This is a genomic window from Aequorivita sp. KMM 9714 (assembly GCF_011065475.1).
In the GTDB taxonomy this organism is placed as follows: domain Bacteria; phylum Bacteroidota; class Bacteroidia; order Flavobacteriales; family Flavobacteriaceae; genus Aequorivita; species Aequorivita sinensis.
In genome coordinates this window covers 1-57671 of sequence record NZ_JAAGRO010000007.1, presented here as the reverse complement: position 1 = coordinate 57671, position 57671 = coordinate 1, and the positions used below count along the sequence as shown (strand labels likewise).

Below are 57671 nucleotides of genomic sequence, written 5' to 3'. Positions count from 1 at the left end.
GGCCGTGGCGTTTTGCACCTTTCAGTTTTAATTGAAACAATGCGTCGTGAAGGTTATGAACTTCAAATTGGACAACCACAAGTTATCGTTAAAGAAATTGACGGTGTAAAATGTGAGCCAGTTGAAGAAATGACTATCGATTTACCTGAAACCGTAAGTGGAACCGCTATTAATATGGTGACCATTCGTAAAGGGGAAATGCTGAGTATGGAAGGAAAAGGAGACCGTATGGTTTGTAAATTCGTTATTCCATCTCGTGGTATTATTGGTTTGCGTAACCAATTACTTACAGCAACAGCAGGTGAAGCAATTATGACGCACCGTTTTCTAGAATACCAACCGTTAAAAGGTGGAATTCCAGAAAGACAAAACGGATCTTTAGTTTCTATGGAAACAGGAACAGCTATCCCTTATTCTATAGATAAGTTACAAGATAGAGGTAAGTTTTTTGTAGATCCAGGTGAAGATATTTACGAAGGGCAGGTAATTGGCGAAAACTCTCGTCAAGATGATATGACAGTTAACATCACTAAAACTAAAAAACTTTCGAACGTACGTTCTTCTGGAGCTGATGATAAAGCGAAGATTGTTCCTGCAATTAAGTTTTCATTAGAAGAAGCTTTAGAGTACATTCAAAAAGATGAATACGTTGAGGTTACTCCAAACCACTTGAGAATTCGTAAAATTCACTTAAAAGAGGTTGATCGTAAGAGAAACAAAATATAATTAAAGGTAAATAACCTTTTTATAGAGGACGTAAGACAATTGATTTTAGTTTTTAAACTAAATTCAAGTCTTACGTCTTTTTTTTGGAACAATCTTTTTGCAAATGCATCAGACCTAATGTAAGCTAATGGCTATATTTGCAAAAAAAAATATCTTAAGATTAATTCCCGAACTTTTATGGCCGAAATGCTTTTTAATCCTTACTTAGAATTAATTTTTGACGAACACTTTTGTTTTCTTACTGGAGATTTAACAAATGAAAAAATGTCGGTTTTCCCTCAGTGGTTAATGGATCATTTTAAGTTTGGAGATGAAAAGATTGAGATGATGGATAAAACCAAGTCTTATACGTATGCCGATTTGGAATTACCGTGTTCGCCTAAAGTGAAAAAAGCTTTTGATGAATTAGACCTTAAAATTCAAGAAGCATACAAAGATGGCTATGAAGGAATGGCAGCGCTCGACGAGGAGCTTATTTTCCAATGGTCGGGTAGAATGGTGTATGGCCTACTTTATTACGAAATGCTATATGAAAGAGATAGGCTATTACGCTTAGGCGAAGATTTTAAACTCTCGCTAGCCTTAAGAGAACGCTTTGGACAATTTCACTTAATGCTTCAATCTATTATCGAGCCTGTTTCATTTGTTGGAAAAAAGCCTTGGAGTATTGCAATTTTCCCGCTTAAATATTCAGCAGATATTTTTAGCTATCGCGATGATGCTATTAACTTGATGTTCTCGTTTGGTGTAAATGGCTTCGGATTTATTGCTTGTTTGCAAGACGCTGGTATTATTGGTGAAAGTCAAAAAGATATTCTAGATAAAATGAAAGGAAACGTATTGCATCCTATTCAGTTTGAAGAGTTATATGCACGTTTCCACTATTCAGACTATATTCTACAGTACAAACCTGAGTTTAATATTGAAAGCGGCGAAAATGGGATTACTATTGAAGCGCTTCCAATAGAAGGTACTGCCGAAAAACCAATTTTTGGATTCTGGGATGAAAACATTTTTGCACAGTTGCTTTCTAATTATTGGAGTGTTTATGGTATAGAGCGAGAAGATATTCTTAAGTTTCAGAAGCCACCGCTAAGTTTTTTAGAAAATCCGTATTCTAAAGAATTCATCAAACCAGAAACTATTACTTTACCTTTTTAGAAGCTCTAGAGTATTTAAATTATTACAACAAGCATTTAAGAAAAGCTATTATTTTTTTAATCCTAGGATGCTGAAAAATAAGCTAAACAAAATCACTTGCACGCCTAATAGCATTAGGGTAATTGCGGGGATAACGCTTCGGAGGGTAGAAGTGTTTTCTATATCTCCAAAATTTATTGCTTGCCAATCAAAATAGGCAGAAAAGCTTAGTATTATGCCAATTATCACTAGTATAGCCCCAACAATCAAACCTTTCTCTAAATTGATTAATTTAAAGAGTTTATCATATTTATTCGATTTTGGGAGTAATTCATTTTCTACCGTAAACACTTTAGTAAGGCCATAAAAAAGAATAAATTGAAAGCCAATCAATATAAAACCTGAAGTGAAGAGAAGTGTATGAACTCCAAAATTAACTGAGCCTATACTTACCGTTTCAAACAGTAAAAAGCTAGAAGTTATAATCCCAAAGATAAAAAGTAACAATCCTGGGATTAAAAAGAGCCAATTAGGACTGTAAAGCACTAAAAACCGTAAATGTCTCCATCCATCTCGCCAAGTATTTAAATGTGGAGGGCGGGAGCGTCCATCTGGAGAGAGAATGGTGTTAACCTCAGTAATTTTTAAGTCTTTAAGGCTGGATTTTACAATCATTTCACTGGCAAACTCCATTCCCGTAGTTTTAAGCTCCATTTTGTAATAGGCTTCTTTACTAAACCCACGCAGACCACAATGAAAATCTCCAATTTTACTTTTAAAGAATAGCCTTCCAATAAATGAGAGCACAGGATTCCCTAAGTATTTATGAAGAAAAGGCATAGCTCCTTTTTTAATACCACCTTTAAAACGGTTACCCATTACTAAATCATACCCTTCACGAAGTTTAATCACATAAGGCATTAGGTTGCTAAAGTCGTAACTGTCATCAGCATCACCCATAATTACATACTTTCCATTTGCAGCTTCAATGCCTCCGCGTAAGGCGCTTCCATACCCTTTTTGAGGCACATTAACCACCGTTGCGTTTAAGTCGGTTGCAATTTCTTGAGAACCATCGGTACTGCCATTATCCGCAATAATTACTTCCCCGCTAATATTTTCGCGTTCAAAAAACGATTGCGCTTTATTTATACAAACTGCAAGTGTTTCAGCTTCGTTCAGACACGGCATTACTATGCTTAGTTCTATATTCATCTTGTGTAGGTTAATTTTTTAGAGAGTAATACTATAATAATAAATGCCATTGCAAAATTATAGAATACATACCTCATAATTGTATGAACTGCCACAGCTACAATTAATGCATTAGATAATATTAAAAGACTTCCAAAAAACAGTAAACCGTTTTCTAAATTAAATTTTTTCAAACATTTTAAGCCGCTGTAAATACAGATAATAACAAAGAAAATAAAAATAAATACCGAATAAAAGCCGTGCATTACACTGGTGTAATAAAGCGAAATATAATCTTTAAAATGTGCTTTTAAGAGTACCGGAAACATTTGTTTCGCAGCAATTTCTGTATCTATAGCGCTTTTAAAGGGATCGTTTTCATCTTTGTAATATTCCCTCCCTATATTGTGAAAACTTTGATTGCATATATAAGGAAAGTTATCGTGAAAAACTTGATATTTTGCGCTATAATCCCCTTCAACTTTGGAGCTCAATAACCCTAAACTATCTATGCGTTTATACGTTTTAAGAAAGATAGCTTTATGGGCTGGGTTTTCAAAAAGTGAACTGTCTTTTTTCTCTGAAATATACAGAGGAAGCGTAAGAGCATTTGTAAAGGTAAAGGGTGTAGTAATAAAATGTTTATGAACTGCTTTTCTATAAGTGGCGTCTAGGGTGTTGGTTATTATAGGTAGTAGGATAAGCAACAGCAAATATTTTAAATGCGATTTTCTGAAAATGTTTTTCTTGTGTTTCAGAAGTAAGAGGAAAACAATAATTGGAACGATAATTACAAACTGCCCGCGAGTTAGTGCTAAAGCAATAAAGACGGCTGAAAAAAAATAAATTCTTTTTGTCTTCTCTCTAAATAGAAAGTCTATTGCGAAGGATATTAATAATAAATATAGCGGGTACGAAAGTCCTTCGGAAGCTAAGTTGTTTGCGGTAAGTAAGGGAGGAAATATCGGAAATAATAGTATTGCAAATAATAGCAACTCCAATACAAAGTTTAGTTTCAGTAAATTTGAAATGTTTTTAAAGAAAACTTGAATAGAACCTAAAACGAATAGTAATTGAAAAGCCACAACGGCAGTCCAATAATTATTGCCAAAAATAAATTCGAATCCTCTTAAAAACAGCGGGTAGATGGGGTATCGAAATACATCCAGATGCCAATAGCTTCCAGTGTCTGGCGAATATATTGGAGGTTGAAAGATAAAATATATAAAAACGCCAATATATAGTAATAGCCATAAAATATCCTTTTTTGAAACTTTTGTAAACTTTAAAGAATATTTCAATTAATTGGAGGTTTTAATATGTTATTTATAGAACTGTAAAACTAAAAATAAATTTTAGTTTTACAGGATAATGTAAAATGTCATTTTTAAAAGCAAAATCATTGGACACTAGTACTTTTACAGTAAAAAAATATGCGCCTGAAGATAAAGCTTTGTGGAATAACTTTGTGATGTCTTCAAAAAACGGCACATTTCTATTCCATAGAGATTTTATGGACTATCATTCCGATCGTTTTGAAGACCATTCGCTTATTGTTTACAAGAAAAACAAAGTAGTAGGCGTATTCCCTGCCAATGTGATAGAAAACAAAGTTTACTCGCATCAAGGGCTAAGTTACGGCGGAATAATTCTCAAGACTTCGGTTAAATTTAAAGAGACGGCTCTTATTTTCAAAAGTATTTTAAAGTATTTGTATGAAGCGGAGATTGTTGAGGTTTCAATAAAGCAAACGCCTAGAATATATCATCGGGTGCCTTCAGACGAATTAGATTGGTTGTTAAATATTGTGGAAGCAAAGCCTTACCGCGTAGATTTACTTTGTGTAATTGATAATAGAAACCCGATTAAAATTGCCTCTAATAGAATGGAAGGGGTTAAAAAAGGAATTAACCAAAATCTTAAAATTGAAGAGACTGATGATTTTGAAGCGTTTTGGAATCAAATCCTTATTCCAAACCTCTCACAGAAACACGGAGCTTCGCCTGTTCATAGTTTGGCGGAAATTAAATTATTAGCTAATTCTTTTCCTAAAAACATTAAGCAATTTAATGTTTATAAAGATACTGTAATTGTTGGCGGTGCAACTATCTTTGAAACAGATACAGTTGCACACGCGCAATATATTTCGGCTAATCAGGATAAACAACAACTGGGCACTCTGGATTTTTTATTTGAATACTTGTTGCGAGAGCGCTTTGCTAAAAAGTTGTATTTTGACTTTGGAGCTTCCAACGAAAATCAAGGAAAAAATATTAACGAAGGCTTACTTTATTGGAAAGAATGTTTTGGCGGTAGAAGTATCGCGCAGTCTTTTTATAAAGTGAAAACTTCAAACTATAAAAACTTAGAATCCATTTTTGTATGATTCCATTTTTAGATTTAAAAGGTATAAATCAACGCTTTGAAACAGCCTTTCAGAATAGCTTTCAAAGGTTTTTAGATTCAGGCTATTATATTTTGGGAAGCCAAGTAAAGCTCTTTGAAGCCAATTTTGCGCGCTATTGTGGTACAAATCATTGTGTGGGTGTAGGAAATGGATTGGATGCCTTACGATTGATTTTAGAAGGGTACAAGGTTCTTGGGAAGCTAAAAGAGAACGATGAGGTGCTAGTAGCCTCCAATACATATATAGCCACGATACTCGCCATTAAGCAAGCGGGATTAAAACCTGTACTTGTAGAAGCAGATTTAGACACTTACAATTTTGATTTAATTTCCTTACAAAATTCAATTTCAGGTACCACAAAAGCAATTATGCCTGTGCATCTTTACGGGCAGATTTCAGCTATGGATGAAATTTTAACGATTGCTAAAGAAAACAATCTTTTGGTAATTGAAGATGCTGCCCAAGCCCATGGGGCAATAGCAAATAATGGAAAGCGAGCTGGGAATCTTGGGGATGCTGCGGGGTTTAGTTTTTACCCAACCAAAAATCTCGGCGCTTTAGGCGATGGGGGAGCGGTTACCACGAACGACGATGCCTTAGCCGAAGTAATTACTAAACTTCGTAATTATGGCGCTACCACTAAATATGTAAATGAAATTTCAGGGTTCAATTCTCGACTTGACGAGCTTCAAGCCGCTTTTTTGAATTGTAAGTTACCTTACTTAGACGATGATAATGAACGCAGAAGAACGATTGCGAAAAAATATACAGCTGAAATTAGCAATAAAAAGATAGTCCTTCCAAAATACGACGGAAGTGATAGTCATATTTTTCACTTGTTTGTTGTTCGCGTTGATAATAGAAACGGATTTATAGATTACTTGGATAGAAATGGAATTGGTCATTTAATACATTACCCAATTCCACCCCATAAGCAAGAAGCCCTTTCAGAATATTCACATTTGAGTTTTCCAAATACTGAAAAGATTCATGACGAAGTGATAAGTATTCCAATAAGTCCGATAATGACTGATGCTGATGTGGAAAAGATTATAAAAACTTTAAACGCATACTAGTTGAAGATTCCAGGTTTTATAAAGAGGAATTTATTGTTGAAGATGACCTCTTTGAATGCAGGGGTTATTGGTATACGTTTATTTATTTCCCTCTTTATTCAACGTCTGCTAGCCGAAATGGTAGGCGAAGCTGGGGTTGCTAAAATAGGATCTCTTCGCAATCTATTAGAAATGCTTGGTTCTTTTACCTCGGTTGGTGTTTTTACTGGCGTTGTAAAATATGTAGCAGAATATAAAGATGATAAAGACCAACTTCAGAAATTATTTTCAACTACCCTAGTTTTTACTATTATTGGAGTATTTACAGTCGCAGCTGTACTTTTTTTTGGTGCAGGTTATTTAAGTGAAACTATTTTCGATTCATTAAAATACGAATACCTAATCAAGTTATTAGCGGTAGTTGTTCCGTTTATAGCGATGTATCGCATATTTAAAGCTGTTATTAATGGGCTTTCGAGGTATAAAGTGTTGGCTAAAATCGAGATTATAAGCTATATACTTAGTTCAGCTTTAACCGTTGCACTACTACTTATTCATAACCTCGATGGAGCACTTATAGCTATAGCCATAACTCCAGTAGTACAGTTGTTAGCCTTGCTTTTTATTATGACTAGCATCCTTAGGGAGTACGTTCAGTTTTCTAAATTATCATTCAAAATACCAATGGCAAAAAGCTTATTGGCTTTTTCATTAATGTCATTTTTTTCTACTGTACTACTAAATTATGTAGAATTAGATATTCGTGTTATGGTGACTAACCGATTATCAGAAGTAGATGCCGGGATTTGGACAGCGATGACCAATATTTCTAAAAATTATATGGTGTTTTCAAGTGCTATATTTTCGCTCTATGTATTACCAAAGTTTGCAGGGATTTACACTAAAACAGATTTTAAGGTAGAGCTTGCAAATATTTATAAAACATTGATGCCGCTGTTTGGAGTGGGAATGTTGCTGGTCTATTTTTTACGTGATTATGTAATACAAATTATCTATCCTGATTTTTACGCAATGTCTCCATTGTTTAAATGGCAACTTTTAGGTGATTTTGTTCGTTTAGCAGCTTTGGTCCTAGGATATCAATTTCTTGCAAAAAAAATGGTGCGCAACTTTATTTTTTCTGAAATAATATCGCTCTCTCTTTTTTACGGCTTTTCATATTATTTTGTTGAAATTTACGGAGTTGAAGGAGTTGTAATTGCTCACTTTTTGAGATATGTACTCTATTTTCTCCTGGTTTCCTACTTGGTTTTCAGATATTTTAAAAATAATAATAACTCGACCAAAAAAGATTCTGTAGCATAAAATAGTAAGTAGTATCTACTTTATCTAAAATGATAGACCCAAAAAACTCATATAGACAAGTAATGAAAGCCACCTCACTTTTTGGAGGTGTCCAGGTATTTAATATTTTGGTTTCAATCGTCCGGTCTAAGTTCATTGCATTGTGGATTGGTCCAACAGGTTATGGGATTGCTGCACTGTTTACATCTACCTTGGGGTTAGTAAACGGAATTACCAATTTCGGTTTAGATAGGAGTGCCGTAAAAGATATTTCGTTTAATAATAACGAACATCCAGAAAAGACTCCCCGAACAATACATATTTTAAGACGACTGATTTGGTTCACAGCCATTTTAGGATCTTTGGTTATGATTATTGGTTCACCTTGGTTGAGTGAGTTTGCATTTGAAAGTCGGGAATACACACTTTCATTTATAATGATTTCTTTAGCCTTGCTTTTTAAGCAACTTTCAAGTGGGCAGTTAGCGGTATTACAAGGGCTTCGAAAGTTGAAAAAACTCGCTAAAGCAAACTTATACGGTAATTTGGTTGCATTACTTATCACACTGCCACTATATTATTTTTATAGAATTGACGCAATAGTGCCGGCGATTATTATTTCGTCACTCGTAGCATTTATTTTTACCTATTATTATTCGCAAACTGAAAACATAGAAAAGATTGAGCTTACCAATAAGGAAGCGTTTACTGAGGGGAAACCAATGATAAGATTGGGAGTGATGCTAAGTATAAGTAGTGTGATAGGTTTGTTGGTTGCTTATATTATTCAAGTATTTATCAGCCAAACAGGGGGCGTACAAGAGGTTGGTTTATACAATGCAGGCTTTGTAATCTTAAATTCTTATGTAGGATTAATTTTTACTGCAATGGAAACAGATTATTTTCCTAGACTTTCTGCCATTGCTGATAAAATAGAAGCTATTCGTAAAACTGTTTTCGAGCAAGCTTTTATAGCAATTTTACTGATTACACCTATAGTGGTTGTGTTTTTAACTGTAGCTCCATTAATTATAGTTTTGCTCTATACCAAAGAGTTTACGCCAATTATAGAAATGGTGCGTTGGGGGATTTTGGGAATGATTTTTAAAGCTGTTTCTTTCTCTATGGGCTATATATTAATCGCAAAAGGCGATTCACGACTTTTTTTAAAAACGGCAATTGGTTTTAATGTGCTACTTTTAACAATGAATGTTTTAGGGTATTATTACGGCGGATTAGAAGGTCTTGGAATTAGTTTTCTAGTGTATTATATAATCCACTTTATAGCAATTAGAGTTATTACTAAAATACGTTATAACTTTTATTTTGAAGAAGGATTTTACACAATTTTTAATATATGTGTTTTGATTTGTGGCTTGTCCTACGCATTAACTTATATTGAAAATCCGTATCTTAGATATTCATCGCTATTAGTATTGTCGTTGTTATCTGTTGTATTTTCTTATATACAATTGGATAAGAAAATGGATATAAAAGAATTGATTAGTAAGATTTTTAAACGAAACCGATGATTGAATCATTAAAAAAAATATACCGAAAACTTCGAACGGATTTCAGATTTTTTATTTCTGTTAATTGGATAAAGACTTACTATTTTAACTATAAAAAATTTCCTTATCCTATCGCGAAAAAACTTCCTGTGTTCTTCTATGGCCCTGTGAAATTTTCCTCTATAACTGGAGAAATTAAAATTGAAGCTCCTATCAAAAGAGCTATGATTGGCTTTGGTCAACCGTATGAAATGAATACTAAATATAAAGGAATTTCAGAGCTTAATCTAAAAGGAACTTTTGTAGTTAAAGGTCATATTCAATTTGGCAAAGATTATTTTGTTTTCATAGATAATAATGCTTATTGTGAATTTGGGCATATGGCATCATTAGCTTCTAATGGAAGGCTAATATGTAAGAATAGTATTGTATTAGGAAATTATGCTCGAATAGGTTCAGAATCACAATTGATTGATACTAATTTCCATCAAATGATAAATACTCAAACGGGAGAACGTTATCCAATGAATGGAAATATTAAACTTGGTGATTATAACTTTATAAGTAATAGAGTTACTATAATGCAAAAGACTATAACTCCTGCTAACTGCACAATAGCTTCTAATACGCTTTGCAATAAAGATTATTCAGGTTTCGGTGAAAACATTATAATTGGTGGTATTCCCGCAAAATTACTAAGGAAAAATATTACTAGAGATTGGGAAGGTGAATCTGCATTATTAGAAAAATACTTGATTATTCAATAAACTGATTCCAAGTATTAAAATACGCTTTTGCCACTTCTACATAATCATGTTCTTTTTCAATAAACTTCCTTGCATTAAACCCAATGCTTTCAATTTTGTCAGGATTTAAAACTAGATATTCAAGTTCTTCAGCAATTTTTTTAGCATCGGGTAGTGCATTTATGGCTACTCTTTCCTTAAGCTTAAAATGCTCCATAAATTCTTTTTCGGCTCCTCCAAACACTACTTTACCACGAGACATAGCTTCCAGGGCATTATAACCCTGATCGTAAGCGTAAACATTGTCCATTAAAATATCACAATGCTCTAATTCTTTTACATATTGGCTAAACGGCAAGTTTTTGGTGCGTTTAATTTCAACTAGATCAGGATATTTCTCTTCGATTATATCTAATGCTTCATCAAAAAATCGATATCCCTTCTTCTCATAGTTCATTGTGTTTATTCCAAACAGGATTCTAATTTTTCTGTTTTCAATTTTAATGGGAGTATATTCTTCTGAAATTATAATTGGATTCGGAATAAGTGCTGCAACCTTGTCCCAACCTCGCCAGGGAATCACATAATCCATATCGCTTGGAATAACAGCTTTTGCATTTTTATATACAAAGTGAAACAGTTCTTTGTAGGGTTCGGTAAGGTATTTTAAGGCAAAATCTGCCTTCATTTTTGAATTTGGCTCTAAATAGGGCGTAAGCATATGGTAGCGCATACTACCGTCTAGATATGATTTTATAACCGGATAATCATCGCCACAACCCATTAAAAACACCTTTCCATTCTGTGAAAATAGTGTTTTTAGAAGCTTTATTTCAGATTCAGGATAGGTGCCAATACTATGCGAATTTATGAGTTGAACAACATCATAATCTTTAAGTTTCGGCAGTAATTTTTTAAAGCGATAGCCTATTTCCCACTGTGCGGGATCTTTTTTAAAGAGACGTAACCATATTTTTCTAAACAATAAAGGGAAAGTTTTATCACTTAGCCATTCTGCTCTAATGCTTTCATCTACAGGAAATTTTTTAAACATATCGCCAGTACCCACAAGCGTTACTTCGTGTCCTAAAACCTCTAATCCTTTTTTTAATGAATTGTGCAGTCGGCTATATTCACCTATTAATAAAACTTTCATCGGTATGTAATATTCTCTAATTTATTATTTCGATTTCGATTTCAACTTCGATTTCGATTTCATTTTCGATACATTTGCTTAAACGAAAATTGATGCCCGAATATACATATAAAACCACAGATTTGGAGATTTTGGTGGCGACCATGCACCGAACATCCTTGGACTTTCTAAATGCTATGTTTGCGGAATCTGGAATGGAAGGGTTTAAAGTGTTGATTGTTAATCAAACGGATGAAAACTCAATATTAGAATCTAGTAACCCAAACATTCGTGTAATTAATTCTTTTGAAAAAGGACTTTCAAAAAGTAGAAACCTAGCCATTCAAAATGCAATTGGGCCATTGTGTTTTAATACAGATGATGACGTAGTGTTTATGAAAGGCTTTGCAGCGGTAATTGTAAAAGCTTACAATACACATCCAAACCCAATAATTACGTTTAAAACGCTAACTACTCAAGGAAAAGATTATTGGAAGTATCCTAAAAAAGGGATGGTTCACAACAGGTTTGTAACTCAGAAAACACTGTCTATTGAAATATCATTTAAGCTTTCTGAGGTCTTAAATAAAAATTTGTTTTTTGATGAACGATTTGGACTAGGGGCACAATTTGAAGATGCTGAAAACTTTGTTTTTCTTACCGATGCAAAAAAGCTTGGATTAACGCCATATTTTTATCCTGAATATATAACCATACATCCTCCACTATCTTCTAGTGATGATGTAGAAAGTGATAGACTGCTGTATGCTAAGGCGGCTATAAAAACATATGACTATGGAATTTTCAGTTATATTTGGGTGTTCAAATTTGTGTTCTTTATCTATAGAAAAAAATATATTTCACTGTCGGAGATTCCTCATAAAATAAAAATTGGATTCAAAAGTATAGCCGATTACAACAAAACAAAACCAAATGAAAAATACAATTGATAATTGCCAGGTGTTAGATATTCCTAAAATTGCCGATCATCGTGGAAATTTGGCGGTTATAGAAGGAGACACCTTACCTTTTGATTTTAAGCGTGTGTATTATTTGTATGATGTTCCTAGTGACGCCCATAGAGGAGGACATGCCCACAAAGAACAACAAGAGTTCCTAATAGCAGTTAGCGGAAGTTTTGAGGTAATACTGGACGATGGAGTAAATAAGAAAACAGTTACTTTAAACAAGCCTAATAAAGGATTGCTTATTCCTACAGGTATTTGGCGTGAACTTGGCGATTTCTCTTCAGGAGCGATTTGTGTGGTGTTTTCTTCAGATGTTTTCTTAGAGTCGGATTACATCCGTGAATATTCAGAATTTGAGAAATTTTACCGATAAGTACTGAAATAGAAGCCAGATTGATGTAAAAACTCTTTAAACGCTTTCGACTTTATTAAAACTTGCCTTGGTAGGGAAAGTAATAATTTTTGTTTGGCGTTTAATCCTTCCAAAATCAATTTGCTTTTATACTTTTCAAAATTTGCTTTATCTCCTGCTAGTTTATACTGAATTGCAATAGAATATCTGTGTACATTTAAATATTGCTTTAGTGCCGGATTGGTTTCTGCTTCTTTGTCATAAAGATCGAAGTCTGGGTAAATTCGTGATTTTAAGCTACTGTGATTAAGGCGATTGTTCGAATCTAAATTTATAACAGTAGATACTTTATTTGAAAAAGCCAAAGGTGCTTTTAATGCAGCTCTTATCCATAAATCTGTATCTTCAGAGAAAGTTATATCGGTATTATGACCTCCAAGGCTCTGAAAAAACCGCTTTTTAAACCCGACACTTGAAGGATGTGCTGCAGAATCGGCTAGGCTATATTCAAAAAAGTTTACCTGCCCAATCCAATCATCAGTCATATCAGAAAAAGGAGTGATTATTCTTCTTTTTAATTTGGTGTTGTATTTTACTTCGTGAGCAGTTGAAAACCACATAGCATCAGGGAACTTAGCTAAAATAGCATCTATGTTTTCTAAGTGCCAAGGCAACCAATAGTCATCTGCATCTATCCATACAACATTTTCTGAAGTGGCTTTTGCTACTGCATAATTTCGTGTGGATGCTAGACCTTCATTTTCTTTGCTATATATTTTTATGCGACTATCTTTAATGGATTCTGCAACTGCTAAACTGTTATCTGTAGAGCCATCGTTAACTATTATCACTTCAAAATCTTTGAAGGTTTGACTCATAACGCTTTTTAGAGTGGATGGAAAATCCTCTTCTTTGTTATATAGTGGTATAATTACAGAAAATCTAGGCATTTTGCTCTTTCTTAAGTTGAATGTAATAGTTTAATCTATAAAGATCGAACCAGAATAAATTTGGATTATCAGAATTGAAATTACGCTCCATGGTTTTTCTAAACCTAGAAACTATGAAACTAAAGCTATTTACTAAATGATACTTATTAAGTTTTATAAATGCTTTTTGAATTGGCATAATATCATTTTCTAAAAACGCTTTCTTTTCAAGTGTAACAATAGTTTCAACGGCTTGTAGTGCTTTCTTAATGAATTTGCCATTATCTTCTAATCCATAATGAATTACAGGGTTGTCTATATGTATAACTTTTATCTGCTTTTTCTTAATGTTACTCGATAACACTAAATCATCTCCGTAAAGGTTATCCAGCATTGTATTAATTTCTAAAAAGCATTTTTTTAAAATAAGAATATTAGCAGATACTATAAAATGCGATTCATTTTGTCTTTTAGAAACAGATTTTTGTTCTCTATTTACACCATAAATATAACGGAGGTTCTCGTTTTTTTTAGGTTTTACTCCATCGTAAGTAATTCCCCCACATATTATCTCTGCATCTAGATTTAACTTCGAAATATATTCATCAATAAAGTCAGGCCTCAAAGGCATCACATCTGCATCTAGAAATAGTAAACTTTCAGCAGCTGCATTTTGAGCTAATAGATTGCGTATTGCGCTGCGTCCAATGTTTTTCTCTAAAGTTTGAAATTTGCAGTTCCTTAAGAGATTAATTCTTAAGTTTTCTTGTAAATATTGCTTGTCGGTAGAAGCGTCATCCATTACCAAGATTTCAAAATCAATATTTGACTTTTCGCACTGTAAATACAAGGTGTTTACTAATGGAAATATATTGCAATTGAATGTAGGTATTAAAATGGATATCATTTCGCTAATCGCTTTTCAACTTGCTAAAATACGCTAAAGACTTTTAGAAATTAAGTAACTAAAGGCAAAAGTCAAGCGAACTTCTTATCTTGTCACTAATTTTGCTAAACTATGAAACATTACCTGATAGTTATATTTTGTTTAATCATCTCCATACCCTCCATAGCACAGAGTGATTCTTGGTTTTATTTAACTGCAAGAGATTCTACCGTTGAGGTGCCCTTTGTAAAAGAAGGGAATTATTTAAAATATAGCGGCAACAATTCAAGGTTGAAATCTGTCCTCAAAAACTATAAGATTTCTGAATTCAAAAAAACCTATCGAAAAGCTAAAAAGGAAGATTTGAATGCAACATTTTTTGTAATTGCAGACAATTCGTTTTTACTAGAAGACCTACTTCAAACTTCTGGAGGTTTATTTAAAAGAGGGGAAATAATTCCTGACGAACAAAAGAAAATTTTTGAACCTAATGATTATGGGCTTACAAGTACGATAGGAGGGAATGAGGGGTTTGCCGTTAACCTTGATTATTTAGATTTTCTCGGATTGCCCGAAGCTTGGTATTACACTACAGGAGATAGTAAAACGGTTATAGGTATATCGGATGGTGCGATTGATACCACTAATATAGATTTAAAAGATAAAACGACGATATTCCACAAATCTCCCGATGTTGATGGTCATGGTACTTCGGTAGCAGCGATAGCCGCAGCCCAAGGCGATAACGGTTACGGTATTCCAGGCGTTTGTTATGATTGTGCTATCTACGGCACTACTTATGGCAGATTTAGAACTTTTGAAATACTGCAAGAGTTATCAAAAGCAGGGGCAAAAGTTATTAATTGTAGTTGGGTAGGTAGTTATAACACGCCAGAAGTGCAAGACGAGGTAAATGAAATGTTTGCGCGAGGCACTATACTAGTTGCAGCTGCCGGGAATCGTGGATGGGAAAGAAATAAAGGCGAAATGAGTTACTTTCCAGCTTCCTATGATAATGTTATTTCAGTTTCTTCAGTAAATTATAAATATGAAAATATTGAAGACAATATTTTAAAAAGCGATAATGAAAAATTTTATATCGAAAACATTCGTGGATATGTAGGGAGAACAGGAGGGTTTAAAAATAACGACATTACTCAAGCCGTTAGCACTTACCCTGTTTCAGTAACTACTTTAAATAAGGATGTGGATATTTTAGCGCCATCCAATGGGCAATTGCGTTTTACTCATAGTATTAAAGAAGGAAAACCTGTTTATATTACTATTGAAGCAACTTCACCTGCAGCGCCATTAGTTTCAGGAACTATAGGGTTGATGTTTTCGCTTTACCCTTGTTTACCAGTTACAGAAGTTGAAAGTATTTTAAAGATGACATCTACTAATATCGATCATATTGAGGCTAACAAACCTTTTGCCGGAAAATACGGAGCAGGGATGCTACATACTGGACGGGCTGTAAAAATGGTATTTGATATGTTTGCTGAAAAAGGCCCTGTTACAATTGAAAACCAAAGTTTTAATCGATGGGATTTTAAACTCACTTCTCACGCTGAAGTAATACTGCAAAATCAAACTTTTAAAGACGATGCCAGTTTAAACCTAACGTCTAAAAAAGGAATTACAATTGGAAAAAATACTGTGCTAAAGCCAAATGTGAAAGGGAAAATCCACCTAAAAATAGATCCAACACTACAAAAAGAGTGTGAGCTTCAATTACGCAATCCAAGTATTATGAAGGATTGAATTTGAATTGACGTTTTGTATAACGTCGTTTAGAACTAAGACTTTTACTACCAACTAAAGACTACCAACTTTTTTATACTGTTTTCTGCACAACTTCAAAAATCTGATTTTCGTCGCATTTTAGCGTTTTTGAAGGGTATTTTAGTAGTAAGGCATAATCGTGAGTTGCCATTAAAATAGTGTTTCCGTTTTTGTTTATTTCACGTAAAACTTCCATCACTTCAACACTCGTTTGAGGGTCTAAGTTTCCCGTAGGCTCATCGGCAAGAATTAATTCAGGGTCGTTTAATAGAGCTCGAGCAATTGCAATACGTTGCTGCTCTCCTCCAGAAAGCTGATATGGGTATTTAAAAGCTTTGGTTTTCATTCCTACCTTGTCAAGCACTTCGTTTATTCTATTTTCCATAGCAGCCTTATCCTTCCAGCCGGTTGCTGTAAGTACAAAATGCAAATTGGCGTTTACCGTACGGTCGTTTAACAACTTAAAGTCTTGAAAAACTACCCCTAACTTTCTTCTTAAAAATGGAATATCTTTTTCTTTTAAAGTAGCCAAATCGTATCCAACAATATCTCCCTGACCTTCCTTAAGCGGTAGATCTCCGTAAAGCGTTTTCATAAAACTACTCTTTCCTGTCCCAGTTTTTCCGATTAGGTAAACAAACTCACCTTTATCTACAGAAACAGTAACGTCTGAAAGCACCAAATTATCTCCTTGATAAATTACGGCATCTTTTAATTGTAATACGTGGTTGGACATTTTTAAGTTGTATGTTAAGCGTTAAGAGTAATAAGTGTTTAAGGTTTCCCATTGAAGCCGAGAGACAAAAGTAATTTGAATTACGGCAAACTGCAACAGATTACAGCGACTTATTTATTATCGGAAATTTTTTCTTTTAAAGCATCAATTTCTTTTTGCTGCTGAAGTGTGTACAGTGTTAATTCCTCAATTTTTTGAAGAAGTAGCAAGTTCATTTCTTTTAACGAAATGCCTTCCGCTTTCATTGTGTTAGCCGATGGGATATTTGGCAAGTGGTTGTTCTCTTTTAAATACAATTCTAATTCCTCTAATGAAATTAAGTTGTATTCTGGCATCAAGCTAGAAGTGCCTGTAAAGTATTTTTCAAAAACATAATCAGGTGCGACCGCTCCATCCAAATCTACTAAAACCTCTTGGGTGTGTATTTTTCCTTTTACAGTTAATAATTCGTCTGGATTTGAAGTGCCAATTCCTATTTTACCGTTTTTCTCGGTTAAATTCTTAAAAGGATTGCGTTGGGCAGTGGCGGAAACAGTCAATAAAACCACACTCATAATTAATAACTTCTTCATAACAACAGGATTAATGATTTAAAAATTTTAAAATTACAGTATTTTTTTCAAGTGTTTTAATCAATGGTAAATTCTCTTTTAGCTTTACATACTTATTTCCCATTTACAGCGTTATCTTCTAAGGAAAATCACTCTTAAAATTATTCGTTAATTAAACCTTAAAAGTTACAGTATAGAAGAAAGCTACACTTAAAGTTAAATATCTTTACGCATTCAAAAACTGTAAATAATGATTAAGAATTTTCTAGTCTTTTCGCTTTTTCTATTCCTTTCATTTTCATCTTTTTCACAGCAAACAGCCGTGTTTACAAATCACCTGGCAGAATTCAACCAGGCTTTGGAGATGTATAATAATGGGCAGTACTTAGCAGCCCAAAGTCTTTTCGATAAAATAAAAAATAGTTCAGATGATGAAACAGTGCAAAGCGACTGTGCTTACTACATTGCTAATGCAGCTGTTCGCTTAAATCAACAAAATGCCGATCAATTAATGGAGTCGTTTGTTGAAAATCATCCTACTAGTTTAAAACGAAACTCTGCATATATAGATGTTGCAAATTACTATTTCGATAACGGAAAATATTCTCACGCTCAAAAATGGTACAACAAGGTTGATGAATCTAGCCTAAGCCGAAGTGAGAAAGAGCGTTTTAACTTTAATAATGGATACGTTTATTTTAAAGCTAAACGTTACGACGAGGCAAAAAACTACTTCAATAGAGTGATTACATCACAAGAATACGGTTCGCAAGCAAAATACTATTTAGGGTTTATCGCTTATGAAGGTGATGATTACGAGGAAGCAAATAAAAATTTTGAAGATGTAAAAGGGGAGGAGCGCTATTCGGAAGACTTAAGCTACTACCAAGCCGATATGAACTTTAAACTTGGCAACTTTCAAAAAGCAATAGATATGGGAAAGGAGCAGTTTAATAATTCTTCTCCTGCCGAAAAAAGCCAACTTTCAAAAATTATAGGTGAAAGCTATTTTAACCTAGGGCAATACTCTGAAGCTATTCCTTATTTAAAGGAATACAAAGGAACGCGTGGTAAATGGAATAATACAGATTATTACCTGCTAGGTTATGCGTATTACAAAGAAGGAGATTTTGAAAAAGCTATTGGTGAATTCAATAAAATTATTGACGGAAAGAATGCAGTTGCGCAAAACGCTTATTACCATTTAGCTGAAAGTTATTTAAAACTGAACAAAAAACAAGAAGCATTAAACGCTTTTAAAAATGCTTCAGAAATGGATTTCAGTGCCGAAATTCAAGAAGATGCGTATTTAAACTATGCAAAATTGAGTTACGAGATTGGGAATAGCTACAAAAGTACGCCACAAGTTATTCTTTCTTTTATAGAAAAATATCCAAACAACGCTAATAACGATGAGCTTAAAAAGTTACTGATAGACAGCTACATCACTTCAAAAAACTATAAAGAAGCGCTTGAGTTACTGGAAAACAACAAGAATTTCGCAGATAAGGCAGCTTACCAAAAAGTTGCTTTTTTCAGAGGAATAGAGCTTTATAACGAATCGAATTACAACGAAGCTATAGTCTATTTCGATAAGAGCTTGAAGGAACCACAAGACCAAGACTTCACTGCTCGCGCAACATATTGGAAGGCAGAAAGTGATTTCCAATTGGCAAACTATGAAAAGTCTTTAAATGGTTATAACAAGTTTGCTAAGTTAGCAGGCTCCCAGAATACTTCAGAATATAAAAATTTGAAGTACAATTTAGCTTACAATCAATTCAAACTAAAAAATTATGCTGATGCTATCTCAAACTTTAAAAGCTATGTAAGTTCATCTTCGGCGGAAAACGTAAGAAAGAAAGATGCTTATTTACGTTTGGGAGATAGTTATTTTGTAACGAGTCAATACTGGCCGGCAATGGAAAATTACAATGCTGCAGTTGAATTAGGCGGTAATAACGACTATGCAGAATTCCAAAAAGCTATAAGCTATGGTTTCGTAGATAGAAGCGAAAAGAAAATAGAGGAGTTAATTGCGTTTTCTAAGAAATATCCAAAGTCGGTTTACCGTGATGATGCTTTATACGAATTAGGAAATACGTATGTAGCTCAAAATAAAAACACAGAAGCTATTTCGGCTTACGATCAAATGATTCGCGATACGCCAAACAGTATCTTCGTTCCGAAGGCATTGCTTAAAAAAGCGCTTATTTACGACAACACCGGAAGGAGTAATGAAGCTTTAGCTATTTTTAAACGAGTAGCGAAAGATTTTCCATCTACACAAGAAGCTTTACAAGCAGTATCGTCTGCAAAAATCATTTATATAGACCAAGGTAATGTAGATGAATATGCACGTTGGGTAAAAGGATTAGATTATGTGCAAGTTGGCGATACAGAGCTTGATGATGCAACTTATCTAGCAGCGGAACAACCTTATCTAGAAAACAAACAGTCACAAGCACAAGGTCGTTTTCAAGAATATTTAAAGGAGTTTCCAAATGGTCAACACGCTTTAAAAGCACACTTCTATTTAGGTCAGATTTATTTTGCAAACAAAGCTTCAGATAAAGCTATTCCACATTTTGAATATGTTGTAAATCGCGAGAGAAGCGAATTTACAGAACAGGCCTTATCGAGAGTTTCAGAATTGTATTTAGGGAAGCAAGATTATAAGAATGCTTTAAAATACTTAACAAGATTAGAGGTTGAAGCAGATTTTCCACAGAATATCATCTTTGCGCAGACTAACAGTATGAAGGCTTCTTACGAGTTGAAGAAGTATGCTGAAGCAGTAAACTATGCTGAAAAGGTTTTACAGAATTCAAAAATTGATAACTCCATTAAGAGTGATGCGCAAGTAATTATTGCACGTTCTGCGATGAAAACAAACAACGAAGCTAAAGCTAAAACAGCCTACGCCGAAGTTCAAAAAATTGCAACAGGCCAGCTTGCTGCTGAAGCCTTGTACTTCGATGCCTATTTCAAAAACAAAGAAAGAAATTATGAGGCTTCAAATGCATCGGTTCAGAAATTAGCTAAAGATTATTCGGGATATAAGCTTTATGGAGCAAAAGGTTTGGTGCTAATGGCTAAAAACTTTTATGCGCTAAACGACGCGTATCAAGCAACTTATATTTTGGAAAGTGTTACTAAAAACTTCACTGAATATCCAGAAGTAGTTGAAGAAGCTAAAGCAGAATTAGCACTGATTAAAAACGCTGAAGCAAAAACAAATTCATCTGTAGAAACCGGAAACTAAAAACCTCTGCGCTCTCTGCGACTTTGCGGTGTAATTTTTACCGCTGAGACTCCAAGGACGCAAAGAAATCATTAAAACAATAAATATAAATTTTTGAAAATATGTCCATAAAACAAATAGTTTTATTTTCAATCCCAGCATTATTTCTTTTTCATTTTTCTGCAAATGCACAGGAAAAGGAATTAGATCCTGAAGTGGTAAATATTGTAAAACCATATACTCCAACTATTTCAGATGCTTTTAAAGTAAAGGAAACCCCGTCCTTAAACGATTCGGTTTCTACCGCTAAAAAAGATGTGAAGTATAGTATATTTTCTGTTCCTGTAGCATCAACATTCACTCCTGCAAAAGGAAAAGCTACAAATGTAGAAAAAGCGAAACCTGTTAAGTTGTATGATAATTATGCCACCTTAGGTTTTGGGAATTACACTTCAATTTTAGGAGAGTTATACAGTAATTTCGAAATAAGCCGTACAGATAATGCTGGTTTCTTTTTCAGACACAATTCTTCACAAGGCGATATAAAAGGGGTGAAACTAGACAACCACTATTACGATACTAGCCTTGACGCAAACTACACAAGTAGGCAAAGGGATGTTACCTATAGATTAGATGCAGGAGTAGAACATCAATTATTCAACTGGTATGGAGTTCCAAAAGGTTATTATTCAGATGAAGACCTTGCTAGAATTGATACGAAACAAAACTATTTAAGCGGATATGTGGGAGGTAGCATTGCTTTAGACGATTCATTTTTTGATAAAGCAGCGGCTTCTATACGTTATACCGGAGATTCGTTTTCTTCTTCTGAGCTAAATGCTAAGTTGAAACCAGAATTCTCTTTTCCTTTAGAAAATGTAACCTTCAAACTTGATGGGGATTTAGATTATTTGATGGGGAGTTTTGATAAAGATTATTCAGGCTCAACCGATATAAAGTACAGTTATTTAAATGTAGGACTAGCGCCATCTATCAACTTTGTAAATAACGATCTTAGTGTTTCTTTGGGGGTTGCAGGATATGTGAGTTTAGACACTGAAAATAGCGACACCAACTTTTCACTTTATCCAAAAGTGAATGTTTCGTATAGATTGCTTGACGAAACTGTAATTGCGTATGGTGGTGCAGAGGGTGGAATTAAGCAGAACACCTATTATGATTTTAAAGAGGAAAATCCATTTGTTTCCCCAACCTTAAATATTGCACCTACTAAAAAATTATATGAAGCATTTGGAGGGATTAAAGGAAAGCTTTCTAATGCTTTCGCTTACAACGCGAGAGTATCTTATGGTAAAGATGAAAACAGTGCTTTATTTCAATCAAACGATATAAACTTTACTACTTCACAAAATGAAGGATATCATTATGGAAATTCATTTAATGTAGTTTACGACGATATAAATACATTAGCGTTTTTCGGAGAAGTTAAGGTTGATGTTTCAGGACAATTTTCCGTTGGGGTTAATGCTAACTACTACAGTTATAGTACCGATGTGCAAAGTGAAGCATGGAATTTACCAAGCTTAAAAGCTTCTGTATTCTCTAATTTTAATATTACTGAAAAACTGTATGGTAGTGCATCCTTATTTTATGTTGGAGAGCGCAAGGATGTATCAAACGCCGGATTCATAGGGGAGGAAATTACCTTAGACGGATTTGTTGATGCTAACCTTAGTTTTGGCTACAGATTTACAGATAGGCTTTCAGCCTTTGTAAAAGGAAGCAATTTATTTGGCGAAAACTATAAAAAGTGGATGAATTATCCAGTTCAAGGAATTCAAGGCCTAGCTGGAGTTACGTATAAATTTGATTGGTAATCACTTTTAAAATAACACTTTGAAAACATCCGTCTTTGGCGGATGTTTTCTATTTTTACAGCTTTACTAAAACACTTCATTCCGATGAAAAAACTATTATTCCTTTTACTTACCGTCTCAATTTTTTCCTGTGCGCCTGAGAAAATCCCTGCCGATTTACTCATTAAAAATGCGACAATTTACACAGTAGATAAAGATTTTAGTGTGGCGAACGCGCTAGTTGTAAAGGATGGGAAAATCTTAGAGATAGGCCTAAAGCCTGAACTAGAACTAAAATATAAAATAAAGGAAACCTACGATGCAAAAAACAATACTGTTGTTCCTGGGTTAATCGATGCACACGCACATTTATATGGTCTAGGTTTAGGCTTACAAAGAGTAGACTTAATTGGAACTAAGAGTTATGATGAGGTTTTAGAACGAGTTGTAACATTCCAATTGGAGCAGAATGTAGATTACATCATTGGACGCGGATGGGATCAAAATGATTGGGAGGACAAAAACTTTCCAACTAAGGAAAAATTAGATTCACTTTTCCCAGATACTCCCGTGGCATTACGACGAATTGATGGTCACGCCCTTTTAGTAAACTCTAAAGCATTGAAATTGGCTGGAATTACAGCAAAAACTAAAATGCCAGGTGGGGAAGTTATTTTAGAAAATGGCCAGCCAACAGGGGTGTTAGTGGATAGCCCTATGGAATTGGTTTTTAAAACGTACCCAGAAATAACAAAAGAAGTTTCGATTGAAGCGCTTTTAGATGCAGAAAAAGAAGCTTTAAAATATGGGCTAACTACTGTAGATGACGCAGGCTTAGATAGAAATATTATTGAATTGATTGATACACTTCAAAAGCAAGGAAAATTTAAGCTTAGAATGTATGCAATGGTGAGTAATAGTCCAGAGAATTTAGATTATTATTTAGATAAGGGGACCTATAAAACCGACAGGCTAAATGTGCGTTCGTTTAAAATCTATTCCGATGGAGCATTAGGTTCAAGAGGAGCTGCAATGCGTGAGCCTTATAGTGATATGCCGGGCCATTACGGAGCAATGATGACTTCTTCTGAACAGTTAAACTCTATTGCAACCAAGTTGGCTAATTCAGAGTTTCAAATGAATTCACACGCAATCGGTGATTCGGCAAATATTGCTGTTTTACGTGCCTACAAAAAGGCATTAACTGGTGAAAATGATAAGCGTTGGAGGGTAGAACACGCTCAGATTATTTCGATGGAAGACTTTGAATATTTCAACGACCATAACAATGTACTTCCTTCTGTACAGCCAACACATTGTACAAGCGATATGTATTGGGCAGAAGATAGAATAGGAGCAGAGCGAATGCAAGGGGCTTATGCTTACAAGGGTTTGTTAGACAAGGCTGGAAGTATTGCATTAGGAACCGATTTTCCTGTTGAACACGTAAATCCGATGTATACATTCTATTCGGCTGTAGCGAGAAAAGATTTAGAACACTTTCCAGAAGAAGGCTTCCAAATGAAAGATGCGTTAACACGTGAGGAAGCGTTAAAAGGAATGACTATTTGGGCAGCTTTTGCAAATTTTGAAGAAGATGAAAAAGGAAGTATAGAGGTAGGCAAGTTTGCAGACTTTACAATTCTAGACAAAGACATAATGACTGTTGATGAAAAAGAATTACCAAACACTAAGGTGGTTGCGACTTTTATTAATGGCGAATTGGTTTACGAAGCTGAATAAATAAAGACTTTGCGGTAAGAATGCACCGCAGAGGCGCAAAGAGCGCAAAGAAATATTGAAATGAAGAACATTCTAAATCAACTTCCCCAAAAAGCAAAGGAAGCCGAAGCCGAAAACAAGAAGTTTTTTGCCAAACTAAAAAAGAAGCCACCCAAGCATCTCGATACTTTGATGCAAGAGCTACACGAGGAAGAGTTTGAACGAACAGATTGTCTTACTTGTGCCAATTGCTGTAAAACTACTGGTCCGCTTTTCACCGATAAAGATATCGAGCGTATTTCTAAGCATTTTAGAATGAAACCGCAACAGTTTATTGAAACCTACTTGCGGATTGATGAAGATAAAGATTACGTACTGCAAAGTGTTCCCTGTACCTTTTTAGGTGCGGATAATTACTGTAGCATCTACGACGTACGCCCAAAAGCCTGTCGCGAATTCCCACATACCGATAGAAAAAAGTTTCAGCAGATTTCTAACTTAACAATGAAAAACGTAGCTATCTGTCCAGCAGCTTTTAATATTGTAGAGGAAATGAAGAAACGCTTGCCGAAGTAAATAGTGGCTTCGATTTCGCTCAGCCACCAAAACCGGCCTTTTAACGGAGATTGAATAGGGTCATTGAGCGGAGTCGAAATGAAATTATTTATACAACAAATACTTCTCTCTTACTTTTCCAAATTCATTAAGTCCTTCCTTCCAAGTTGCTCGAATTTCTTCGGCAGTAAGACCTTGTTCAATTTGTTGTTGTAGTTTTTTAGTACCTGCTAGTTTTACGAAAAATGAATTGAAAAAATCTTTCTTTCTGCCATTGGCATTGTAGGCATCAATCAACCACTCTAAGTTGATTTTATCAAGTTTAGGTTCATTTCTTAAGTCTTTCCCGTAACAAAGTTCTCCTTTAAATTTTGGGTTTTTTGCCCCTTCATTTGATTGTGGAGTATATGTGAAATTATATTTTGAAGCAGGTAAGCTCGGCGCTCCAAATACTTGAAATTGCATATCGGTACCGCGACCAGCATTTATAAATGTACCTTCAAAAAAGCAAAGACTAGGGTAGAGGTTTATGGACTGAGCATTCGGTAAGTTTGGTGAAGGTTTTATAGGAAGTGAATACTCCATTTTATGATTGTAATTTTTCATAGTTACCACACTCAACTCACATTTTATACTGTTTTTTAACCAGCCCTCGCCATTTATCATTTTTGCGTATTCGGCTATTGTCATTCCATGTACAATAGGAATTGAGTGCATCCCTACAAAACTTTGATTTTCCGCTTCTAAGATTGGGCCGTCAATATAATGTCCGTTTGGGTTTGGACGGTCGAAAACGACAACAGGAATCCCTGCTTCAGCACAAGCTTCCATTACATAATGCAATGTAGAAATGTAGGTGTAAAAACGCGCACCAACATCTTGTATGTCAAAAATCACGACGTCAATTCCTTTTAGTTGTTCTTGTGAAGGCTTTTTGTTGCTGCCATAAAGTGAAATTAATGGAACACCCGTTTTTGAATCTACGCCGTCTTTTACGTGTTCGCCAGCATCGGCAGTTCCGCGGAAGCCGTGCTCTGGAGCAAAAACTTTTTTAACCGAAACATTTTTAGAAATTAAAAAATCTACCAAATGCTGATTTTCACTTTCTAAAAAAGAGGTTTGATTTGCAACCACACCCACATTTTTACCTTTTAAAAGGTCAGAATACAGTTGAAACTGTTCCGCCCCAACGACAATTTCTTGGTCACCGAATGATGCCAAGGTGTCGTCTTGAGTCTTGGCGTTTGCTACTTGGTTCTCTTTTCTCTCTTCTCGCTGCTCTTTCTTCTCAGTAGAACTTCCGCAAGAAAAAATGGTTAAAACAAGCAATAAAACTGTATTTTTGAAGAAATTTAAGCCCATATAATCGTAGTGAATTTCGAATTTTTCATCGCTCGGCGCATCGTTGCTTCCAAGGACTATAAAAGTAGTATTTCGGCACCGATTATAAAAATTGCAATTACAGCAATTGCGTTGGGTATTATTATGATGCTTATCTCCATCGCCACAGGTGTTGGACTTCAAAAAAAGATTCGCGAAAAGGTTTCAGCTTTTAATGGCGACATTGTTATTTCCAATTTCGACACTAACTTTTCCAACGATTCTCAAAATCCTATCTCAAAAAATCAGGATTTTTATCCAACTTTCAAAAACATCAAAGGCATTAAACACGTGCAAATTACTGCTTCCAAAGGTGGCGTAATCCGTACAGAAACAGATTTTGAAGGTGTAGTTGTAAAAGGAGTAGGCAGCGATTACGATTGGGGGTATTTTGAAGACTATTTGGTAGATGGAAAACTCCCAGATTTTAAAAGTGATTTAAATTCGGAAATATTAATTTCAGAATATTTAGCAAACAGACTTCATTTTAAGCTTGGAGATAGAGTCACTACATTTTTCCTAAATGATGATGTTTCTAAAACACCCCGTAGTCGAGGTTTTGAAATTGTAGGGATTTACAATAGCGGCTTTCAGCAATTTGATGAACAGTTTATTATAACAGACATTCGCCACATACAGCGTTTGAATAAATGGGAAGATAACCAAATTGGCGCTTTTGAAGTGTTTGTAAACGATTTTGATAATATAGTTCCTATCGGAAACGAGGTTTATAATGAAACCAGTAGCACGCTAGACACACAGACTATCCGTCAGAAATACGCCTCTATTTTTGAATGGCTTGATCTTTTTGACTTTAATATTATTATGATTATAGGGATTATGATATTGGTGGCGGGTATTAATATGATAACGGCTTTATTGGTCTTGATATTAGAACGCACCCAAATGATAGGAATTCTAAAAGCTCTGGGAAGCAGCGATTGGAGTGTTAGGAAAGTGTTTCTATACAACGCGATGTATTTAATTGGCGTTGGTCTTTTTTGGGGAAATGTGATAGGAATTGGCTTACTGCTAATTCAGAAGTACGGTAAAATCTTCAAATTAAACCCAGATACTTATTACGTAAACGAAGCTCCTGTTTATTTAAGCTTAGACTATATTCTTATTTTAAATGCAGGTACTTTTCTACTGTGTTTAATAATGCTTTTAATTCCTTCATTTATTATTTCAAAAATATCTCCTGTGAAGGCTATTCGGTTTGAGTAAAGTTTTGGGTTATTTAATTAATATTTCATAATTCTGAATTCTGAATTAAGAATCTTACCTTTGCACTCTTAAAATTTGTTATGGAATACGCAGAAAATATACTAGGTACTATTGGGAACACACCAATGGTAAAAATCAACAAAATAATTGGAGACATTCCTGCTTTGGTACTTGCCAAATACGAAACTTTCAACCCTGGAAACTCGGTAAAGGATAGAATGGCATTAACCATGATTGAAGATGCTGAAGCTGATGGTAGGTTAAAACCAGGGGGAACAATTATAGAAGGGACTTCTGGAAACACCGGAATGGGTCTTGCACTTGCAGCAATCGTTAAAGGCTACAAAATGGTTTGTGTAATTAGCGATAAACAGAGTAAGGAAAAAGTTGATATTCTTAGAGCGGTAGGTAGCGAAGTAGTAGTTTGTCCAACAGATGTAGCTCCTGAAGATCCACGCAGTTATTATTCTGTTTCAAAAAGATTAGCAGAAGAAACACCTAATAGTTGGTATGTAAACCAATACGACAATCCAAGCAACGCCAAAGCACATTACCAAAGCACAGGGCCGGAAATCTGGAAACAGACAGATGGAAAAGTAACGCATTTTGTAGTTGGAGTTGGTACTGGCGGAACAATTAGCGGTGTCGGTAAATACCTAAAAGAACAAAATCCAAATGTGAAAGTTTGGGGAATTGATACCTACGGAAGTGTTTTCAAAAAATATCACGAAACTGGGATTTTTGACGAAAACGAAATCTATCCGTATATAACCGAAGGAATTGGTGAAGACATTCTACCGAAAAATGTAGACTTCAGTATTATCGATGGTTTTACGAAAGTTACCGATAAAGATGCGGCAATTTACACTCAGAAACTTGCTAAAATGGAAGGTTTCTTTTTAGGGAATTCTGCAGGAGCAGCGATTAAAGGATTACTTCAATTAAAAGAGCATTTTACAAAAGATGATGTGGTTGTAGTTCTTTTCCACGATCACGGAAGTCGTTACGTTGGGAAAATGTATAACGACGACTGGATGCGTGAGCAAGGTTTTGTAGAAGACGAGGAATAAGTAGCTAAGATTAATCCTTCATTATAACTGATTAATCGGTTATAAGGCTATAAGTTTTATTTTTGTATCTTAACTGAACTGCTCTAGAGAGTCTACTTAAGTAATCACCATAAAAGGGATTCCTTTTAGGTGTGAACTATGATGGATTAGGAAAAAGCCTACGACTAAGTATATCTTGACAAAGTTCAGGCAAACGGAATTCTCGGAGTAGAAAAAATTAAACTTTAACTGTAATAATGAAAAACGAAGCCAAAAAACTTTTCCGCTTTCTACGTACTAAGCCTGTGCCAACAAATACCAATGAGATTTTAGCATTGGAGCGCACAAAGTTAGCCAACGAGCGAACGTTGCTTTCATACATACGCTCCTCGTTATACCTGCTAATAGGAGGGATTGGGATATTACAGTTAAAAGATTTTGAAAGTATAAAGTGGTTGGGATACGTAGCTCTTGGAGTTTGTGTTATATTTTTAGCTGTTGGTATAATCCGGTATATGCTACTTATGCGTAGGCTTTACAAATGGAATCGTATTTTATTTGTCGATACAATTCCTGAACCAGTAGAGAAAAAGCCACAACCTAAAGACTCTAGGGTTGAAGCGGAAGCCAAGTAATATTTCAGTATATTTACTTAGGCTTATTTAAAATTCTTAATGTTTTTTTGAAATGAACGAGGACTTTCTACATTATTTGTGGAAATTTCAGAAGTTCGACACAACTAAGTTTTACACTTCGACGAATGAGAAATTACACATTGTAAATCAAGGGAGCCATAACTTTAATTCAGGCCCAGATTTCTTTAATGCCCAAATTGAAATAGACAATCAACTTTGGGCTGGCAATGTTGAAATTCATATTAAATCTTCAGACTGGTATGCGCACAATCACGAATTGGATCCCGCTTATGACAATGTAATTCTCCACGTTGTTTGGATTCACGATGTTGAGGTTCATAGAAAAGACGGTTCAGTGATTCCGACTTTTGTAATTAAAAACCACACTCCAAAAAGTGCAATAACACAATATCAAAAGCTGTTTTCAAAATCTAAAAAATGGATTAATTGTGAAAACAACTTTGCTGATGTAAATGAATTTGTGATTGAAAATTGGTTGGAGCGGCTTTATTTCGAAAGACTTCAAAAGAAAGAAGCCTTAATTATAAGTGAGTTGGAAGATTCTCAAAATCATTGGGAAAGCTTACTATTTAAAATGCTGTGTAAAAACTTTGGCCTAAAAATTAATGGTGATTCGTTTTTTAGCATTGCAAAGTCGATCAACTTTTCAGTGGTAAAAAAATGTAGTCAGGATTTAGAGAGTTTGGAAGCGTTGCTGTTAGGGCAGGCAGGAATGCTCGAGGGAGATAAGGAAGATCATTACTTTAAAGCACTACAAGGTAACTACGAATATTTGAAGCACAAGTTTAAGCTTGAGAATAGTAGTGTAATAACACCAAAATACTTCAGGTTAAGACCTCCTAATTTCCCAACTATTAGGCTATCCCAATTGGCTAATCTGTATGCTAATAAAACAAATCTTTTTTCAAAAGTAATTGCTTCAGAAAAGCTAGATGAGTTATATAGTCTCTTCGATATTCAGGCAAGTTTCTATTGGAATAACCATTATAACTTTGGAGTTCCTTCCGCTAATAGAAAAAAGCAAATAACGAAAAGTTTTATAGATCTTCTTATTATCAATACTATTATTCCTATCAAGTTCTGTTATGCTAGGCAAGAAGGAAGGGATGCTTCAGAGGAGATAATAAATTTAACTTCTGAAATTGCTTCAGAAGAAAATTCTATTGTAAAAAAGTTTAATTCTTTAAAGTCTGTTTCTAAAAACGCTTATCAAAGCCAAGCATTACTTCAGCTTAAAAATGAATACTGCGATAAAAATAGATGTTTACAATGCGCAATTGGAAACTCGATTATGAATTCAGAAGAAGGAAAATAATAAACTTTTAATTTTGATTCCGTATTACTGTATTTAACTACAAAATTGTAATTTGCGAATATGTTGCAAGCCGTTTATAAATTACGTCACTACCTTGAAAAAAGAGGTTTTTATGTGTCTTCACGATTGGCAGACCGTTTAGGGATGCGTGCCAAAAGCGTTAGGCTATTCTTTATATATGTTTCGTTTGCCACATTAGGTGTTGGCTTTGCTATATATCTTACCATGGCATTTTTATTAAAACTTAAGGATCTTGTTAATACTAAGCGTACTTCAGTATTCGATTTATGATTAAAAAATTCAATTCAAAAATAACCGTCGCGCTGCTTTTGCTGCTTATTGTTTTTATGTCGGGTGTTTTTGGATTCCATTTTATATCTGAATACAGTTGGATAGATGCTTTGTATATGACCGTTATTACCATAACAACGGTTGGTTATGGAGAGGTTATGCCTTTGAATCCTCAAGAGAAAGTTTTTGTATCTCTTTTTATCATTTCGAGTATCTTTATCGTAGGTTACGCTATCTCCGTAATTACAGAATATATTATCAGTAAAAATATGGGGCATTTTAGAGAGAAAAAAGTCCTCAAAAAATTAAAGGCTATGCAAAACCATATAATAGTTTGTGGATATGGGAGAAATGGAAAACAAGCTGCTCAAAAACTTCTAGCTTATAATAAGCCATTTGTGATAATAGAAAAAGATGAAGAAGTAATCGATCGTTTTTCTAATGAAAAAATACTTTTCGTTTTAGGGGATGCAATAGAAGATGATGTTTTACTGAAAGCTGGAATTGAAAAAGCTTCTACACTAATTTGTGCTACTCCTAATGATGCCGATAATTTATTTATGGTTCTTTCTGCTAGGCAGATGAATAAGAACTTGAAAATTATAAGTCGTGCTAGTGAAGAGACAAGTTATAAAAAGCTAAAGCTTGCTGGCGCTGATAATGTAATAATGCCAGATAAAATAGGAGGCGACCATATGGCTTCGTTGGTTGTGGTGCCAGATTTAGTTGAGTTTTTAGACAATCTTACGGTATCTGGGGAACAAGATAGTATTAACGTAGAGCAAATCCCTTTCGAAAAAATGTGTCCTGATGGAAAAGAACAAGCTATAAAAGACTTAGATGTTCGAAAAAAAACCGGGTGCTCTATTATAGGATATAGAGCTCCTACAGGTGAATATATAGTAAATCCTGAACCTTCATTATTGATACAAAAAGAATCAAAATTAATTTTGATTGGGCGTCCTGAACAAATTGAAAGTCTTAAAAGAGAATACGGGGTTTAGGAAAGCCTTAACAATTTATAGGGTGATTTTTTGAAATTCTAATTTTTTTTAAGCATCTTGCTTCGTTTTAAATATAACAATGTTAAATTTTAAAAATCCACTATGAAGAAATTTCTTCTTTCACTTATCACTTTTATCATTCCATTTTTCACTTTCGCACAAGAACTTTCCACTTCTGAAAGGATAGATTTAAATTTTAAAAAATATACAGGTTGGTTTGTTGATGGTATTTTTTACGAAATTCCATTTTCTGAATCCTTTCAAATTCCTTGGGTATTAATAGTACTTATTGGAGGGGCCCTTTACTTTACTATTTATTTTAAACTTATAAATATTACTGGGTTTTATACAGCTGTGAAAGTTGTAATGGGTAAGTATGAAGACATTGAAAAACACGGGGTGGATACCTTATACGGTGATGTAACTCCTAACGAACAAGAAAATCTTATAGAAACAATACGCGATGATAGTGCTGATGGTGAAGTTTCACACTTTCAAGCATTAACGGCTGCGCTTTCTGCTACTGTTGGTCTTGGTAATATTGCTGGAGTTGCGGTGGCACTGTCTATTGGTGGTCCAGGTGCAACTTTCTGGATGATCTTAGCTGGTATACTAGGTATGGCTTCCAAATTTGCCGAATGTACTCTAGGGGTTAAATTCCGAGATGTAGGTCCAGACGGAACTGTGTATGGTGGTCCGATGTACTACCTTAAAAAAGGATTGGCTCAAAAAGGGATGGGCGGACTAGGAAAAGTACTCGCGGTAATATTCGCAATATTTGTTATTGGTGGTTCTTTTGGTGGAGGAAATATGTTTCAAGCCAATCAAGCCGCAGCGCAATTTGTTCAACTCTTCGACCTTCAAGGTACAAGTGCTTCGATATGGTTTGGTATTGTAATGGCTATAATTGTTGCATTTGTTATAATAGGGGGTATTAAAAGGATTGCAAAGGTTACTGAAAAAATTGTTCCTTTTATGGCCGGTATTTATGTACTTGGCGCACTTATTATTCTAATAGCAAACTACAATCATATTGGAGATGCATTTGCTCTTATTTTTGAAGGAGCTTTTTCTGGACTTGGTATTGCAGGTGGACTTGTAGGTGTCATGATTCAAGGTATTCGTCGTGGTGCATTTTCAAATGAAGCGGGAGTTGGATCAGCGGCTATTGCTCACTCTGCAGTACGAACTAAGTATCCAGCCTCTGAAGGTATTGTAGCACTTTTAGAACCGTTTATCGACACAGTGGTTATTTGTACTATGACGGCTTTAGTGATTGTAATTACAAATTTCGACAACAATATAATTCAATACGGAGTAGAAGTTAAGGAAGGGGTAGAGCTTACAGCAACTGCTTTTGATAGTGTAATTCCTCACTTTTCAATCGTTCTTACAATTGCTGTAATAATGTTTGCTTTCTCTACGATGATTTCTTGGTCTTATTACGGAATGCAAGGTTGGGTTTACCTTTTTGGAAGAGGAAAAGTAACAGAACTTGTATATAAACTGCTATTTTGTATCTTTATTTGGATTGGTTCGGTTATTAGCCTTGGATCGGTAATTAACTTTTCCGATGCAATGATTTTCGCAATGGTGGTTCCTAATATTATCGGTGTGGTGATACTAACGCCAGTAGTACGTAAGGAACTTAATCGATATATGAAAGCCATAAAAATTAAACACCAGGCTATTGATGACGGACTAGAAGATATGTCCAAGCATTTATAACTAGAGTTATTATGGAATTAAAATCCCACTTCACGTTCTCAAAACAGCAACGAAGTGGGATTTTGCTTTTGTTGTTACTTATAGTCACTTTGCTATGCTTGTTTTGGTTTGTCGATTTTTCGGAATCGGAAAGTTTTGATACTTCTTCTGAAGAAATCACTTCCATAAAAAATGAAATAGATTCACTTCGTCTACTTGAAATAGAGAAACGTAAACCAAAGAGGTCTGAGTTTAACCCTAATTTCATTACAGATTATTCCGGTTATGTTTTGGGGTTGTCTAACGAAGAAATAGACAGGTTGCTTCAATATAGAAAGGAAGGGAAGTGGATAAATTCTGCTGCAGATTTTAAAAGAGTAACGGGAGTGTCTGATTCTTTATTAGCGGATTTAAGTCCTTATTTTAAATTTCCAGCATGGGTGAATAATTCTGCTTCACAAGTAAGTGCTACTTCATTTAATCAAAATAAAGGTTTTGTAGCGCGACCATTTAGTCAAAAAATAGATTTAAACCAAGCAACCGAAACTCAATTACAACAGGTGAGCGGAATTGGAGAAGCGCTAAGTAAACGAATTGTTTCTTATCGTGAATCAATAGGTGGTTTTAGCGACGAAAAACAGCTTTATGCAGTTTATGGTTTAAGCCCCGAAGTTGTAGAACGAACATTAAACGTCTTCACCGTAAAAACACCAAAAGAGATAATTAAGATTAACGTAAACAATGCTTCGGCATCAGATATTGCGACTATTCCAGGAGTATCCTTCGAGTTAGCTAAAAAGATATGGGAATATCGAAGACTACGTGAAAAAATTACCAACGTGGACGAACTAAATAAAATTGAAGGTATGAGCCAAAGAAAGTTACAGCTAATTCAGTTATATTTGTCTGCTGAGTAAGGCTTAAAAATGCTGCCACATCACTCTACACGCAGTTAAAGTGTATTCGGAGATCATCGAAAAGTGGGTGTCACTCAATTAATTTCAAACATAATAATTACAAGAAAAGATTTACAAATGAATTTACATTTTACAGAAGAACACGATTTTTTCAGAAAAAGTTTTCAGGATTTTCTTCAAAAAGAAGTAGTGCCTCACATTGAAAAGTGGGAAAAAACTGGTACCATCGACCGTTTTATATGGAAAAAATTTGGTGAAATGGGTTACTTCGGAATTTATCAGCCTGAAGAATACGGCGGATTAGATTTAGATCTTTTCTATACGGTGATTTTCTTAGAAGAATTACAAAAAGTAAACAGTGGTGGTTTTGCTGCAGCAATGTGGGCACACGCTTATCTTGCAATGACGCATCTTAAAAAAGAAGCTAATCACGAACAAAAAGAAAAATATTTAGCACCGAGTATTTCGGGTGATAAAATTGGCTGTCTGTGTATTACTGAACCATTTGGAGGAAGTGATGTTTCTGGAATGCGTACAACTGCGGTTAAGAAAGGAGATAAATATATAATCAACGGTTCTAAAACCTTTATCACAAATGGAATTTACAGCGATTACTTAGTAGTTGCCGCTAAAACGGCTCCAGAATTGGGTAATAAAGGAATTAGCATTTTTGTTATGGACCGTGATACAAAAGGTATTTCTGCAACAAAACTCGACAAACTAGGATGGAGAGCAAGTGATACAGGAGAAATAGCATTCGATAATGTTGAAATCCCAGCATCAAGCCTAATGGGTGAGGAGAACATGGGGTTCCCATATATTATGCAACATTTCGCATTAGAAAGACTTATAATGGGGATTAACGCACACGCACGTAGTGAGTTTGCATTAGATTACACCATTCAATATATGAAAGATAGATTTGCTTTTGGTAAGAGTATTTCGAAGTTTCAAGCACTACGTCATAGAGTTGCACAGCTAGCAAGTGAAGTGGAAGTGGCAAAAACATTTAACTACGTAACCACACAACGTCTAAACGACGGTGAATACGTTGTAAAAGAAGCTACAATGAGTAAACTTATTTCGACTAAAGTAGCAGATGAGGTGATGACGGAATGTCTTCAATTTTTAGGAGGATATGGTTATATGGAAGATTATCCATTGGCAAGATTACTTCGCGATAGTAGATTAGGTCCTATTGGTGGTGGTACTTCTGAAATTCTAAGAGAAATTATTTCTAAGATGGTTATTGAAGGAGTATCGTACAAACCAGCTACATAACCTAAACTTTAGATTTGGAAGTTACGAAAGAAGACATTTTAAAACTGATTGAAATTGAATCAAAAGATACTATTTGCAATCATTTTTTAAATGTCTTTTTTATTGATTATCGTGCCTAGTGATGGTCGGGTTTTATTTAGTTGTAGATTTAAAGCTGATATTTAAAAAGAATACCAAATAGCGCCTAAATGCTGATGTAAAATAATGGATATTCAAAGTTTAAAATTTTAATCTTTTCAAAATAATGAAGCACTTTAAATTAAAGCATTTATTAAGTGTGATCGTAATGTTCATAACTGCGACCACCTTTTCACAAACCAACCTAAATGGGAAGGTTGCAGATTTCTTAACTTTTCAGCCTATAGAAAGTGCTAGTGTGTATATTAAAAATACTACCATTGGAACTATTTCTAACAGTGACGGTAATTTTGCCTTAAAAGTTCCTAAAGAACATTTAAATGATACCTTGGTAATATCTTCTATAGGTTATAAAAGTTATAACGTGGTAATTGAAAGCTTTGAAAATGGTTCCGATATTTTTCTTGAAGAAGATGTTGCTTCCCTAGATGAAGTTGTAATTGTTGCAGATCCACGGCCAACTACTGGTAATGGAATAGTACAAAAAGCAATCGAAAGACTTCCGGCAAACTTACCAGAACAAGCCTATCTTCAAAAAGGGTTTTTGCGTCACAAAGAACGAAATAAAAAGGAATACAAGTGGCTTATAGAAAGTGCCATTACATTATATGATTCTAGTTATGCCGCTGGAGCAAAAGATTTTATAAAAATAAACGTAGATGAAACCCGAAAAAGTTACGATTTAAGGGATATCGACAGTCTTTTTACGTATTCTGCTTATTTAAAAAGTATAGGGTCTAATGCTGGTAATGTAAGTTTGAATTCTGTTAAGAAGTCAGCTTTGATTAATGCTATTAAATGGAATGATAGTCGTGTAAATGGATTAGAAAATCTATTTAAAGGAAAGTTGAATCTATTGAGGAATAGTAATGCAACAGGGGCTTTGTTGGGGAAAAATATGTTAGAAAAGCATCAGTTTAACCTCGATACAATTTTAGTAGATAACGGAAGGAAAATTTATAAAATCGAAATCACCAAAGGCAAGGATTTTGTCGGTTTGAATACGCCTAACATCTATAACGAAGGGTTTGAACCAAAAGGGTGGATTTACATCTATTATGATAATTACGCGATTAAAAGAGTGGAGTATGAGTTGACAGCAGCTTCTGATGTTCAGAAAAGAAGAAGCAAGAGTTTGTTTGATACTCAAACCATACATAAGTTAACCATGACTTATATGGAGTATAATGGAAAGATGTATCCTAATTATATTTATTACGAAACTCCAAAACTTGTAAATACAGGAGATAGGTCTTCCGATAGAGTTAAAACTGAAGCAGAACCTGGTTTTGATAAAGGAGAACAATATTATTATACTGTTCAGGAAATACTGTTTACAGATATAATTCAGGATACCGAGCTTGTCAAAGAAGAATTACAGCAAAATGACTGGTCTGCCGATATATTTTCTAGTAAGCCTTATAATGAAGCTTTTTGGAAAACTTATAACGTATTATTAGAAAGTAAAGAAGAAGAAAAGTTGATTTTAGATTTAAGCAAAAGAGCTTCATTGTATAAAAATTAATCTTGTCTTATTCAGGTTCTAACTAATTTTGTCATTATCTGAAAGGTAAATTGTGATAATTTAATTGGGCAATTTTGAGTGTAAACTTCTTTTTTATAAAAAATCTTGTAAGTTGTTATTTATAAATCAAAACTTTTTATATCTTTGCCGCCCTAAAGAGAGGAGGTGATGACACTATGTTAATTATACCAGTTAAAGACGGAGAAAATATCGACAGAGCACTGAAGCGTTTCAAGCGTAAGTTTGACCGTACAGGAACAATGCGCCAGTTGCGTGCAAGACAAGCTTTTACAAAGCCATCTGTTAAGAAAAGAGCGCAAATGCAAAAAGCGCAATACATCCAGAATCTTAGAGATCAGGAAGATATTTAGTATTCTTTTTGAATCTATATCATATAAATCCGTTGGAATTTTTTCCAACGGATTTTTTTATGATTAAAAATTATTAGTTTGTGAGGTAATTGAGTTATTTTGTAGAACCACTGTTTGAGATAGAGACTAAAGTCGACTTCTAATTTAATGTGCAGTTGGCTACAACCTAAAAACCTGCAAATGCCTTTTTCTTCTTTTAAAGATTATTTAGAGCTTGAGAAAAAATATTCACCTCATACGGTGGTGGCATACTTAAAAGATCTAGATGGATTTCAGCAATTTGCTTCAGAAGAGTTTCAGTACGAGAATATTTTAGATGTTAACTACTCAGTTATTCGTAGCTGGATAGTGTCATTGGTTGATGCTGATATTTCAAATAGAACTGTAAACAGGAAAATATCTTCTCTTAAAACCTATTATAAATTTCTTTTAAAAACAGGACAAATACAGGTTAGTCCGTTAGCGAAACACAAAGCATTAAAAACTTCAAAAAAAATACAAGTTCCATTTTCTGAAAATGAAATAGTAAATGTAATGGAATTGCTTCAAGGCAGCGATGATTTTGAGGGACTGCGAGATCGGCTTGTGGTCGAGTTGTTTTATTCAACAGGTATAAGAAGGGCAGAGTTAATTAATATTAAGATTGACGGTATTTCCTTCGCCCAGAAAACGATTAAGGTATTGGGTAAGCGTAATAAGGAGCGGATAATTCCTTTGTTGCCAGCAGTGCTTGATACTATTCGTGCCTATATGTCTGTACGGGATGAGCTTGAGAATATAATAGATGATGAGTATTTGTTTCTCACAGCAAAAGGTTTGAAAGTGTATGAAACTCTTGTGTATCGCATTATTAATGTCTACTTTAGTAAGGCATCTGAAAAAGTAAAAAAGAGTCCTCATATATTAAGACATTCATTTGCAACTCATCTTTTAAATGAAGGTGCTGATATAAATTCGGTTAAAGAGTTATTAGGTCATTCTAGTCTAGCATCTACTCAAGTTTATACTCAAAACAGTATCGCTAAATTGAAAGAGGTTTATAAAAACTCACATCCTCGTAATTAATTTTAAATGGCATTTATGGTGTAAAACTACTTAGCAATTAATTAAAATTATAGTGATATGAAAGTAAACGTACAAGCGCCAAATTTTACGGCGAAAGAAGAGCTGTTGTTATTTGTTAAAAAAAGGTTGTCGAAGCTTGAACAATTTTACGACAAAATTGTGTTCGCAGATGTCTTTTTGAAGGTTCAAAAAACGAGTGAAAAAGAAAATAAAATAGTAGAGGTGTTATTAAGTGTGCCTGGAGACGATATTATGGTGAAAAAGGAGGCTAAGACCTTTGAAGCCGCTACTGACGAGGCTTCACGAGCTTTGGAGAGACAATTAAAGAAGCGCAAACAGAAAGAAAAATCGTATTTATAGAAATTTTTTTAAAAAAAGTTTTGAAAAAGTTTTGTTTGAAACGAGAAGTTTATATACATTTGCACTCCGTTAGAAATAACGAGCTTTTTTACGAGTTAGAAAGCAACTCATAAAAAGATAAAAAAGCCGATGTAGCTCAGCTGGCTAGAGCAGCTGATTTGTAATCAGCAGGTCGTGGGTTCGAGTCCCTCCATCGGCTCAATAATTCAGAATTGTGAATTCAGAATTATGAAAACAAATAAGTAGATTTTTAAATCTGCAAGTTCATTAGAATTATTGAAATTTTTAGTTGTGAATTCTATATTCTTAATTCATAATTGAAAAATTGGGGAGATACTCAAGCGGCCAACGAGGGCAGACTGTAAATCTGCTGACTACGTCTTCGCAGGTTCGAATCCTGCTCTCCCCACTACTATTTTTTATTTTCAATAAAAAATTGAAAATTTCAAACGTAATAAGTAAAATTATGTTAGTTTTGCGCAAAGTTTGAAGTAGTTCATTTATAGATTGAATAATCTTTTGATTAGATTCTCTAAAAAGTTTCGATTTCCGTCTCTGGATATGAAGCAGTCTCGACGCTTGTCGGGGAGGGAATTTGCTCATAAAATGCGGGAGTAGCTCAGTTGGTAGAGCGTCAGCCTTCCAAGCTGAATGTCGCCGGTTCGAACCCGGTCTCCCGCTCTAAAATGGTTTCTAGTTTAGGGTTTATTGTTGTTTTTTGAAAAACAGCATTGAGCTTTAAGCTTTTGAACTGTTTACCCTGAGCAACGTTGAAGGGCTAGTTAAAAGGCCGATGTAGCTCAGGGGTAGAGCGTTTCCTTGGTAAGGAAGAGGTCATGGGTTCAATTCCCATCATTGGCTCAAGTTGCAAATACAATAGAACACTAATATATAACTAAGATTAAAATTAATACAAAATGGCAAAAGAAAAATTCGATCGGTCAAAACCACACTTAAATATTGGTACAATTGGACACGTAGATCACGGAAAAACAACTACGACTGCAGCTATTACTAAAGTTTTGGCTGATGCAGGTTTCTCTGCAGCAACATCATTTGATCAAATTGATAATGCGCCAGAAGAAAAAGAAAGAGGTATTACAATTAACTCTTCTCACGTAGAATATCAAACAGCAAAACGTCACTACGCACACGTTGACTGTCCTGGTCACGCGGATTACGTAAAGAACATGGTTACTGGTGCTGCTCAAATGGACGGTGCTATTCTTGTTGTTGCTGCTACTGATGGTCCTATGCCACAAACTCGTGAGCACATCCTTTTAGGTCGCCAGGTTGGTATTCCTAGAATTGTTGTTTTCATGAACAAAGTTGACTTAGTTGATGATGAGGAATTACTTGAGCTAGTAGAGATGGAGATCAGAGATCTTTTAAGCTTCTACGAGTATGATGGTGATAATGGTCCTGTTGTTCAAGGTTCTGCTTTAGGTGCACTTAACGGTGAGCAAAAATGGGTAGATGCTCTTCTTAAATTAATGGATGAGGTTGATAACTGGATTGAAGAGCCTGTTCGTGATAACGAAAAGCCTTTCTTGATGCCAATTGAGGACGTATTCTCTATTACTGGTCGTGGAACTGTTGCTACAGGTCGTATCGAAACTGGTATTGCTAAAACTGGAGATCCAGTTGAAATTATCGGTATGGGAGCTGAGAAATTAACTTCTACTATTACTGGTATTGAAATGTTCCGTCAAATCCTTGATAGAGGTGAGGCTGGAGATAACGCTGGTATCCTATTAAGAGGTATTGAGAAAACTCAAATCTCTAGAGGTATGGTAATTGTTAAGCCAGGATCTGTAACTCCACACGCTAAGTTTAAAGCTGAGGTTTATATCCTTAAGAAAGAAGAAGGTGGACGTCACACTCCATTTCACAATAACTACCGTCCACAGTTCTACGTACGTACAACTGATGTAACTGGAACAATTACTCTTCCTGATGGTGTTGAAATGGTTATGCCTGGAGATAACTTAACAATCAATGTTGAGTTGTTACAACCAATCGCAATGAACGTAGGTCTTCGTTTCGCTATCCGTGAAGGTGGACGTACTGTAGGTGCAGGTCAGGTAACTGAAATTATAGAATAATCATCTAATATATATAAGCTATAGGTGTCCTGAATTTAATTCGGGATACCTTGGCTTTTTTAACTAGATAGGCTCTAAATGAGTTGACAAAAAATATTCAGAAGTTAGTTTTTAATTTCTATAATCTGAATTAAATACGGGTTTAGCTCAGTTGGTAGAGCACTGGTCTCCAAAACCAGGTGTCGTGAGTTCGAGTCTCTCAACCCGTGCAATATTCCTGCATGAGCTTCAAAGTAAATTTACAGCTAAAATAGGAAACTTCACCTCTCTGGAGGAATAATATTAATACGACAACAAAATGGTAAACTATATTACAGAATCGTATAAAGAACTTAAAAACCACGTAACCTGGCCAACTTGGGCAGAGGCTCAGAAATTAACCGTAGTTGTTGCGGTTTTTTCTATTGTATTGGCCTTAGCGGTTTGGGGTGTAGATACCGTTTTCAGCAAAATGGTTGGTTTATATTTTGATTGGATCAAATCGTAAGAAATGACCGAAACAACAAAAACAAAAAAGTGGTATGTAGTCCGTTCAGTTAGTGGACAGGAAAACAAAATCAAATCGTATATCGATACTGAGATAAAACGATTAGAGCTTGAAGATTATATTGATCAGGTTCTCGTACCAACCGAAAAAGTTATTCAAATCCGTAACGGAAAGAAAGTAAATAAGGAACGTGTTTATTTTCCAGGTTACATCATGATAAAAGCAAATTTAGGTGGTGAAATTCCTCACATCATTAAGTCTATTAATGGTGTTATTGGCTTTTTAGGTGAGGTTAAAGGAGGTGATCCTGTGCCGTTGAGACAATCTGAAGTAAACAGAATGTTAGGGAAGGTTGATGAGCTTTCTGTTAAAGAGGATAGTGTAAACATTCCATATACTGTGGGAGAGACTGTTAAAGTTATTGATGGTCCTTTCAATGGATTTAATGGAACTGTTGAAAAAATAAATGAAGAAAAACGCAAACTTGAGGTAATGGTTAAGATTTTTGGAAGAAAAACACCATTAGAATTGAGTTATATGCAAGTTGAAAAAGTTTAATTGTTACGCTTAATAGGTTCCTTCTAAGGCTTCCACTTTTGAAGAACCACACAAAAATTTAGAAATGGCAAAAGAAATTAGTAAAGTAGTTAAGTTGCAAGTTCGCGGAGGTGCTGCTAACCCATCACCACCAGTAGGACCTGCTCTTGGTGCTGCCGGTGTTAATATCATGGAGTTCTGTAAGCAGTTTAATGCTAGAACTCAGGATAAGCAAGGAAAAGTATTGCCAGTAGCGATTACAGTTTATAAAGACAAATCTTTCGATTTTGTTATTAAGACTCCACCCGCTGCAGTTCAAATACTTGAAGCTGCTAAAGCAAAAAAAGGCTCCGGTGAACCACATGCAAAAAAAGTAGCCACAATCTCTTGGGAACAAGTTAAAGCGATCGCGGAAGATAAAATGCCCGATCTTAACGCATTTACTGTTGAGTCTGCTATGAAAATGGTAGCTGGTACTGCACGTTCTATGGGAGTTAAAGTAAAAGGTGACGCACCTTTTTAATCTGAAAAAAGAATCTATAAATGGCACGATTAACAAAAAAGCAAAAGGAAGCCAAGCTTAAGGTAGAGGATAGAACCTATACTGTTGCCGAAGCTTCTGCTTTAATAAAAGAAATATCTAACGTAAAGTTCGATCCTTCAGTTGACCTTGCGGTACGTCTTAACGTGGATCCACGTAAAGCGAACCAAATGGTAAGAGGCGTTGTTACTCTTCCTCACGGAACTGGTAAAGACGTTAAAGTATTAGCATTAGTAACTCCAGATAAGGAAGCTGAAGCTAAAGAAGCTGGAGCAGACTACGTTGGTCTTGATGAGTACCTCGATAAAATTAAAGGAGGATGGACAGATGTTGACGTAATTGTAACTATGCCAAGTGTAATGGGTAAATTAGGTCCTTTAGGACGTGTATTAGGGCCTCGTGGTCTTATGCCAAACCCAAAGACAGGTACAGTAACTATGGACGTTGCTAAAGCAGTTTCTGATGTGAAAGCTGGTAAGATCGACTTTAAAGTTGATAAAACTGGTATCGTACACGCAGCAATAGGAAAAGCGTCTTTTGATGCTGAAAAAATTGCAGGAAACGCAAGAGAATTATTAACAACCCTCGTTAAACTAAAGCCACAAGCGGCAAAAGGTGTTTACATAAAGAGTATCTATATGTCTAGCACAATGAGTCCAAGTGTTGAGATTGACACAAAAAGGTTTACTGAGCAGTAAAAACTGGAAATTATGACTAGAGAAGAAAAATCACAAGTAATTGAAACGTTAACTGCGCAGTTGTCTGATAATGAAAATATCTATTTAGCAGATATTTCAGGCTTAAACGCAGGGACTACTACTAACTTACGTCGTGCTTGTTTTAAAGCAGGAGTTCAGTTAGCAGTTGTTAAGAACACATTGCTTAAAAAAGCAATGGAGAGTTCAAATAAAGACTTTGGAAGCTTACCAGAAGTACTTAAAGGAAATACTTCCATTATGTTTTCTGAAACAGGTAATGCACCTGCCAAAGTAATTAAAGAATTCAGAAAAAAATCTGATAAGCCTTTATTAAAAGGAGCCTACATCCAAGAGTCAATTTACGTTGGCGATGAACAATTGGATAGCTTAGTAGAGCTTAAATCTAAAGAAGAGCTTATTGGAGAAGTTATCGGGTTACTACAATCTCCTGCTAAAAATGTTATTTCAGCTCTTAAGAGTGGAAGTACTACAATTGCAGGCCTTGTTAAGACCTTATCCGAAAGAGAAGGATAAAACAAACATTGCACTAATTAATTTATATAAACACAATTATTTTTAAAAACGATAGAAATGGCAGATTTGAAAGATTTCGCAGAACAATTGGTTAACCTAACAGTAAAAGAAGTTAATGAGTTAGCTACAATATTAAAAGACGAGTACGGTATTGAGCCTGCTGCTGCAGCTGTTGCTGTTGCTGCTGGTGGTGCTGCTGCTGGTGGAGACGCTGCAGATGAGCAATCAGAATTTGATGTAATTCTTAAAGGTGCTGGTGCATCTAAACTTGCAGTTGTAAAACTAGTTAAAGAATTAACTGGTGCTGGTCTTAAAGAAGCAAAAGAATTAGTTGATAACGCACCTTCTCCAATTAAAGAAGGAATTGCTAAGGATGAAGCTGAAGCATTAAAAGCGCAACTAGAAGAAGCTGGAGCAGAGGTTGAGCTTAAGTAAGCTTATTACGTTCCAAACCCTAAGGTTTAGGTCTTCCGTCCCGTTATTATCGGGGTCGGAAAGGCCTAAACCATTTTGCGTATATAATGGTTAACACCTTTTTTATACGTTTATTCAATATTATTTTAATTAAAATTCCGTCCATAGATGTCAGCAACGCAAACTGAAAGATTGAATTTTTCCTCTGTAAAAAATAAGCCGGATTATCCCGACTTTTTGGACATTCAGATAAAGTCCTTCCAGGATTTTTTCCAATTGGAAACCAAATCAGAAGAAAGAGGCCAAGAAGGTTTATATAAAACCTTTTTGGAAAATTTCCCAATTACCGATACTCGCAACCAATTCGTTTTAGAGTTCTTAGACTATTTCGTGGATCCGCCAAGATATTCCATCCAGGAGTGTATTGAACGTGGTCTTACTTATAGTGTGCCTTTAAAAGCAAGGTTAAAACTATACTGTACAGACGCAGAGCACGAAGACTTTGAAACTATTGTTCAGGATGTTTACCTAGGTACTATCCCTTATATGACTCCTAGCGGAACTTTCTGCGTTAACGGAGCTGAACGTGTTGTTGTTTCTCAACTTCACCGTTCTCCAGGGGTGTTCTTTGGTCAGTCTTTTCACGCCAACGGAACTAAACTATACTCTGCCAGAGTAATTCCTTTTAAAGGATCGTGGATTGAATTTGCCACAGATATTAACAGCGTAATGTACGCTTACATTGATCGTAAGAAAAAATTACCTGTTACAACCCTTTTCAGAGCTATCGGTTTTGAAAGAGATAAAGATATTCTCGAAATTTTTGATCTTGCAGAAGAAGTTAAGGCTTCAAAAACAGGACTTAAAAAATATATTGGGCGTAAACTAGCTGCCCGTGTGCTAAAAACTTGGCACGAAGATTTCGTTGATGAAGATACTGGTGAAGTAGTTTCTATTGAACGTAACGAAATTATCTTGGACCGTGATACTGTTCTTGAAAAAGAACATATTGACGAAATTATAGATTCAGGAAGCAAAACTGTTCTTTTACACAAAGAAGAAAATCAGTTAGCCGACTATGCTATTATTCACAATACATTACAAAAAGATCCTACTAACTCTGAAAAAGAAGCAGTAGAACACATATATAGACAACTTCGTAATGCTGAGCCGCCAGATGAGGAAACTGCTCGTGGAATTATCCATAAGCTTTTCTTTAGTGACCAAAGATATAATCTTGGTGAGGTTGGGCGTTATAGAATGAACAAAAAACTTGGTCTTGATATCGCAATGGATAAGCAGGTGCTTACTAAAGAAGATATCATTACCATCGTAAAATACTTAATCGAGCTTATTAACTCTAAAGCTGAGATTGATGATATTGACCACCTTAGTAACCGTCGTGTACGTACTGTAGGTGAGCAATTATCTCAACAGTTTGGTGTTGGTCTTGCTCGTATGGCGCGTACTATTCGCGAGCGTATGAACGTTCGTGATAACGAGGTGTTTACACCTATCGATTTGATTAATGCAAAGACATTGTCTTCTGTAATTAACTCATTTTTTGGTACAAACCAGCTTTCACAGTTTATGGACCAAACAAACCCACTTGCTGAGATTACGCATAAGCGTCGTCTATCTGCATTAGGGCCAGGAGGTTTATCACGTGAAAGAGCAGGTTTCGAGGTTCGTGACGTTCACTATACACACTATGGTCGTCTTTGTCCTATTGAAACTCCTGAAGGACCAAACATTGGTCTTATTTCATCACTTTCGGTTTATGCAAAGGTTAATAACCTTGGGTTTATTGAAACTCCATACCGTAAAGTAAATGATGGAAAAATAGATTTTAAAAATGAGCCAATCTACCTTTCTGCTGAAGAAGAGGAAGATATGCACATTGCACAGGCAAACATTCCATTAACAGACGATGGCGTTATCGATACCGATAAGGTTATTGCTCGAATGGAAGGTGATTTCCCACTTGTGGATCCTGTAACTTTAAACTATGCCGATGTTGCGCCTAACCAGATTGCATCTATTTCTGCATCTCTAATTCCATTCTTGGAGCATGATGATGCTAACCGTGCATTGATGGGATCTAACATGATGCGTCAGGCGGTACCTTTATTAATTGCAGATTCTCCAATCGTTGGAACTGGTCTTGAAAGACAAGTTGCTTCTGATAGCCGTGTTTTAATTAACGCAGAAGGAGATGGTGTAGTTGAATACGTTGATGCAAACGAAATTACTATTAAATACGACCGTACTGAAAACGAACGTATGGTAAGTTTTGATAGCGATTCTAAAACATATCAACTAGTAAAATTCAGAAAGACAAACCAAGGAACTTCTATTAACCTTAAGCCTATTGTAAGCAAAGGGGATAGAGTTAAAAAAGGACAAGTTCTTTGCCAAGGTTATGCTACTGAAAAAGGTGAACTAGCGCTAGGGCGTAATATGAAGGTTGCCTTCATGCCTTGGAAAGGTTACAACTTTGAGGATGCAATTGTAATTTCTGAAAGAGTAGTACGTGAAGATATATTCACATCTATTCATATTGACGAATACTCATTAGAAGTTCGAGATACTAAGTTAGGTAACGAAGAATTGACAAATGATATTCCAAACGTTTCGGAAGAAGCTACTAAAGACTTGGATGAGTATGGAATGATTAGAATTGGTGCCGAGGTAAAACCTGGTGATATTCTTATCGGAAAAATTACTCCAAAAGGAGAAAGTGATCCAACTCCTGAAGAGAAACTTCTTCGCGCTATTTTTGGTGATAAAGCTGGTGATGTAAAAGATGCATCCTTAAAAGCTTCACCTTCATTAAACGGTGTAGTAATAGACAAGAAATTGTTTGCTCGTGCTGTTAAAGATAAGCGCAAACGTGCGAAAGATAAAGAAGACATCGCAGAACTTGAAGCAAAATACGAAAGCAAATTCGTAGCCTTACAAGATAAGTTAGTTGAAAAACTATTCACAATCGTAGGAGGTAAAACTGCTCAAGGAATAAGCAATGATTTAGGTGAAATAGTATTCCCTAAAGGTAAAAAGTTTACATTAAAGATGCTTAACTCTGTTGACGATTACACCCACTTAACTGGAGGTACTTGGACAACTGATGATGAAACCAATGCGTTGGTTGCAGATTTAATGCACAACTATAAAATTAAGGAAAACGACCTTCAAGGTAACTTGCGTCGTGAGAAGTTTACTATCTCTGTAGGAGATGAGCTTCCTTCTGGAATTCTAAAACTAGCAAAAGTTTACATCGCTAAGAAGCGTAAACTTAAAGTTGGAGATAAAATGGCAGGACGTCACGGAAACAAGGGTATTGTTGCACGTATTGTACGTGAAGAAGACATGCCATTCCTAGAGGACGGAACTCCTGTAGATATAGTATTGAACCCACTTGGTGTACCATCTCGTATGAACATTGGGCAGATATACGAAACCGTTCTTGGATGGGCTGGTCAAAAATTAGGTCGCAAATTCGCAACTCCAATTTTTGATGGTGCAGTAATCGATCAGATAAATGAATATACTGATGAAGCTGGAATACCAAGATACGGGCATACTTACTTATATGATGGTGGAACTGGTAAGCGTTTCGATCAACCTGCAACTGTAGGTGTGATTTATATGTTGAAACTAGGCCACATGGTAGATGATAAGATGCACGCGCGTTCCATTGGACCATACTCACTTATTACGCAACAACCACTTGGTGGTAAAGCACAATTTGGTGGTCAGCGTTTTGGAGAAATGGAGGTTTGGGCTCTAGAAGCATACGGTGCATCTAGTACGCTTAGAGAAATATTGACTGTTAAATCTGATGATGTTATTGGAAGGGCTAAAACCTACGAGGCAATCGTAAAAGGTGAAACTATGCCAGAACCAGGATTACCAGAATCGTTCAACGTACTTATGCACGAATTGAAAGGATTGGGTCTTGACATTAGATTAGAAGAATAAAGATAAACCCCTTCACAACCGTGAAGGGGAATCTTAAATTTCTTCCGAGGAATTAAACCCTCATTTAACAACAAAGTTTATTTTAAATCATGATGAACAGAAATAAAGAAAACACAGTACAGAAATTCGACAAGATTTCTATTGGTTTGGCCTCTCCTGAATCTATTTTGGCAGAATCACGTGGAGAAGTTCTAAAACCCGAAACAATAAACTACCGTACGCACAAGCCAGAGCGTGACGGACTTTTCTGTGAGCGTATTTTTGGTCCTGTAAAGGATTACGAGTGTGCCTGTGGTAAATATAAAAGAATTCGCTACAAAGGTATCGTTTGTGACCGTTGTGGTGTAGAAGTAACAGAGAAAAAAGTACGTCGTGACCGTGTTGGGCATATCAACTTAGTTGTTCCTGTTGCACACATTTGGTACTTCCGTAGTCTTCCTAACAAAATTGGTTACCTTCTTGGATTACCATCTAAGAAACTGGATATGATTATTTACTACGAACGTTATGTAGTAATTCAACCAGGTGTAGCTAAATATGAAAGTGGAGAAGATGTTAAGAAACTAGACTTCCTTACAGAAGAAGAGTATCTTGATATTTTAGAAACAATTCCACAAGATAACCAGTACTTAGAAGATACAGATCCTAACAAATTTATTGCTAAGATGGGAGCAGAGTGCTTGATCGATCTTTTGCAAAGAATTGACTTGGACACTTTATCGTACGACTTACGTCATAAAGCTAACAACGAAACTTCTAAACAACGTAAAACAGAAGCTTTAAAGCGTCTTCAAGTTGTAGAAGCACTTCGTGATGCTAATAAAAACCGCGAGAACAAAGCTGAGTGGATGATTATGAAAGTAGTTCCGGTAATTCCACCAGAACTTCGTCCATTAGTACCACTTGATGGTGGTCGTTTCGCGACTTCAGATTTAAATGATTTATACCGTCGTGTAATTATTCGTAACAACCGTTTGAAGCGATTAATGGAGATTAAAGCTCCGGAGGTAATTCTACGTAACGAAAAGCGTATGCTTCAAGAAGCGGTAGATTCATTACTTGATAACACGCGTAAATCTTCTGCAGTAAAAACTGATAGTAACCGTCCGCTTAAATCACTTTCAGATTCATTGAAAGGTAAGCAAGGTCGTTTCCGTCAAAACTTACTTGGTAAACGTGTAGATTATTCAGCACGTTCGGTAATTGTTGTAGGACCAGAACTTAAATTATTTGAGTGTGGTATTCCTAAAGATATGGCTGCCGAACTTTACAAGCCTTTTGTAATCCGTAAATTGATTGAAAGAGGAATTGTAAAAACTGTAAAATCTGCAAAGAAAATTATAGATAAAAAAGAGCCTGTAGTTTGGGACATCCTTGAGAATGTATTAAAAGGACACCCAGTAATGCTTAACCGTGCTCCTACTTTGCACAGGCTGGGTATTCAAGCTTTCCAACCTAAATTAATTGAAGGTAAAGCAATACAACTACACCCATTAGTGTGTACTGCGTTTAACGCGGATTTCGATGGTGACCAGATGGCTGTTCACTTACCACTAGGGCCAGAGGCAATTTTAGAATGTCAGTTATTGATGCTTGCATCTCACAACATTCTAAACCCTGCAAATGGTTCACCAGTTGCTGTACCATCTCAGGATATGGTTTTAGGTCTTTACTATATGACCAAACTAAGAAAATCTACTGAAGATGTTAAAGTAAAAGGAGAAGGCCTTACTTTCTATTCGGCTGAAGAAGCAATTATTGCTTACAACGAAGGACAGGTAGATTTGAACGCTGAAATCAAAATTAGAACTAAAGATTTCAACGAAAATGGTGAGTTAACAATGCAAATTATCACTACCACTTTAGGTAGAGTAATCTTTAACGAAAAGGTTCCTGCTGAAGCTGGTTTTGTTAACGAAGTATTGACTAAAAAATCTCTTCGTGATATTATCGGGAAAATCTTAAAAGTAACTTCAGTACCTGTTACTGCAGACTTCCTAGATGAGATTAAAACTTTAGGATATAAATTCGCTTTTGAAGGCGGACTTTCATTCAGCTTAGGTGATATTATTATCCCTGCTGAAAAACAAAGTATGATTGATAATGCAAACTCACAAGTTGACGGTATTATCAACAGTTATAACATGGGTCTTATTACCAATAACGAACGTTACAACCAAGTTATTGATATTTGGACTGCAACTAACGCAGAGCTTACCGAGCTATCTATGAAGCGTATTCGCGAAGATCAGCAAGGATTTAACTCGGTGTATATGATGCTTGATTCTGGTGCGAGGGGTTCTAAAGAACAGATCCGTCAGTTAACAGGTATGCGTGGATTGATGGCAAAACCTAAGAAATCGAACTCAGGTGGAGGTGAAATTATTGAAAACCCAATTCTTTCTAACTTTAAGGAAGGTCTTTCAATTCTTGAATACTTTATCTCTACTCACGGTGCTCGTAAAGGTCTTGCGGATACCGCACTTAAAACGGCAGATGCTGGTTACTTAACACGTCGTCTAGTTGATGTTTCACAAGACGTTATTGTTAATGAAGAAGACTGTGGTACATTACGTGGTATTGAAGTTTCAGCATTAAAGAAAAACGAAGAAGTTGTTGAGACTTTAGGAGCTAGAATTGTTGGACGTACTGCGCTTAATGACGTTATTCACCCACTAACTAAAGAAGTATTAGTAAGTGCTGGAGAACACATTTACGAAGAGATAGCAGATGCTATTGAGGCATCACCATTGGATAGTGTAGAAGTTCGCTCTGCATTAACTTGTGAGGCTAAAAAAGGTATATGTGCACAATGTTACGGTCGTAACCTTGCAACCAATAAAATGGTACAACGAGGTGAGGCAGTTGGTGTTGTAGCAGCTCAATCAATTGGAGAACCAGGAACTCAGCTTACACTTCGTACTTTCCACGTGGGAGGTATTGCAGGTAACATTTCTGAACAAAATAACTTAACGGTTAAATTTGACGGAAAGGCTGAAATTGAAGATCTTAAAACTGTAAAAGGTGAAGATAATCAAGGAAATCCTGTGGATATTGTTATTTCACGTACTTCAGAATTGAAGTTAGTAGATAAACAAACAGGAATTACGCTTAGTACAAATAACATTCCTTACGGTTCAACATTACTTGTTAAGAATGGTGATTCAGTAAAAGCAGGAGATGTAATCTGTACTTGGGATCCATATAACGGTGTAATTATTTCAGAATTTGCTGGAAAAATTAAATACGAAAACATCGTTCAAGGTGTAACGTATCAAGTTGAGATTGATGAGCAAACAGGATTCCAAGAAAAAGTAATTTCTGAATCAAGAGATAAAAAACGTATTCCAACCCTACAAATTCTAGGGAAGAAAGACGAAGTAATTCGTTCTTACAACTTACCAGTTGGTGCACACATTATGGTGGACGACAACGATAAGATTAAAGTAGGAAAGGTACTTGTTAAGATTCCACGTAAATCTGCAAAATCAGGAGATATTACAGGAGGTCTTCCACGTGTTACCGAGCTTTTCGAAGCGCGTAACCCTTCAAACCCTGCTGTAGTTAGCGAAATTGATGGTGTGGTTTCATTTGGTAAAATTAAACGTGGTAACCGCGAGATTATCGTTGAGTCTAAATTAGGCGAAATGAAAAAGTATTTGGTAAAATTATCAAGCCAAATTCTAGTTCAAGAAAACGATTACGTTCGTGCAGGTATGCCATTATCTGATGGTTCTATTACTCCAGAAGACATTCTTCGCATTAAAGGCCCATCTGCAGTACAGCAATATCTTGTGAACGAAGTTCAAGAGGTTTACCGTCTGCAAGGGGTGAAGATTAACGACAAGCACTTTGAGGTTGTTGTTCGTCAAATGATGCGTAAGGTGAGAATTGAAGATCCGGGAGATACTACTTTCCTTGAGAATCAATTAGCTCATAAAGATGACTTTATCGAAGAAAACGATAAGTTATTCGGAATGAAAGTGGTTACAAATTCAGGTGATTCTGAAAACTTGAAAGAAGGTCAAATTCTTTCTCCTCGTGCCCTTCGTGATGAAAACTCTTTATTGAGAAGAAATGATAAAGAGCTTGTAGAGGCTCGTGATGTTGTTACTGCAACTGCTACTCCAGTACTTCAAGGTATTACGAGAGCGTCGTTACAGACTAAGTCATTCATCTCTGCAGCTTCCTTCCAGGAAACTACTAAAGTATTAAACGAAGCAGCTGTAGCTGGTAAAGTTGATACATTAGAAGGCTTGAAAGAAAACGTTATTGTAGGTCATAAAATACCAGCCGGTACAGGTATGCGTAGATATGACACTATAATAGTGGGATCGAAACAAGAATTGGAAGAAATGAATAAAGCTAAAGAAGAAGTTAACTATAACTAATTTTTATATAAAGGTGCGTTTTTAGAAACGCACCTTTTATATTTTCAGTTTTTATTCATTAAATAAAATATTATAAAACAGCAAATTTTTAGCAATGTCAGATCAAAAGAAACAACCCAAACAAGGCCAGATAAATATTGAGTTAGACGAAGGTGTAGCCCAAGGTATATACAGCAATTTAGCTATCATTAATCATTCTGTTTCTGAATTTGTGGTTGACTTTGTAACTATAATGCCAGGAGTTCCTAAGAGTAAAGTGAAGTCTAGAATTATCTTGACACCCCAACACGCTAAGCGATTTTTGAAGGCATTAAACGATAATGTTAAACGATTTGAACAAGCCCACGGCGAAATCAAAGACTATGAGCAACCGCCTATGCCTTTGAACTTTGGCCCAACAGGCGAAGCATAAAAAAAGCCCCAAAAATTGGGGCTTTTTTTATGCTTTAATTTTAATAAACTAAACCTATATTTCTACTTAAAATATAGGCAGCAAAGATTGTTTCGTGTTAAGCTTTTGAAGGCTTTTTGGTTGTTTTCTCAAATTCACTTACAAAATGCAATTTCACATTTGGATATTTAGATTGGGTCATTTGTAGTGTAAATGCTGAATCGGCAAAGAACACAAGTTGACCGCGTTTATCCTTTGCTAAAAATTTGGATTTAACTCTTTTAAAATCGGCGAATTCTTCGCTTTTTGGATCTTGGGCTTCTACCCAACAAGCTTTATGTACATTCAAGTTTTCATAAGAACAACTTGCGCCATATTCATGTTCAAGTCTGTACTGAATAACTTCAAACTGAAGAGCACCAACAGTTCCTATTACTTTACGTCCGTTTAATTCAAGTGTAAATAACTGTGCAACACCTTCGTCCATTAATTGGTCGACGCCTTTTTCAAGTTGCTTACTCTTCATTGGATCGGCATTGTTGATATATTTAAAGTGTTCTGGTGAAAAGCTTGGAATTCCTTTATAGAACATTTCTTCACCTTCAGTAAGTGTATCGCCAATTTTAAAGTTCCCTGTATCGTGAAGACCTACTATATCGCCGGGGTAGGAGATATCTACTATTTGTTTCTTTTCAGCAAAGAAAGCATTCGGGCTACTAAATTTCATTTTTTTACCATTGCGAACGTGTAGGTAAGGTGAGTTTCTTTCGAAAGTACCTGATACAATTTTTACGAAAGCCAATCTATCGCGATGCTTAGGGTCCATATTTGCGTGAATTTTAAATACAAAACCTGAAAAAGCTTTTTCATCTGGATGGACTAATCTAGTATTGCTTTCTTTTGGGCGTGGGGTAGGAGCTATTTCAATGAAACAGTCTAGCAATTCACGTACACCAAAATTATTTAATGCGGAACCGAAAAATACAGGTTGTAATTCTCCATCTAAATACTCTTGCCCGTCAAAATCCGGATAAACTTCTTGTACTAACTCAATTTCTTCACGAAGAGTTTCAGCTGCTTTTTCACCAACTAATTTGTCTAGTTCAGAACTATTTAAGTCTTCTATTTCAATCGTTTCCTCTATATTTTTTCTACTATCACCACTAAAAAGGTTTATATTTTTTTCCCAAACGTTATAGATTCCTTTAAAGTCGTAACCCATTCCAATTGGGAAACTAAGTGGTGTAACACGTAAGTGAAGCTTTTGTTCAATTTCGTCTAATAAATCAAAAGCATCTCTACCTTCTCTATCAAGTTTATTCACGAATACGATCATTGGGATGTTTCGCATTCTACATACTTCTACAAGCTTTTCAGTTTGTTCCTCAACCCCTTTTGCAACGTCTATAACAACAATTACGCTATCCACAGCGGTAAGTGTTCTAAATGTATCTTCAGCAAAATCCTTGTGCCCTGGAGTATCAAGAATATTAATCTTTATTCCTTCATATTCAAATGCCAAAACTGAAGTTGCTACAGAAATACCACGCTGTCGTTCTATTTCCATAAAGTCACTTGTAGCACCTTTTTTAATCTTGTTGTTTTTTACAGCTCCAGCTTCATTAATAGCTCCACCAAAGAGTAGAAGTTTTTCTGTAAGTGTAGTTTTACCAGCATCGGGATGCGCAATAATACCGAAAGTTCTTCGGCGTTTAATTTCTTTTGTTAAAGACATAATCGTTTTTCGTATATGTTGCAAAGATAAAGTTTGTTATTGGAGAAATAAACTGATGCGGTAGTAAAAAGAGGGGAATTATTATATAGTTGTGTTTTATATAAGGTTTAAAAATGCCTAATATATAATCAGACTCAAGCATTTTTGCCATAGGAAGGTTATAAATATACTTAATAAATGAACTTCTAATTTCTTAAATTATACACTTCATTTTCTTGTTGAAATAAACTAAAATTGAAGGTGTGACTTAGTTTCTTAATTGTGTAAATGTCGAGCTTGTCTGTTAAATCGTTAACTTTAATTAACATTCTAGCGCGTTTTATTGTAAAAACATTAGGATATACGTGTTAGTACGTATATGATATTTTGGAAAATTATGGTACGTTTGTTCTATAGTTAAGTAGTTGTTGTTCATTTGAATGTGTAAATTGCTTTTCTAAAACTATCCCCATAGAAGCTTTTTTTTTAAAGTTTAGTATCAAGAATTCCCCACTTCAATCTTGATAATTGATTATAAATTTAAGATTTTAAGACTGTCTCCTCTCAAGTTTTGTTTTAAAAAATGATATTATAGTTACATAAGAATATATACCCTAAATTCTTATTTGAAAGAAATAAAGTAAAGTTATATTAAACTCAGACCCAACTCCTCACTGGTCATTTAGGATATATTTTATTTAAAGAATTTTTTTGAACTCATAGGCTAGTTCACTTTTCCCCACAGGCGCCTTTAGATTTTATGTACAATAATTTGTTTAGAAACTAATCAATATGAGTTTTTACTCGAATAATTGAGTGGCTTTCTTGATTGATTAAGGTTCTTACTATAAATATGAAAATAAACGACCCATATATAATAAATACAGAATGTTTTATGGAAATGGAATTCACAATTTTCTTGTTGTAAAGCAGACTTGTTAATTACCTAATGCTAGCGTAGTAGCATTTTTCTTTTTAAAAAAGGATTAAAAAAACTGAGGATATGTATAAAATTACTTCTTACAAACACATAAAAAGATTCTCTCTTTTTATACTTATATGTTTAATTTCAAGTATTGGGGTTTTACATTCGCAAACGGTTAATGTTACCGTTCCAACCGGAGGATTTCAAATGGATGGAGATTTAGAGTCCAATACTCCAGCAACTGGTGTTGGAGATTGGGTACAGGGACCTATTGGTTTAGGTGGATTTGTATTAAACAATAATGGTACTCCTGTTGACCCCAACATTACTAGGTTGGTACGTGATGAATATAACGGTGGAGATAATATATTAAAACAAGGGAAATTAAATGACGACCCTAATACTTGGACTTGGGCCTTAGGAAAAGCTACAGGTAAAGGTGATATTAATAACGTAATGTATCACCTAGGTAAGGAACAGACTAGTGGGGATGAATGGATTTTTGTTGGGGGTGACCGTATGGAAACAAATGGTACTAGTTATATAGACTTTGAATTTTTACAGAATACAATTACTACTACAGGTGTTACTAGTGGGGGATTTAGTTCAGCTGGACCAGATGGTGGTCGTACTATAAATGATATACTTTTAACTGTTGAGTACGCTAATGGTGGATCATCGCCAACCGTTCATTTGTATTTATGGAAACATCTTGGAGGATCAAATTATGGATATGTTTCACAAACTTTAGGTCCTAATGGATTTGGAGCCACAAATACTGTAAATGTAAATGTGCCTTTTGGAAGCTTTGGATCCAATAATTATATTCCTTATCAATTTGCAGAAGCAGCTATAAATTTAACGGATTTTTTTGGCTCATTACCTGACCCATGTATTGGAGTTAGTATTAAAACCTTATTAGTAAAAACCAAACAATCTACATCTTCTACAGCATCATTAAATGATTTTGTTTCTCCAATTCAAGTTGAACTTAGTTTCGGGACTGCAGAAATTGATTACGGCGGAGATGGAAGTTTTTGTGAAGGTGGGGGTAATATTATGGTTAACCAAACTGGTATTACAGGAGGAACATATTCTGCATCACCAGCAGGTTTAAGCATTGATTCTACTACAGGAACAATTGATGTTCAGAATAGTAATCTAGGTACTTATACTGTAACTTATTCATATAGTACCAACGGATGTAATAAAACTGCCACAACTACTGTTAAAATAGTTAAAGCACCAGACCAACCAACTGCTGATGTAGTTCAACCAACCTGTGAAACACCTAACGGTAAAATTTCCATTACTTCACCATTAGGCGCAGGATATGAATACAGTATAAATGGCACGGATTATCAGGCATCAGTAGATTTTGATGGCTTAACCTCCGGTACTTATAATGTAACGGCTCGTAATACTTCAGATCCAACATGTATCTCTACAGCTTTATCAGTAACGATAAACGATGTACCAAATGCACCAGCCACACCAACTGCTGATGTAGTTCAACCAACCTGTGAAACACCTTCAGGTAAAATTTCAATTACAGCTCCATTGGGTGCAGGATTTGAATACAGTATTGATGGCACGAACTATCAGGCTTCAGTAGACTTTATTAACTTAACCTCTGGTACTTATAGTGTAACGGCTCGAAATACTTCAGATCCTACGTGTGTTTCTACAGCTTTATCTGTAACGATTAATGATGTACCAAATGCACCAGCTACACCAACTGCTGATGTAGTTCAACCAACGTGTGCAGTACCTTCAGGTAAAATTTCAATTACTTCACCATTAGGTGCAGGATATGAATACAGTATTGATGGTACGAACTATCAGGCTTCAGTAGACTTTATTAACTTAACCTCTGGTACTTATAGTGTAACGGCTCGAAATA

The 57671-nt window shown here is 35.3% G+C and carries 46 protein-coding genes, 5 tRNA genes and 1 pseudogene (1 of these 52 running past the window's edge); 43 read left to right on the top strand and 9 right to left on the bottom strand.

What is annotated here, in order from left to right:
- Positions 1 to 726, top strand: partial view of a translational GTPase TypA gene (typA, locus tag G3A46_RS13135; protein WP_165150462.1) — the 3' end only. The gene continues 1068 nt to the left of window position 1, outside the view; 726 of the gene's 1794 nt are visible here — the last part of the coding sequence; its start codon lies beyond the left edge, outside the window; it ends in the stop codon at positions 724 to 726.
- Positions 727 to 903: 177 nt separating this feature from the next.
- Entirely contained in the window at positions 904 to 1887 is a 984-nt protein-coding gene (locus G3A46_RS13130) for a hypothetical protein (RefSeq protein ID WP_165150460.1), read from the top strand.
- A gap of 48 nt (positions 1888 to 1935) precedes the next feature.
- Here G3A46_RS13130 and G3A46_RS13125 read toward each other — a convergent pair whose 3' ends face one another.
- Positions 1936 to 3081: a glycosyltransferase family 2 protein gene (locus G3A46_RS13125; protein ID WP_165150458.1), complete on the bottom strand. Its 1146-nt coding sequence runs from the start codon at positions 3079 to 3081 to the stop codon at positions 1936 to 1938.
- Complete coding sequence (locus G3A46_RS13120; protein ID WP_165150456.1) at positions 3078 to 4361, bottom strand: glycosyltransferase family 39 protein; 1284 nt, start codon at positions 4359 to 4361, stop codon at positions 3078 to 3080. The genes G3A46_RS13125 and G3A46_RS13120 overlap by 4 nt, the downstream gene beginning before the upstream one ends.
- Before the next feature lie 77 nt (positions 4362 to 4438).
- Here G3A46_RS13120 and G3A46_RS13115 point away from each other — a divergent pair, with 77 nt between their 5' ends.
- The 5 genes from G3A46_RS13115 to G3A46_RS13095 are packed head-to-tail and all read left to right on the top strand — an operon-like array spanning position 4439 to position 10105.
- Positions 4439 to 5446 carry a GNAT family N-acetyltransferase gene (locus G3A46_RS13115; protein WP_165150454.1) on the top strand — a complete coding sequence of 336 codons (1008 nt, stop codon included), beginning with the start codon at positions 4439 to 4441 and terminating at the stop codon, positions 5444 to 5446.
- On the top strand, positions 5443 to 6543 hold the full coding sequence (locus G3A46_RS13110) for a DegT/DnrJ/EryC1/StrS family aminotransferase (protein WP_165150452.1): 1101 nt from the start codon (positions 5443 to 5445) through the stop codon (positions 6541 to 6543). Before G3A46_RS13115 ends, G3A46_RS13110 begins: the two co-directional genes overlap by 4 nt.
- Positions 6544 to 7848, top strand: coding sequence for an O-antigen translocase (locus G3A46_RS13105; RefSeq protein ID WP_165150450.1), 1305 nt, complete (start codon positions 6544 to 6546; stop codon positions 7846 to 7848).
- Positions 7849 to 7877: 29 nt separating this feature from the next.
- On the top strand, positions 7878 to 9359 hold the full coding sequence (locus G3A46_RS13100; RefSeq protein WP_165150448.1) for an O-antigen translocase: 1482 nt from the start codon (positions 7878 to 7880) through the stop codon (positions 9357 to 9359).
- Positions 9356 to 10105 (top strand): transferase, encoded by a 750-nt coding sequence (locus G3A46_RS13095; RefSeq protein ID WP_165150446.1) that lies wholly within the window; start codon positions 9356 to 9358, stop codon positions 10103 to 10105. Before G3A46_RS13100 ends, G3A46_RS13095 begins: the two co-directional genes overlap by 4 nt.
- Here the strand turns inward: G3A46_RS13095 and G3A46_RS13090 are convergent.
- Positions 10095 to 11240 (bottom strand): glycosyltransferase, encoded by a 1146-nt coding sequence (locus G3A46_RS13090; protein WP_165150445.1) that lies wholly within the window; start codon positions 11238 to 11240, stop codon positions 10095 to 10097. The two genes, G3A46_RS13095 and G3A46_RS13090, sit on opposite strands and share 11 nt — an antisense overlap.
- Positions 11241 to 11332: 92 nt before the next feature.
- Here G3A46_RS13090 and G3A46_RS13085 point away from each other — a divergent pair, with 92 nt between their 5' ends.
- Together G3A46_RS13085 and G3A46_RS13080 are read left to right on the top strand one after the other, a co-directional pair.
- Positions 11333 to 12169 (top strand): glycosyltransferase family A protein, encoded by an 837-nt coding sequence (locus G3A46_RS13085; RefSeq protein WP_165150444.1) that lies wholly within the window; start codon positions 11333 to 11335, stop codon positions 12167 to 12169.
- The gene (locus tag G3A46_RS13080; protein ID WP_165150443.1) at positions 12153 to 12560 is read left to right on the top strand and encodes an FdtA/QdtA family cupin domain-containing protein; all 408 of its coding nucleotides are present in this window, start codon (positions 12153 to 12155) and stop codon (positions 12558 to 12560) included. Before G3A46_RS13085 ends, G3A46_RS13080 begins: the two co-directional genes overlap by 17 nt.
- Here the strand turns inward: G3A46_RS13080 and G3A46_RS13075 are convergent.
- Together G3A46_RS13075 and G3A46_RS13070 are read right to left on the bottom strand one after the other, a co-directional pair.
- Positions 12551 to 13489: a glycosyltransferase family 2 protein gene (locus G3A46_RS13075; protein ID WP_165150442.1), complete on the bottom strand. Its 939-nt coding sequence runs from the start codon at positions 13487 to 13489 to the stop codon at positions 12551 to 12553. The genes G3A46_RS13080 and G3A46_RS13075 overlap by 10 nt on opposite strands.
- Positions 13482 to 14375 carry a glycosyltransferase family 2 protein gene (locus tag G3A46_RS13070; RefSeq protein ID WP_165150441.1) on the bottom strand — a complete coding sequence of 298 codons (894 nt, stop codon included), beginning with the start codon at positions 14373 to 14375 and terminating at the stop codon, positions 13482 to 13484. Before G3A46_RS13070 ends, G3A46_RS13075 begins: the two co-directional genes overlap by 8 nt.
- A gap of 111 nt (positions 14376 to 14486) precedes the next feature.
- Here G3A46_RS13070 and G3A46_RS13065 point away from each other — a divergent pair, with 111 nt between their 5' ends.
- A complete protein-coding gene (locus G3A46_RS13065) occupies positions 14487 to 16118 on the top strand; it encodes a S8/S53 family peptidase (protein WP_165150440.1) in 1632 nt (543 codons plus the stop codon).
- A 73-nt stretch (positions 16119 to 16191) separates the two neighbouring features.
- Here G3A46_RS13065 and G3A46_RS13060 read toward each other — a convergent pair whose 3' ends face one another.
- Both G3A46_RS13060 and G3A46_RS13055 read right to left on the bottom strand, forming a co-directional pair.
- On the bottom strand, positions 16192 to 16875 hold the full coding sequence (locus G3A46_RS13060; protein ID WP_139856241.1) for an ATP-binding cassette domain-containing protein: 684 nt from the start codon (positions 16873 to 16875) through the stop codon (positions 16192 to 16194).
- Positions 16876 to 16985: 110 nt separating this feature from the next.
- The gene (locus G3A46_RS13055; protein WP_165150439.1) at positions 16986 to 17447 is read right to left on the bottom strand and encodes a hypothetical protein; all 462 of its coding nucleotides are present in this window, start codon (positions 17445 to 17447) and stop codon (positions 16986 to 16988) included.
- A 229-nt stretch (positions 17448 to 17676) separates the two neighbouring features.
- On the opposite strand from G3A46_RS13055, the gene G3A46_RS13050 reads away from it, so the two are divergent.
- The 4 genes from G3A46_RS13050 (at position 17677) to G3A46_RS13035 (ending at position 24785) form a co-directional block, all read left to right on the top strand.
- The gene (locus G3A46_RS13050) at positions 17677 to 20691 is read left to right on the top strand and encodes a tetratricopeptide repeat protein (protein ID WP_165150438.1); all 3015 of its coding nucleotides are present in this window, start codon (positions 17677 to 17679) and stop codon (positions 20689 to 20691) included.
- A gap of 101 nt (positions 20692 to 20792) precedes the next feature.
- Positions 20793 to 22508 (top strand): TonB-dependent receptor, encoded by a 1716-nt coding sequence (locus G3A46_RS13045; RefSeq protein ID WP_165150437.1) that lies wholly within the window; start codon positions 20793 to 20795, stop codon positions 22506 to 22508.
- Positions 22509 to 22592: 84 nt separating this feature from the next.
- Positions 22593 to 24230: an amidohydrolase gene (locus G3A46_RS13040; protein WP_165150436.1), complete on the top strand. Its 1638-nt coding sequence runs from the start codon at positions 22593 to 22595 to the stop codon at positions 24228 to 24230.
- Positions 24231 to 24290: 60 nt separating this feature from the next.
- Positions 24291 to 24785, top strand: coding sequence for a YkgJ family cysteine cluster protein (locus G3A46_RS13035; protein ID WP_165150434.1), 495 nt, complete (start codon positions 24291 to 24293; stop codon positions 24783 to 24785).
- 84 nt (positions 24786 to 24869) lie between these two features.
- Here the strand turns inward: G3A46_RS13035 and G3A46_RS13030 are convergent, their stop codons facing one another.
- Complete coding sequence (locus tag G3A46_RS13030) at positions 24870 to 26126, bottom strand: DUF1343 domain-containing protein (protein WP_165150432.1); 1257 nt, start codon at positions 26124 to 26126, stop codon at positions 24870 to 24872.
- Between the two features lie 9 nt (positions 26127 to 26135).
- Here G3A46_RS13030 and G3A46_RS13025 point away from each other — a divergent pair, with 9 nt between their 5' ends.
- The 28 genes from G3A46_RS13025 (at position 26136) to G3A46_RS12890 (ending at position 53150) form a co-directional block, all read left to right on the top strand.
- Positions 26136 to 27371 carry an FtsX-like permease family protein gene (locus G3A46_RS13025; protein ID WP_165150430.1) on the top strand — a complete coding sequence of 412 codons (1236 nt, stop codon included), beginning with the start codon at positions 26136 to 26138 and terminating at the stop codon, positions 27369 to 27371.
- Positions 27372 to 27451: 80 nt separating this feature from the next.
- Positions 27452 to 28441 (top strand): pyridoxal-phosphate dependent enzyme, encoded by a 990-nt coding sequence (locus G3A46_RS13020; RefSeq protein WP_165150428.1) that lies wholly within the window; start codon positions 27452 to 27454, stop codon positions 28439 to 28441.
- A 236-nt stretch (positions 28442 to 28677) separates the two neighbouring features.
- Positions 28678 to 29055 carry a DUF202 domain-containing protein gene (locus G3A46_RS13015; RefSeq protein ID WP_165150426.1) on the top strand — a complete coding sequence of 126 codons (378 nt, stop codon included), beginning with the start codon at positions 28678 to 28680 and terminating at the stop codon, positions 29053 to 29055.
- Positions 29056 to 29107: 52 nt separating this feature from the next.
- A complete protein-coding gene (locus tag G3A46_RS13010) occupies positions 29108 to 30391 on the top strand; it encodes a DUF2851 family protein (RefSeq protein WP_165150424.1) in 1284 nt (427 codons plus the stop codon).
- A 60-nt stretch (positions 30392 to 30451) separates the two neighbouring features.
- Positions 30452 to 30682 (top strand): PspC domain-containing protein, encoded by a 231-nt coding sequence (locus G3A46_RS13005; RefSeq protein WP_139856226.1) that lies wholly within the window; start codon positions 30452 to 30454, stop codon positions 30680 to 30682.
- Entirely contained in the window at positions 30679 to 31686 is a 1008-nt protein-coding gene (locus G3A46_RS13000; RefSeq protein ID WP_165150422.1) for a potassium channel protein, read from the top strand. The genes G3A46_RS13005 and G3A46_RS13000 overlap by 4 nt, the downstream gene beginning before the upstream one ends.
- A gap of 102 nt (positions 31687 to 31788) precedes the next feature.
- Complete coding sequence (locus G3A46_RS12995) at positions 31789 to 33414, top strand: alanine/glycine:cation symporter family protein (RefSeq protein ID WP_165150420.1); 1626 nt, start codon at positions 31789 to 31791, stop codon at positions 33412 to 33414.
- 11 nt (positions 33415 to 33425) lie between these two features.
- Entirely contained in the window at positions 33426 to 34310 is an 885-nt protein-coding gene (locus tag G3A46_RS12990; RefSeq protein WP_165150418.1) for a helix-hairpin-helix domain-containing protein, read from the top strand.
- Positions 34311 to 34427: 117 nt separating this feature from the next.
- On the top strand, positions 34428 to 35591 hold the full coding sequence (locus G3A46_RS12985; RefSeq protein ID WP_165150416.1) for an acyl-CoA dehydrogenase family protein: 1164 nt from the start codon (positions 34428 to 34430) through the stop codon (positions 35589 to 35591).
- A gap of 244 nt (positions 35592 to 35835) precedes the next feature.
- Entirely contained in the window at positions 35836 to 37254 is a 1419-nt protein-coding gene (locus G3A46_RS12980) for a carboxypeptidase-like regulatory domain-containing protein (RefSeq protein ID WP_165150414.1), read from the top strand.
- A 176-nt stretch (positions 37255 to 37430) separates the two neighbouring features.
- Positions 37431 to 37625 carry a 30S ribosomal protein S21 gene (rpsU, locus tag G3A46_RS12975; protein WP_139856220.1) on the top strand — a complete coding sequence of 65 codons (195 nt, stop codon included), beginning with the start codon at positions 37431 to 37433 and terminating at the stop codon, positions 37623 to 37625.
- A 180-nt stretch (positions 37626 to 37805) separates the two neighbouring features.
- Positions 37806 to 38690 carry a tyrosine-type recombinase/integrase gene (locus G3A46_RS12970; RefSeq protein ID WP_165150412.1) on the top strand — a complete coding sequence of 295 codons (885 nt, stop codon included), beginning with the start codon at positions 37806 to 37808 and terminating at the stop codon, positions 38688 to 38690.
- 57 nt (positions 38691 to 38747) lie between these two features.
- Positions 38748 to 39050 carry a ribosome-associated translation inhibitor RaiA gene (raiA, locus tag G3A46_RS12965; RefSeq protein WP_165150410.1) on the top strand — a complete coding sequence of 101 codons (303 nt, stop codon included), beginning with the start codon at positions 38748 to 38750 and terminating at the stop codon, positions 39048 to 39050.
- A gap of 125 nt (positions 39051 to 39175) precedes the next feature.
- Positions 39176 to 39249, top strand: a tRNA-Thr gene (locus tag G3A46_RS12960).
- Between the two features lie 128 nt (positions 39250 to 39377).
- Positions 39378 to 39459, top strand: a tRNA-Tyr gene (locus G3A46_RS12955).
- 199 nt (positions 39460 to 39658) lie between these two features.
- Positions 39659 to 39731 (top strand) — tRNA-Gly (locus G3A46_RS12950).
- A gap of 108 nt (positions 39732 to 39839) precedes the next feature.
- Positions 39840 to 39911 (top strand) — tRNA-Thr (locus G3A46_RS12945).
- 56 nt (positions 39912 to 39967) lie between these two features.
- Positions 39968 to 41155, top strand: coding sequence for an elongation factor Tu (gene tuf / locus G3A46_RS12940; protein ID WP_165150408.1), 1188 nt, complete (start codon positions 39968 to 39970; stop codon positions 41153 to 41155).
- 136 nt (positions 41156 to 41291) lie between these two features.
- Positions 41292 to 41364: transfer RNA gene (locus G3A46_RS12935), tRNA-Trp, on the top strand.
- Between the two features lie 89 nt (positions 41365 to 41453).
- Entirely contained in the window at positions 41454 to 41642 is a 189-nt protein-coding gene (gene secE / locus G3A46_RS12930; protein ID WP_139856216.1) for a preprotein translocase subunit SecE, read from the top strand.
- 3 nt (positions 41643 to 41645) lie between these two features.
- Positions 41646 to 42200 (top strand): transcription termination/antitermination protein NusG, encoded by a 555-nt coding sequence (nusG, locus tag G3A46_RS12925; RefSeq protein WP_139856215.1) that lies wholly within the window; start codon positions 41646 to 41648, stop codon positions 42198 to 42200.
- A 64-nt stretch (positions 42201 to 42264) separates the two neighbouring features.
- Positions 42265 to 42702: a 50S ribosomal protein L11 gene (gene rplK / locus G3A46_RS12920; RefSeq protein WP_139856214.1), complete on the top strand. Its 438-nt coding sequence runs from the start codon at positions 42265 to 42267 to the stop codon at positions 42700 to 42702.
- A gap of 20 nt (positions 42703 to 42722) precedes the next feature.
- Positions 42723 to 43418 (top strand): 50S ribosomal protein L1, encoded by a 696-nt coding sequence (gene rplA / locus G3A46_RS12915; protein WP_139856213.1) that lies wholly within the window; start codon positions 42723 to 42725, stop codon positions 43416 to 43418.
- A gap of 12 nt (positions 43419 to 43430) precedes the next feature.
- A complete protein-coding gene (gene rplJ, locus G3A46_RS12910; protein WP_165150407.1) occupies positions 43431 to 43952 on the top strand; it encodes a 50S ribosomal protein L10 in 522 nt (173 codons plus the stop codon).
- A gap of 57 nt (positions 43953 to 44009) precedes the next feature.
- Complete coding sequence (rplL, locus tag G3A46_RS12905; RefSeq protein ID WP_139856211.1) at positions 44010 to 44387, top strand: 50S ribosomal protein L7/L12; 378 nt, start codon at positions 44010 to 44012, stop codon at positions 44385 to 44387.
- Between the two features lie 147 nt (positions 44388 to 44534).
- Positions 44535 to 48347, top strand: coding sequence for a DNA-directed RNA polymerase subunit beta (gene rpoB, locus G3A46_RS12900; protein ID WP_139856210.1), 3813 nt, complete (start codon positions 44535 to 44537; stop codon positions 48345 to 48347).
- A gap of 92 nt (positions 48348 to 48439) precedes the next feature.
- Positions 48440 to 52738, top strand: coding sequence for a DNA-directed RNA polymerase subunit beta' (gene rpoC, locus G3A46_RS12895; protein ID WP_206736022.1), 4299 nt, complete (start codon positions 48440 to 48442; stop codon positions 52736 to 52738).
- A gap of 94 nt (positions 52739 to 52832) precedes the next feature.
- Positions 52833 to 53150, top strand: coding sequence for a DUF3467 domain-containing protein (locus G3A46_RS12890; RefSeq protein WP_139856208.1), 318 nt, complete (start codon positions 52833 to 52835; stop codon positions 53148 to 53150).
- 97 nt (positions 53151 to 53247) lie between these two features.
- Here G3A46_RS12890 and G3A46_RS12885 read toward each other — a convergent pair whose 3' ends face one another.
- Positions 53248 to 54864, bottom strand: coding sequence for a peptide chain release factor 3 (locus G3A46_RS12885; protein WP_165150403.1), 1617 nt, complete (start codon positions 54862 to 54864; stop codon positions 53248 to 53250).
- A 982-nt stretch (positions 54865 to 55846) separates the two neighbouring features.
- On the opposite strand from G3A46_RS12885, the pseudogene G3A46_RS12880 reads away from it, so the two are divergent.
- Positions 55847 to 57671: pseudogene (locus G3A46_RS12880) on the top strand (hypothetical protein); the annotation flags it as partial.

Bases quoted from the DNA above. Each gene is read 5' to 3' on its own strand.
- G3A46_RS13130 (WP_165150460.1), top strand. From the start codon at position 904: ATGGCCGAAATGCTTTTTAATCCTTACTTAGAATTAATTTTTGACGAA.
- G3A46_RS13125 (WP_165150458.1), bottom strand. From the start codon at position 3,081: ATGAATATAGAACTAAGCATAGTAATGCCGTGTCTGAACGAAGCTGAA.
- G3A46_RS13115 (WP_165150454.1), top strand. From the start codon at position 4,439: ATGTCATTTTTAAAAGCAAAATCATTGGACACTAGTACTTTTACAGTA.
- G3A46_RS13110 (WP_165150452.1), top strand. From the start codon at position 5,443: ATGATTCCATTTTTAGATTTAAAAGGTATAAATCAACGCTTTGAAACA.
- G3A46_RS13100 (WP_165150448.1), top strand. From the start codon at position 7,878: ATGATAGACCCAAAAAACTCATATAGACAAGTAATGAAAGCCACCTCA.
- G3A46_RS13095 (WP_165150446.1), top strand. From the start codon at position 9,356: ATGATTGAATCATTAAAAAAAATATACCGAAAACTTCGAACGGATTTC.
- G3A46_RS13090 (WP_165150445.1), bottom strand. From the start codon at position 11,240: ATGAAAGTTTTATTAATAGGTGAATATAGCCGACTGCACAATTCATTA.
- G3A46_RS13085 (WP_165150444.1), top strand. From the start codon at position 11,333: ATGCCCGAATATACATATAAAACCACAGATTTGGAGATTTTGGTGGCG.
- G3A46_RS13080 (WP_165150443.1), top strand. From the start codon at position 12,153: ATGAAAAATACAATTGATAATTGCCAGGTGTTAGATATTCCTAAAATT.
- G3A46_RS13075 (WP_165150442.1), bottom strand. From the start codon at position 13,489: ATGCCTAGATTTTCTGTAATTATACCACTATATAACAAAGAAGAGGAT.
- G3A46_RS13070 (WP_165150441.1), bottom strand. From the start codon at position 14,375: ATGATATCCATTTTAATACCTACATTCAATTGCAATATATTTCCATTA.
- G3A46_RS13065 (WP_165150440.1), top strand. From the start codon at position 14,487: ATGAAACATTACCTGATAGTTATATTTTGTTTAATCATCTCCATACCC.
- G3A46_RS13060 (WP_139856241.1), bottom strand. From the start codon at position 16,875: ATGTCCAACCACGTATTACAATTAAAAGATGCCGTAATTTATCAAGGA.
- G3A46_RS13055 (WP_165150439.1), bottom strand. From the start codon at position 17,447: ATGAAGAAGTTATTAATTATGAGTGTGGTTTTATTGACTGTTTCCGCC.
- G3A46_RS13050 (WP_165150438.1), top strand. From the start codon at position 17,677: ATGATTAAGAATTTTCTAGTCTTTTCGCTTTTTCTATTCCTTTCATTT.
- G3A46_RS13045 (WP_165150437.1), top strand. From the start codon at position 20,793: ATGTCCATAAAACAAATAGTTTTATTTTCAATCCCAGCATTATTTCTT.
- G3A46_RS13040 (WP_165150436.1), top strand. From the start codon at position 22,593: ATGAAAAAACTATTATTCCTTTTACTTACCGTCTCAATTTTTTCCTGT.
- G3A46_RS13035 (WP_165150434.1), top strand. From the start codon at position 24,291: ATGAAGAACATTCTAAATCAACTTCCCCAAAAAGCAAAGGAAGCCGAA.
- G3A46_RS13030 (WP_165150432.1), bottom strand. From the start codon at position 26,126: ATGGGCTTAAATTTCTTCAAAAATACAGTTTTATTGCTTGTTTTAACC.
- G3A46_RS13020 (WP_165150428.1), top strand. From the start codon at position 27,452: ATGGAATACGCAGAAAATATACTAGGTACTATTGGGAACACACCAATG.
- G3A46_RS13015 (WP_165150426.1), top strand. From the start codon at position 28,678: ATGAAAAACGAAGCCAAAAAACTTTTCCGCTTTCTACGTACTAAGCCT.
- G3A46_RS13010 (WP_165150424.1), top strand. From the start codon at position 29,108: ATGAACGAGGACTTTCTACATTATTTGTGGAAATTTCAGAAGTTCGAC.
- G3A46_RS13005 (WP_139856226.1), top strand. From the start codon at position 30,452: ATGTTGCAAGCCGTTTATAAATTACGTCACTACCTTGAAAAAAGAGGT.
- G3A46_RS13000 (WP_165150422.1), top strand. From the start codon at position 30,679: ATGATTAAAAAATTCAATTCAAAAATAACCGTCGCGCTGCTTTTGCTG.
- G3A46_RS12995 (WP_165150420.1), top strand. From the start codon at position 31,789: ATGAAGAAATTTCTTCTTTCACTTATCACTTTTATCATTCCATTTTTC.
- G3A46_RS12990 (WP_165150418.1), top strand. From the start codon at position 33,426: ATGGAATTAAAATCCCACTTCACGTTCTCAAAACAGCAACGAAGTGGG.
- G3A46_RS12985 (WP_165150416.1), top strand. From the start codon at position 34,428: ATGAATTTACATTTTACAGAAGAACACGATTTTTTCAGAAAAAGTTTT.
- G3A46_RS12980 (WP_165150414.1), top strand. From the start codon at position 35,836: ATGAAGCACTTTAAATTAAAGCATTTATTAAGTGTGATCGTAATGTTC.
- rpsU (WP_139856220.1), top strand. From the start codon at position 37,431: ATGTTAATTATACCAGTTAAAGACGGAGAAAATATCGACAGAGCACTG.
- G3A46_RS12970 (WP_165150412.1), top strand. From the start codon at position 37,806: ATGCCTTTTTCTTCTTTTAAAGATTATTTAGAGCTTGAGAAAAAATAT.
- raiA (WP_165150410.1), top strand. From the start codon at position 38,748: ATGAAAGTAAACGTACAAGCGCCAAATTTTACGGCGAAAGAAGAGCTG.
- tuf (WP_165150408.1), top strand. From the start codon at position 39,968: ATGGCAAAAGAAAAATTCGATCGGTCAAAACCACACTTAAATATTGGT.
- secE (WP_139856216.1), top strand. From the start codon at position 41,454: ATGGTAAACTATATTACAGAATCGTATAAAGAACTTAAAAACCACGTA.
- nusG (WP_139856215.1), top strand. From the start codon at position 41,646: ATGACCGAAACAACAAAAACAAAAAAGTGGTATGTAGTCCGTTCAGTT.
- rplK (WP_139856214.1), top strand. From the start codon at position 42,265: ATGGCAAAAGAAATTAGTAAAGTAGTTAAGTTGCAAGTTCGCGGAGGT.
- rplA (WP_139856213.1), top strand. From the start codon at position 42,723: ATGGCACGATTAACAAAAAAGCAAAAGGAAGCCAAGCTTAAGGTAGAG.
- rplJ (WP_165150407.1), top strand. From the start codon at position 43,431: ATGACTAGAGAAGAAAAATCACAAGTAATTGAAACGTTAACTGCGCAG.
- rplL (WP_139856211.1), top strand. From the start codon at position 44,010: ATGGCAGATTTGAAAGATTTCGCAGAACAATTGGTTAACCTAACAGTA.
- rpoB (WP_139856210.1), top strand. From the start codon at position 44,535: ATGTCAGCAACGCAAACTGAAAGATTGAATTTTTCCTCTGTAAAAAAT.
- rpoC (WP_206736022.1), top strand. From the start codon at position 48,440: ATGAACAGAAATAAAGAAAACACAGTACAGAAATTCGACAAGATTTCT.
- G3A46_RS12890 (WP_139856208.1), top strand. From the start codon at position 52,833: ATGTCAGATCAAAAGAAACAACCCAAACAAGGCCAGATAAATATTGAG.
- G3A46_RS12885 (WP_165150403.1), bottom strand. From the start codon at position 54,864: ATGTCTTTAACAAAAGAAATTAAACGCCGAAGAACTTTCGGTATTATT.